This window comes from Paenibacillus pasadenensis, from assembly GCF_023715725.1.
GTDB lineage: Bacteria > Bacillota > Bacilli > Paenibacillales > Paenibacillaceae > Paenibacillus_O > Paenibacillus_O pasadenensis_A.
The window spans coordinates 1-57671 of record NZ_JAMBOT010000002.1 but is presented as its reverse complement, the minus strand read 5'-3'; the positions used below and the strand labels follow the sequence as shown (position 1 = coordinate 57671).

Here is a 57671-nt window from a genome sequence, read left to right as displayed (position 1 = left end):
CAGCAGATGCTGCGCGCGTTCGATTCGCGTACGAATCATATAGGTCTGAACGGGGATTCCTATAATCTCTTTAAACTTGATGCTGAAATAACGCGGCGACAGGCCCGCCCGGCCCGCCAAATCCTCGACACGGTGCGAAATGCCGGGGTTTTGCCGGATAAAGTTGGCGATTTCCTGAATTGCCTCTGTAAGCTGGTTGCTCGCCTTGCGTTCAACCGGAGCCTCCAGATCGTCCCGCAGCAGATGAATCATGAGCTGCTTCAAAATGAGGCTCGCTTCTTCCTCCGCTGCGAACAGCTTTACGAGGAACAGCCGGACATACCGCGAGAGCAGATATTCAAACTCCACCGTATCCTCCAAAACGCGATGCCTTTCCGGCACCTCGCCCGATTCGCCTTCTACGTCAAAATGAATATACGTAAGGACGAGCGGTTTTTGCGGGTTGTGGACGGCGCTTGTATAGTCGCCGGGACGGAACAGGAAACAGCTGCCTTTTTCGAGCGGATACGTGTCGTTGTTAAGCGTCAGCTCCCCTTCTCCGCTCCAGACATAGAAGAGGTCGTAATTGGCCATCGGCTTGTCCCTGCGCGGCCATTTCCAGCCTGGTTCGCAGACAATTTTGGCAAAGGACGGCAGCAAAACAAAGGATGAGGGCGGTACGTGCAGCATGTAAGCCTCCCGTTAGGTGCATATCATTTATTTTCGTCATCATAACCCAGCAGCGGCGCCTGCGGCAAGACGGAGAAAGTTTGCTTTTTATCCTCCCGCCGGAGCTCAAAAAATGGTATAATGACTGCCGAATACTAAAGCCCGCCGGGACCTGCACTATGAAGGCCCGGACACATCGCTCCCGGAAGGACGGAAGAGGAATCATGAACTCACTTGCGCAGCAGTTGAACACCGCGCTGGAAAAAGGCAACGCCCATGTCTATGCCATGCTGTCGGGGCTCGGACGGCAGCTGTATTTTCCGAAGGAAGGCATACTGAGCCAGTCTGCAGAAGCTAAGACGAAGGCCAAGAAGTTCAACGCTACCATTGGTATCGCTACGGAAAACGGGGTGCCGATGCATCTCAAGGCGATTCAGGATACGCTGTCCGCGTACGACCCGAAAGACCTGTACGAATATGCTCCTCCCGCTGGCAAGCCGGAGCTGCGCACTGCATGGCGCGAGAAAATGATTCACGAGAATCCGTCGCTTAACGGCAAATCCTTCGGCAATCCGGTTACGACCAATGCGCTTACCCATGGCCTCAGCATCGTGGCGGATCTGTTTGCGGACAACGGCGACGCCGTTATCATTCCAGACAAAAACTGGGAGAACTACGAGATGACGTTTGGCATTCGCCGCGGAGCTCAAATTGTGGAGTACCCGCTCTACAATAGCGACAACCGTTTTAATGCAGCCGGACTGCGCGAAGCGCTGCTCGCTCAACGCGACAAAGGCAAAGCCATCGTCATTCTTAATTTTCCGAACAATCCTACCGGTTACACGCCAGGACGCGAGGAATGTGAAGAAATCATTGCAGCGCTTGAAGCCGCCGCCAACGAGGGCATTCTCGTCGTAGCCGTGACGGATGACGCCTACTTCGGTCTCTTCTTCGAGGATTCCGTTCATGAATCGCTGTTCGGACGTCTCGCCGGACTTCACGAGCGCATTCTTCCGGTCAAAGTTGACGGCGCAACGAAGGAAGAATACGTGTGGGGCTTCCGCGTCGGCTTTATTACCTACGCCTCCGAATCGCCGGAAGTGCTCGCCGCCCTGGAGCAAAAAACGCTTGGCATTATCCGTTCCACCATTTCCAGCGGCCCGCATCCTTCCCAGACCTTCATCCTTAAAGCGCTGAAGGATCCTGAGTTCGAGACGCAAAAAGCCGAGAAGTATGCCATTATGAAAAGCCGTGCCAACCGCGTCAAATCGCTGCTGGAAAGCGGCCGATATCAAGGCGCCTGGACCTATTATCCGTTTAACTCCGGTTACTTCATGTGTCTCCGCCTTGAAGGCGCAGGCGCGGAAGCCGTCCGCCAGCGTCTGCTGGAAGCATACGGCGTAGGCACGATTGCCCTTGGCGAAACCGATCTGCGCGTCGCCTTCTCTTGTACGGAGGAAGCGAATTTGGAAGAGCTGTTCGACTGCGTTTATCAGGCAGTCAACGATATAAAAAACGCTTAATTTTTAAGATTATACCGGCAGACTGACGGGCGCCTTTTGTTCCATGCCCGTCGCGTGTCGCCGCAGCAGAAGCCTTGTCCTTTGCCTCAGCGCAAAGAACAGGGCTTTTTTTCATGCGAAAAGTTGTCCAAGTAGTCTCCAAAACTATCGCCACGCCCCAGGCTTATCCTATCGGGGCGGGAGTATTACGCATGGAATTCATTCGCACTCTCTCGCAGAGCATTCCGAAAAATGGAAATGCTTTGGCTATGCCGTAACTAGCCGCAGAACAATGGCAAATAAGCTCGGCTGAATACAAAAAAACCGGCGGCTGGAACAATCCAGCCGCCGGTTTATATGGCCGATTATACTTAACAAACGATTGTCTAATCGTCCTCTTCCTCCATCAGCTGTTTGCGCAGCATGCGGCGGGGCCGCATCAGCACATAAACCAGCATGCCTGCTCCAGCTAAGACAGCAGGAAGCAAGGCGCCGTCAAGCAACAGCGGCAAACAGCCGGACAGCCAGAGCAGGACAGCGATAACAGCAAGCACAAAGCGGTCGACAACCGCCGCCGAACGCAAACGCTCCAGTTCAGGCAGCGGATAAACATGTCTCCATACCGTATGCCGGTGCCACGATACAAGCGCGCTCGACTGCAAGCCGGCGATAACGAGAAACAGCAGCGTGCAGACGGCAGCGCCCCAGCCGCCCAGCCAGACAGAGTCTCCAAGCCAATAGCTGCACAGCATGCCGATCAGCGTTAAACGAAGCAGCATGCCTCCGAGCTCCGTACGAGCCGCGCTGAGGCTGTACAAATACGTATAGGTACTGCGGCGGCGAAGCGGAATCACGGCGGCAATCCAGGAGAAATAAGGCCGGGAACGCACGCTTGACGGCTGAGAGGGAACATCGGTGAACCAGCCGAAAAAGCCCATATAACGCCCTTCGGTGCGCTCCTCCTCCTGAATCAGCCGTTCCCACGGAAGTCCGTGCCGGGCTGGCAGCCGTGAAGCCGCCCACCAGAGAAAAAGCGAGGGCAGCGTCATGAGCAGCGCCGTTAACGGATGAGCCGTCAGCCATACATAGATGAGCCACGCTGTGAGCGCCAGCCTAACTGCTTTAAGCAGCATACGGCTCGCCGGCCATGCGATTTGACGCTCCCGCCATGCCGCCGCTCCCGCTAAAAGCTTAAGGGCCAGCAGTGCAGCCAGCACCGGGAAGAGCGCCGGCGACCAGCCCGTCAGCGCGTCTTGAGGCACATGAGCGCGAATCGGCCAGTAAAGCAGCAGGACGGCTGCCGAGAGCAGCAGCCCGCCGGGCAGCGTATGCCGCAGGGAGCGGCGTGTATAAGGTCCCATGGCGCCCTCGCGCGGCATTAGAAACACAATATCCGCAGGCTTCAGCCATGTGCGCATTGGGCTCCAGTAGAGGACGGGAGTCAACAGCAGCGCTCCAACCGCAGCGGCCGGAAAGTCAGCGGGAATATTGGCAATAAAGTCCGTATAATAAGCGGCGCCAATAATAATCAGTGCAAAAATGACAAGCGGCAGCCCGCTGCGGATCATATCGCCGATATAAGGCATGCAGCTCCGGTAAAAGGCGCCGGCTCTCCGGCGCCATTCCTGCTCAAGCTCCTTTTCCATCGGCGTCACTCTCCTCCACGACGCGGTAGAAAATCTCTTCCAGAGAATCCCCGTCCTGCCCCCGTGCCGTTCTGACCTGCTCCATCGTCCCCATCTCCCGGATTTTGCCTCCGTGCAGCAAAATGAACCGGTCGCAGTATGCTTCAACCGTAGACAGAATATGGGTGCTCATAAGAATCGCCGCCCCCCGGCTCCTTTCCTGCATCAGACGCTCCAAAAGCGAGCGGATGCCGAGCGGATCAAGGCCAAGGAACGGCTCGTCGATAATATAAAGAGCCGGGCGCGCCAGCAGGGCGTTCATGAGCATGACTTTTTGCTTCATCCCTTTTGACAGATGAGCGGCGCTTGCCGTTTTTTTCGGGGTCATCCGGAATTCAGCCAGCAGCTGTTCGGAACGCTCCGCATAATCCTGCTCCCCGATTCCGTATGCCATAGCGGTCAGCCTCAAATGCTCCTCTACGGTGAGCTCCTCAAACAGCACGGGAACCTCCGGAACGTACGCATACGATCCCCGGTATTTTTCCGCATTCTGCTGGAGGGTCGTGCCGGAAATGATGATCTCGCCGCGATGAGGCGTCATTAAGCCGAGCAAATGTTTCACCGTTGTGCTTTTACCGGCTCCGTTCAAGCCGATCAATCCCATCATTTCTCCTGCCCGCACGGTAAAATCCAGCTCATGCAGCACGGGACGGCGCGGACTATACCCTCCGGTCAGTCCTTTCACCTGCAGCACAACATCCCCGATTGGCTCCTGATTCAACTTGTTCTCCCTCCAGTCGCTTAGCTTTGTGGCGGCTTCTGTTCCCGCTTCGCCTTCAGCCATTTTGGGGCTCCCTTATTTTTGTCCGCTTTGGCCGGACGGGATTTGGAAGACTTGCCCGTGGCTTGAGAAGACTTTGCCGCGGATTTGGCGGATGTGCCAGCCGGAGCTACTGCGGATGATTTGTTACCTGCTCCGGCAGCGGCCGGCGCTGCGCCTTGAACCGAAACGGAAGCCTTTTTTTCTCCGTTTGGACCGGACACTCGCCGGTTATCGCTTTGACGCGTCTCGGAAGGTTTGCTGCTCAAGCCAGGTTCCGCTGCATAACGGACCGGCTTTGCCGGGCTGGCGCTGCCGTTGGAGCCTGGTTTGACCTCGCTGCTGCGGCCAGCCGCAGCGGTGCGCGCAACCTGGCGTCCGCCGCCGTTTTTTTGGCGCGGCAGATCGGCCGGGTCCCACAGCTTTCCTTTGTACATGGCACGCTCCACCAGCTCGATGCCCAGCTTCCGTTCGTATTTCTCGATCAGGTACTTCTCGTTCGGAGCGGAAATGGTCAGCACGGTGCCTTCCCGGCCCATGCGGCCTGTCCGGCCGGAACGGTGCACATATTGATCCGCGTCTGCAGCCGGCTCCAGATTAACTACGAGCGGCAGCCCTGGAATATCCAGCCCGCGTGCTGCAACATCGGTAGCAAGCAGCAGCTGGCAGCGGCCGTCACGGAAGCGGGCCAGCGTCGCAGCGCGTTTCTGCTTGTCTGCGTCGCCGTACAATGTCTCAACCGCAAATCCCTCATAGGCCAGCTTGGCCTCATATTGAGCGATCATATCGGTGTTGTTAATGAACAGCAGAGCGGATTTTGGCTCCAGCAGCCTTAACAGCCTGCGTGCAGTGTCCAGCTTGTCCCGCCAATCGCAGACAACAAAAAAATGGGATATCGTATCGGATACGCGCTGCTCAGGCTGGATATCGATGCGCATGGGATCTTTCATCCAGCGCTTTTCAAGCGTCTTCATTACATCGGGATAAGTGGCGCTGAAAAATGCGATCTGCCTGTTTTTCGGCGTTGCCCAAAGAATCGTCTCGACCTCGCTCGTCGAGCCGAGCGCGAATACCTGATCCGCCTCGTCCACTACGACGGTGGCTGCTTGGGTAAGCTTCAGCTTGCGGCCTTTGACGAGTTCGTGAATGCGGCCTGGCGTACCGATGACCAGCTGCGGATTCAGCTTCAGCTTCTCCAGCTGGCGCTTCATTGCCGCTCCTCCGATCAGCTGCTGCGACCGGATGCCCAGCGGCTCCCCATATTCCTGCGCCACCCGTACGATCTGCATGGCAAGCTCCTGAGTCGGGGCCAAAATAATCGCTTGGATCGCCTTGCTGTCCGAATCGAGGCGCTGCAGCAGCGGAAGCAAATAAGCCAGCGTTTTGCCGGTTCCCGTCTGTGAGCCCGCAGATACGTCCTTCCCGTCAAGCAGCGGCGGAATTGCCTGCTCCTGTATTGGCGTCGGTTCTCCGATGCCGTTTTCCGGGAACCGTGTGCATGCGGCCTCGTTCAGTCCGAGACGTTTCCAGCTTTCAAGTGACATAACAATAATTTCTCCTTCAACCATGCTATTTTTTGTTGAGCATCGGTCCGGCGATCCGGTCGGCGATTCTCGGGAATAGTTGATAAAGCTTCGTACCAGCGGCAAGCGCCCAAGGAAGATCCAGCTCAGGACGCGGCTTATCCACCAGACCGGCGATACGCTGCGCGACCTTGTCCGGCTTCATCATCAGCCATCCTATATTGCGCGTGTAGCTGCCCTCGGGATCGGCCTGTTCAAAAAAAGGCGTGTCAATCGGGCCGGGATTGACGGCGGACACGTAAATGCCGCTGCCGGACAGCTCCTGCCGCAGCGCATTGGTCAGTCCCAGCGCGGCGTGTTTGCTGGCTGCATAACCGCTGGACTTAGGTGTAGCCAGCTTGCCCGCAATTGAAGCAACATTAATGATATGGCCGCTGCCGCGTTCCCTCATTTCCGGCAGAACCGCTTTAATGCAGCGGACCATCCCCATATAGTTCGTATCCATCATGGCTTGGAATTCCTCCAGAGGAGCATCCTCAAACCGTTTAAACAAGCCAAATCCCGCATTGTTAATCAACACGTCGATCCGGCCGAACTCCTCTTGAATGCTGCGGAATGCCGCGTCGACGGAACGGTCGTCCGTAATATCGACCCGTCTCGTCCCGCAGCGGGTACCGATTCGCTCTGCGGCAGCGCGAAGCCTATCCTCATTGCGTCCGCAAAGAACAGGCACTGCGCCTCTCTGCGCCAAGTAATAGGCCGTTAACGCTCCGATCCCGCTGGACGCGCCTGTAATGGCTACAATTTTATTCGTTATCATCCAAATCACCTGCACCAAGTGTACTTTATCCGCCGTCTCTTAGCAAAAATTCCTCCGCTCATCGCCGGCAGCTGCATGTTATTGCCGGACCTGCTCCGAATCTGCCGCCGCATCCCGTGCTGACGACAAAAAAAAGCTCCCTCAGGGAGCTTAAATACATGTTAGGATGCCAATAACACCTGTATATCCAATTGTCCGATTCCATCCATAAACAGCGGAACAGTAAGCGCCTTGCGGGCTTCAAAAAGCTGCAGCTGAGCTCCTTGCAAAAGGGCCGGCGGCGTAATATCGACATGCACCCCTTGGCTGGAAAGCTTCGTGCTGGCATTGCCGCTGATCATGTTGCTAAGCTCGGAAATTGCGCTTCTTCCCATATCGTCGAGAGAGGAGATCTGAAAGCCGCCCATCATGGCCGATACGATGTTCAGCGCCGAGACCTCGCTCATCCCGAATACGATATCTCCATTCACTTGTCCGATCAACTGAATTTGAATCCAGATAAAGCCCGATTGTCCTCGCAGCTCCTTAAGACCTATAGGTCCCGTCTGCGGCTTCCTCTGTACGACCTGCTCCAGTACCATTACCGCAGATTCCAGGAACGGATTGATAAATTCGGCTTTCATCAGCGCCACTACGCTCCTTATGAATCAAGTTTCACGTGCGTATGTATATAGGAGCTATTATACTAAATAACCTGAAGCAAGTATACCAATAGTTGCATTTAATAGACTTTAGACCTATGTTGTCAACCCTATTGGCGATCTATATTGAGGGATGGTAAAGGCTGGGTAATTAAGGTATTGAGACTTGAACCCTCAATTTGCAACAAGACCAAGGACCTGCCTCAAGCGGCGCTGAGAAAGCGTTTACGCTTGCTTTCGAATCGATTTACATCGCTTCCATCGTCCCTCCGGCATTTTCCTTTCTGTTGTACATGCGGACCAGCCTCAGCCGGTCGTAAATCAGCTCAATCTTAAGTCCCGGTGCAGGCTCCGAGCCATACACTTTTTGCAGAATCGGCTTTAAGTATTTATCCCCCTCCTCTTTCAACGCTTCACGGATACGGAGCAGCTCCTCAGACGGAACACCTTCCAGCTCTCTGGCAATGAGCGGCTCTAGGTCGTATCCCTCCTGATCCAGCTGCTCAATCCGTTCCATTAGCTCCCTTCTCGGAAGGCCTGTATCGGCTTGCAGCTGCTCCAGCATTTTTCCGCTTTGCACCCCTTCCAAAATAAGACGGCAGGACTGCTGGCGGTCCAGCCGGTTTTTATACTTGGTTTCCTTCTGCTTGTACAGCCATTGAACATATGTCTTTGTGTCCAGCGATTGCTGCACCCAATCCAGCGGAAACGGCTGCGGCTGCGGGAAACCTGCCGATATGTCCAGTACTTCCGCGCTGTAGCTGGCGCTTTTACCCGGACCCCATCCCGGAATCTGAACGAGCTCCTCCGGCGTTTTTGGCACAAAAGCGCTTATCATCAGCAGCGTCCGGTTTGTTGCTACGAGATATGCGGATTTTTTATCCTGAGATGCCTTAACGCGCCTCCAGTCCTTCAATGCCTCGTACAGAGCGCTGTCCGCATGAAGCTCGCCATAACATTGCAGACGGCTGATATAACCGCCCTTTCCGGTCTGGCGCTCGTCCAGCATGCCGTCGATAAGCGGCGCAAACCCTTGCCCCATGCGAATAGCGATACCGTGCCGGAATGCGTCGAGCATCTCTTCCCAGGACGATCCCTCGTACCATGCCTCTTCCGGCTCCGAGCTGACGCTCCACATAACCGACCAGATGCCCTGCTGCTCGCAGATGGACAGCTGAGCGCTTTCCAGCCTGCCGTCATCCAGCGGTTTTTCAAAGGAATTCAAAAATACGATCTGCATCTTCGTTAAGCACCTCCGCAAATGTGTCCAGCCTGGGCAAAACGAAAAAAAGCACCTCTCCCGCCTGCAAGTTGCAGGCAAGAGAGGTGCTTCCTCCCGGTTCAAACCTTATCTGGTAGCTTTATCCTAGCACAGCATGCTCCCTTCCCGCAATTCCAAATTGACTAATCCGTGATATACTTACAGCACCGAACGGACATTGATCCGGCATATTGGGCACGCGTACTTGGAGGGATTGGAACATGCAGCTTAAAGATTATGATTTCATGTCGGACTCGACGGAGCAGACGTCGACGCGATTTGTAACCTTGATTACGCCAGGATTGAAACGTTTTGATCTCGCAATATTGACAACAAACCGATTTTACGGCAAAAAGCTCGTTACGGATTTGCAGGGAGGACGAACCGCCATCATCGGCCAAGACGATCTGGAGGAGGAAGGTTATCTTGAGCATGTATTCAAGCTGACGGAAGAAGAAGCCTCCGAGCTGGCCGGATTTCTTTCCCTCGTTGTCGGAGAAGTGAATTTTACCGATTGAGCGGGAGAAGCTACTACAGCATCTCAAATCTGGAACGGCTGACCGTTCCGAATGAAGGAGGTTGCTGTACGTTGCCGAATGAGCAGGAGCAAGGCGGCTTCATCGGACGTCCTGACACCGACGCTGCCACAGAGCAATCCCGCCGGGAGAAGTACACCGACTTATCTACGGTTGAATCCAGCCGCAACGACCTGACGTTTGAGGAATTTCCGGAAGGACCTTACGGGGCGGATTTGCATGCGGAGGAAGCCGTCAAAAGCACGCCATGGCGCGCGGAGCAGCGTCAACCGAACCGTTTCGGTTATGAAAACCGCCGTTTGCACGGAGATCAGGAACGCGATTATCCCGGCGATGACCGCAGCGGATCCGGAAGCGAAGCGACGCCGGAACAGACGGAATAAGGTTGCCGTAGACGCCAAAAAGCAGCTCAGCCCGTTTCGGGATTGAGCTGCTTTTTGGCGTTGCATTTCCTTAATAAAACTGGTGAAAGTAGCCGCTGCGCCAAAGCTCGGCCCTCCGATCGCTGTTGACCTCCGATTTCTTTGAATTACTCCGCATCTGTGGTAGAAATCGGACGTCAAAGGCGAACGCTGCCGCTTCTACGAGCTCGACCTTTGGCTCCGCTTTTTTTCACTAGTTTTCAAACGGCTACCCCAACTAGGCTTCGCCTAGTATCCGGCAGCTTAAATCCAGCTGATCAGCGTCAAAATGATCCCGATTAAAAAGCCGCACACCGCGCCATTGACGCGAATCCACTGCAAATCGCTGCCCACCTTGGATTCCAGCATATCCACAAGCTGTTTGTCGTCCAGCTTGTTCAGGTTGTCGCGCACAAGCAGACCGATACGGAAGTGGTTGCTTTCAATCGCATGGACGACCAGATCGGACAGCCGCTCCTCCCAACGGGCAACCATCTCCTCCTCGCGCTCCAGCCTTTCGCTGACCGCTCTTACCGCCGTCACAACAAGGCGGCCTCCCTCTTGTTTGTCGCGCTCCAGCCAATCCAGCAGCTTGCGCTGCAGCTCCAACGCTTTGCCGCTGGCGAATTCGCTTACTTGCGGCGTCTCCAGCTTGGCGGCGACCCACTCCTTGGCGCGGTCAAGGCTCTGCTCGTCTTCCGCAAGCCCCATCAAGCGGGAGCGCAGCTCAAGCAGCATTGCTTCGCGCTGGCGGCTTCCCGGTGTGGTCAAATCCTTTACGCCGGAGAGCAGCATATGCTGCAGCATCGCTCCCATTTTTTCCTCGTTCATGAAACCGGCAAAGGCCTGTACGGCAAACCCCATAAATCCGCCAACCTGCAGCTCCTGCAGCTTGTTCTGCGCAATTTCGCCCAGCATTTTGCCTGTTGACGGCTTGGCAATCCAATCTATCGCCTGATCCAGCGCGTAATCCAGCGCCTTTTCATCGAGCCGTTCACGAATGACGGTTTCCGCGGCTTTCTCAGCTCCCGGCTTCAGATCGAGCTGGCGCGTATACCCAACTGCTCCCTGCAGCAGCGAAGCGGCCAGCTTGTCCAGCGGCAGCCTTTCTACAATCGCCTGCGCCGCAGACAGCACCGCCACGCGGCTGCTCCGTTTTGCCAGCTGTTTGACGATAAATTGGCCTGTGCTTTGAATCAGCTTGAGCTTGCGCAGCCTTCCGCTGATGCTTTCCTTGTTCAACAACTCGTTCTCCAGTGCGGAGACAAGCGCATTGATCATTTTCGGCTTGTTTTTGACGATCAAATTTGTATGCGGAATCCGCAGGCCAAGCGGATGGCGGAAAAGCGCACTGACTGCAAACCAGTCTGCAATACCGCCGACCAATCCCGCTTCGAATCCGCCCTGCAGCAGCTCAAGAGCCAAGCGGCCCTCGCCCGCAAATACCGTTGTAACGGCAAAACCGCCTGCCATCACTGCCAGCGATACGCCGGCCGCATATTTGGTTCTCATGGATGTTCCCCCGATTCGGCATTTAGCTACTTCTAGTTGCATTATAACCAAAACGGCAGCCATTCGAAAATGCATGCAGCTTCAGCAGCATAAAGGCCGCAGCGGACTGCGGCCTTTTGCATTTAATCCGCCTCAAGCTAAAGCGGCATCGGGCATTCATGCGGTGTTTGACCAATGCTGCGCATTAGCCTCAATGCTTAGCTACCCTAGTGCGATCCAATTGACGGTTCCGCTCGGTGTCGGCCCAAAACGGGTGCGTACGACGGCCAGCACGGCGCCTTCAGCCGTTTTGCTGCGAATGATAACGCTGCATGACGGATGATCGCAGGATGCCGTTAGCGCATAGTCGGCATGTTTAAACCTTTCCGGGAAACGAATAGGAAGCTCGATCTCCTCCATCGTTTCTCCGAATGTGAAGCTGGCCAATCCGAATCGCGGCGGGTTTTCATTTACAGGCTGCTGAACCGGTTCCGGGTTCGCTTGGCTTCGCATGGAGCTGCGCAGCTCCGACTGGCTGATTAATAACCGTGATTCAGCCGCAGTCAGCTCCGACTTCAGCTCTTCATATTTCGCTTCTAGCCCGCCCTGAGCCTGCAAATATCTGGACTCGCTGGCCGCAATTTCGCCCATCAGCTTTTTGCAGCGGGCATCCAATCCGCCCAAAGCCTGCATTTGCCGGGAGCTGTTCGCCGTTATTTCGGCCTTCAGTTCATCGTAACGCGACTTTGATCCCGATTGAGATTGCTGGAGGCGGGATTCGCTTGCCGTATACTCAGACTGCAGCTCGCTGCAGCGGGACTCCAATCCGGCCAATGATTGCTTGAGGCCGGACACGCATGCTGACAGCTCCGCTTCCAGCTCGCTGCAGCGGGATTCCAGACTCGCCTGCGCTAGCAAATGGCGGGATTCGCTCGCCTTTAGCTCTGCTTCCAGCTCGCCGCAGCGGGACTCCAGACTCGCCTCCGCTAGCAAATGCCTGGACTCGTTCGCCGACAGCTCCGACTCTAGCTCGCCGCAGCGGGACTCCAGACTCGCCTCCGCTAGCAAATGCCTGGACTCGTTCGCCGACAGCTCCGCTTCCAGCTCGCTGCAGCGGGACTCCAGACTCGCCTCCGCTAGCTGGTGGCGGGATTCGCTCGCTGACAGCTCCGACTCCAGCTCGCCGCAGCGGGCTTCCAGACTCGCCTCCGCTAGCAAGTGGCGGGATTCGCTCGCCGCCAGCTCAGCCTCCAGATCACTGCAGCGGGCTTCCAGACTCGCCTGCACATGCAGGTGGCGGGATTCGCTCGCCGTCAGCTCCGACTCCAGCTCGCCGCAGCGAAGCTCTAACGCCTCGAGCTCCAGCTTCAGCTCGTGTTTGATCTCTGCTGCGATGCGTCTGAGCTCAGCTGCAACATCCGGGCTAAGTGCAGCGAAACCTACCGCCCCGTCTTGAAGCTGCTGCCTTCCTACGCTTCCCGGCTGCAAATGCCGGGCTGAGACCGCTTCCTGCCGAATATGCTCCGCTCCAACCGATTGCTCCTGCAGATGAAAGCCCTGCAGCGCTCCCGGCCGGATATGCTTGCCGCCGATTGATTCCAGCGCCAGTTTATCGCTGCCAACCGAACCTGCGGACAGCTTTGCATCGGTAACGGCGCCATCCGCAAGCTGCCCGTTCCCTACGGCATTCGGTGCGAGCTGGTCTCTGCCGATTGAACCTTCCGCCAGATGTGCAGCCGATATTACGCCTTCCGCAATATGATAGGTCTGTACCGACCCGGCAGCCAGCTGCTCGGAGCCGACCGACTGCTGCTGCAGCTGTTCAGTCCCGATCGAATCCGGTTGCAGCTGCTCTGCTGATAAGCTGCGTGGAGCGATATGACGCGCCGTCACCGATCCATCCGTCAAATGATGAGCGCGGATCGCCTCCGTTGCGATATGCACCCCTAACACATTTCCTTCCTTCAGATGAGTGCTGCGCACTGCATCCGTCTCCAGCGCGGCCGAACCGACGATGCCGGTTGCAAGATGGCGCGCCTGGACCGATGATTCGCCTAATTTGGCGGAGCCAATGCTCCCATCCTCCACCTGTTCGGCTCCGACTGAACCCGGCGCCAGGCTGCTGCGTTCGACCGCATGCTGCTGAAGCTGTGCAGCTCCGATGGAGCTCGGCTGCAGCTCCGCCTGGCCGACGGATTGGGGGGCCAGCTTGGCGGAGTTCACGCTGCCGTCAGCAAGTTTGTCTGACGTTACAGAGCCGTCCGCTAATTTATCCGTGGATACGGATTCGGGGAACAGCTTAGAGGAGCTTACGGAGAAATCGGCAAGATGTTCACTCGTTATTGCCTGCGTCGCCAGCGATCTGCCCTCTACAGCAGCGTCCGCCAAATGAAACGGCGACACCGCCCCCTCCGCCAGCGCGCCTCCCTCAACCGCTCCTGCGGCAAAATGTCTTGGCTGTAAGACGCCATCGGCAAGATGGCGATTGCCGACGCTGCCCTCTTCAAGCTCGGAGGAGCCGACCGCATGGCGAGCCAGCTTGCCGCGTGTAACCGCCCCCTCCGCCAGGCCGAACGAATTGACCGATTCAGGCGCAAGATGAGCCGGTAAAATCGAGTATGCCTGGAGCTTGGCGGAACTGACGCTGCCCGGCTGCAGCTGAGGTTCACCGACGGCGTTTTCCTGCAGCTGCTTTTCGCCAACGGAACGCTCGGAAAGATGGTACTGCCTTACGCTTTGACCGATAAGCTTTGAGCCGTCCACACTGCCAGGAGACAAATGACGGCCTGACACGGCTTCTTCCGCAAGCTTAGCCGAGCCAACGCTGCCATCTGCCAGTTTAGCGGCCGACACAGCCTGATCCGCAAGCTGTTGAGCCGTAACGGCATTATCCTGAAGCTTTACGGAGGTTACGCTGCCGTCGGCAAGCTGGCTGCCGCCCACAGCTCCGTCGGCTAAATGCTCCGTCCCGATGCACGAAACTTCCAGATGACGGCTCTGCACCGCACGCTCTCCGATATGCTCTGAGACGATTGCATCTTCCGCCAAATGCCGGGTTTGTACAGCTTCATCCTGCAATTTATCCGACGTTACCGAGCCGTCTCGCAGCTTGGCGGACGTTACCGCTTGATCGCCCAGTTTTACTTGATCGACTGAGCCTGGAGCCAGCGCTTCCGCACCTACCGATTCCGGCGCATATAAACGTGCGTTAATGCTGCCGTCGGCAAGCGATTCCGCTGTGAGCGAGCCCTCCTTGATATGACGGGCCTCAATGGATCCGTCCTGCAGCAGACGGCCCGGAAAGCTCCGGTCAGCAAGCTTCTCGGGCGTAATGCTGCCATCGCGGAGTTTGGAAGCAACGACGCTCCCGTCAAGCAGCTTGCTGCCGCTGACCGAGCCGTCCGCCAGATGCTCCTCATATACGCTCTGCGATGCCAGCTTGACGGAGGTCACAGCGCCATCCTGCAGCTTGATGGAGCTGACGGAGCCGTCCCCCAGCGCGCCTTCGCCTACCGATCCCTCCACCAGTTTTTCCGCACTAACACTGCGCGGGGCCAGCTTGGCGGACGTTATGGAGCCATTTGCCAAATCAGAGCCGAATACGATAGGATTGACCGGCTCTTCCACCAGCTTGCGTTCATCCAGCTCCTGCTGTAGAACTGCCGTGCGTTCCGCTTCGACCGCTGCCTCCTCGTCAGCCTCTTCCTCGGATGAAGCCTGCTCCTGCTGCTGCTCCTCCAAGTTCGATTCTGAACTCAGCTCCAAATCCGGCTCTAAATCTTCAAGATTCAATTCCTTGGGCGCAGGCGGAGCCTCCACGCTGCTAATCTGGAACTGCTTTTGGCTCGTTTTCAGATCGTCAATCCATTCAATTTCGGAATACGATGGATTTTCCACCTGCAAAATCTTCTTCCGAAGCTTCGGCTGCTTGCCTCTCCGGTTGTTTGCCATAGCCCTCTCCTTTAATTCCGACATCATCAGGGCTACTATATGCGCGAAGGCGGGCTTTTTTACCATCAAGGACAACCAATTCGACAAAAAAAGCCCGTTCCCGGCCAATTGGCTCAAGAACGGGTACTTCTAGCAAACGTATCGCAACAGCTCTTTTTAATCCTCTTGCAGCCGGCTCATGAACTCTTCGACGGCGCTGTAGCCCTGCTGCTGCAGGTACCAGTTGTTCGCGGCCGCCTCTACCAAACTTGCTACGTCACGTCCGGGCTGCAGCTGAATTTGCATATGAGGTATTTTTACGCCCATATAATCCGTATATCTCTCTTCTATCTCGAGATCGTTGTTCAAATCGTTGTCGCGCCATTTGGTCAGCTCAATATCGAGCGCAATGCGGGTTTCGTCCTGAAACGCCTTGCGGCCGTATAACCGAACGACATTGATTAGCCCAATGCTGCGCAGAGCGAGAAACTCCTTCGTTTTACCGTTATGCGTTCCGAGCAGCGTGCGCGGACTCAGCTTTTTCAGCACGATTGCATCGTCAGCGACAAGCCGGTGGCCTCTGCGGATCAGCGAGTGCGCCGTTTCGCTTTTGCCTGCCCCCGAAGCACCGCGCAGCAGAATTCCGATGCCCGATACGTTCACGCATACGCCGTGGATCGTAATTTGCTCGGCAAGCTCTTTGACGAGATAGGCGTCCATCAGCGCGATGAATTCGGACGTAGACTGGCCTGTGCGCAGCAGCGGAATTCCTTCCTCCTCGCAATACCGCATGAGGTATTTCAAACCATCTTGGCCGGAGGTCACGATAAAACAAGGCGGATGATACTTCACGATGTTACCGATATGAAGATTCCGCTCCAGCTCGGTCAATTTATGTAAATAAGTGATTTCCTTGATTCCAAGCACCTGAACCCGTTCCATCGGAAAATAGTCAAAATACCCGACAAACTCCAGTCCCGGCCGGTGTCCGCCCGGCTTGCTCACCTTCCGGTCAAGGCTTTCTTCTCCGGCAAGAATCTCCAGCTTGAAGTGATCCGCCAATCGGCGAACCGTCATCATTCCTTTGCTCATATCCCGCGCGCCTCCCTCCCGTAATCTCGGCTCCTAACGCAGCCTCAGCTCATAGGTCAAAAACTCCGTATCCTGTTCATACCCTTCCGACTCGTATAAACGGCGCGCCGCCATATTGTCCGGGGCCGTAGACAGCTGAATATATGCCGCGCCTGTCGATCTGGCATGACGCTCCGCCTCATGAAGCAGCTGACGTGCCGTTCCCCGTCCGCGCCAGCGGCGGTCTACGTACAAATCGTTTAAAATCCAGGACCGCTTCATGGAAAGCGAAGAAAAGACAGGATACAGCTGCACGAATCCGGCCAATTCATCCTCAACAACAGCTGCAAGCAGAACCGAATCGCGGCGCTCCAGCCTCTCCCGGATAAAGTCTAACGCCGCTTCCCGCTGCGGCTGCTCATCCGCATACCCGTAAAACAGGCGATACTGATGAAACAGCTCCGACAGATTCCTTAACATGCCGGGATCCGCCTCGCAAATCCGTATTTCACCGCCGTTATCGTTCAATTGATTTACCTCCCGGCTGTACTCAATCAAGCCTCAGGCTTGAAGCCCTCTTCCATTAAATAATCCTCTGCCTCTTCGTACGTTTCAAAGGCCATTTCCAAATTCAGCCCGGCGTAAAGGTACCACAAATCTTCCTCATGCCGCAGCTCCAGCGTATTGCCGTCGCCATCGCGCCAGCTGTTCTTCGCCATGCGCCTCCGCTTGGCGGCGCGGCTCTGTCCCGGCTCGCGGGCTGGCGCGCCTGGCGGCTTGGATAGCGAAGCAATCGAAGCGGCGGTCAGCTCCCGCAGCTCGTCCGCATCCAGCTCGCGGATGTTTGTATACCCTTTTTCATCCGTATCCCAGCCGTTCAGCAGTCCGGCGTAAATAAAACCGCTGCCGTTTGGATGCAGCCGGAATACGACTGTTTTTTTCTCATGCTGGCTGCCTTCAAAGTGGAAATTAACCCGGCCCATCGAAACATCGTTGCGCGTCAGCTCCGGGAACGAAGTAAACAGGTCTAGCTTTTCATCAAAAGATAACATGGAACCCTCCGAATCCGTTATGTACAGCTAAGACCACTATATCATAATTCTAGCAGAGCTTCCGTATCCCAATTCCCGGCCGCAGCTCCAACGCCGCAAAACAAAAAAACCGTCTCCGGAAAGGAAACGGCTCTGGCGTTTAGCGAAGCGCGCGCTTGACGATCCGCTTCCAGGCAGCCAGCATGCGCAGCCGGCTTCTGTCTTTGCGGAGCATATCTTTAAATTTGTCCAGCGTCTCGGTCTGATCCCATTCCAGCCGCTCATGAAAATATTTGCTGGCCATTCCATAGAACAGATGCGGGAACAGCAGATCGGCGTAGATAACCCGGCACTGATCCGCCGTGAGCGGATGGCTTTTATGGTAAGCCCGCAGCATCGCGGCCGCTTTGAGCCCGCTCCAGCCCGTCTTTTTCATCACCTTGTTGAAAATTTTACGGATATCTCTCGCCGGAAGATCGATCGTCACGGAGTCCATATCGATCACATAATAACCGCGCGGAGACTTAATCAGGTTGCCGGCTGCAAAATCCTGATGGCATAAGTTGCCCTGCTCCGCCACTTTATTGACCCAGCGTCTGTACGAGCCGCCTTCAATGATGGCCATGGCACGTTTGCCCTGGAGGATGTACCGGTCAACATGCCGCATAAACAATTTGGAAAAAACGCTTCGGTCCAGCTTGGCAAGCGCCTTGAACAGCTCCAGATGGTCCAGCTGCTTCTGGTACGCATTGCTCCATCGTCCCAAATGCCGCCGCTCACGCAGCTCAGCCTGCGGCTGGAAGCCGCGGGACGCGCGATGGAATATGCCAAGCTGCCGCATAATCGACGCCAGCTCCACCGCTGTATAACGTTTAGGCGAGGTGCCCGGCACAAAGTCGGATAAAACATAACCTCTTCCTTCGTCATCTTCCGCAAAATCGGCGCCGGATGACGTTTGCACCATTTTTGGGATACGAACGCCTTTTTTCTGAAGGTATTTCGTCGCCTGCAGGAGAAACAGCAATCGGTCCTTTTCTGCCGGAGACTTTTTGAGCACCTTCGGCCCGGAAGAAGTGCTGACGAGCCATGAAGCTTTTTTATCTTTGTCATTCAGAATGACGGCCTCTTTGATCTCAAGCGGGAACTGGGACAGGACCGCCTTCACTTTGGACTGGTTATCCATCGCTCATTACCTGCCTCTTACTCGTTTTCGCCTCTTGCGGCTGGGTTTGCCTGTTCCGGCTGTCGCTTTTCTTTTCCGCATGAATGCAGCCTTTCTGTCGATCAGCATTTTGGTCGGCACACTGCGGTAGGCTTCGATGTACACGTTGTTGAGCCGCTCCGCCACATGCTCGAAAGTGAACGAAGACTCCGCTTTCTGGCGCCCGTTGCGCGCCATCTGTAACGCTTTCTGCGGATTGGACAGCATGAAGGAAATCGCTCCGGCAAACGATTCAACCTTTTTATACTCCCGCACGATATAACCGTTGACCCCGTGTGTCACAATCTCGCCGTTTCCGCCCCTGTTCGTCGTAATAATCGGGATGCCTGCAGCCATCGCCTCATAGTGAACCCGCGCGAGCGGCTCCTGCCACTGGGAGCTGCACACGAATACGTCGCTCATCAAATAATAGTTTTGAATTTCATCGGAAGGGACGTATTTCGTGAAAATAACCTTGCTGCCGTACGGCTTTGCCAGCCGCTGCAAGATTCGCCCATATTTATCAACCGTATCGTCGCTGAACCATTTGCCGCCGACAATGACAAGCACGGCGTTTGGATGCTCCCGCAGCACATGCTCCATCGACTGGATCAGCAAATGCGGCCCTTTTTTGACGCTGAGCCGCCCCACGTACAAGATGACCTTTTTATTCTCAAGGCCATGCTCCGCGCGCATGGATCGTCGGATCTGCTGTCCTTGCGCGGTCCAGACCGGATGAAACGTGCTTGGGTCAAAGCCCGAATACACCGTCTTGACTTTGTTGTCCGAACCCGCGACTCGTTCGGTAACAGTTCTTTTAATAAAATTGCTGACAGTGGTGATTTGGGATGCATATCGAACGCTCAGCTGAGCGTCGGCGTCCGACAGCTTGAACATGTGAAACATCTCGTTGTGAAGACTGACCACGAATCTGCTGGACGGCGAAGCCGACTTCAGCCGAATCAGATTTTTGGGGCGGTTGAACACATGAACGACATCGTATTTGTGCTGCTTTAACGATTCCGCCACCTTAGCGATATAAACTTCCCGAGGATAACGGTAATAAGTGACGCCGCTGCGAACCTCATAAATCGGCAGCTGCTCATCGGTGATGGAATACACCGTCATCTGGTGCTGCTTCGACAGCACCGGCAGCACGCCGTCAATCATAATTTGAATTGCCCCGCCCCGGATGGCCGGACTGGGCAGCTTTTCGGTGCATACGAACGCCAGCCTCATCGGCTTGCCTCCTCCGCCTTGCTTATTGTCAGCTGTACAGCTTCTTCAAATCGTCAAGCTCCAAGGACAGCCCCTGCTGGAGTGTTACCTGCGGCTTGTAGCCAAGCAGCGAATGCGCTTTGGAAATATCCGCCCAAGTATGCTTCGGCTCCCCGCGCGCGCTGCCTGTATACACAACGTTGGCCTTCGTGCCCGTCAGCTTCTCCAGCATTCCGATAATCTCGTTCACCGACGCCCGCTGCGCGCCTCCGATATTGATCGTTTCCCCGATTAAACCCGGCTGCAGCGCCGCTGCGGCAGTGCCCCGGACACAGTCCAGAACGTACGTAAAATCCCGGGTCTGCGTACCGTCTCCGTAAATGCGGAGCGGCTCTCCCGCCAGCATGTGACGGATAAACAAATGAAAAGCCATATCGGATCTCTGGCGCGGGCCGTAAACCGTGAAAAAGCGCAGCACAACAGCAGGAATGCCGTCGCTCAGCCGGTATACCCGGCACAGCTGCTCCCCGGTCTGCTTCGTGACGCCGTAAGGCGAGAGCGGTTTAAGCACGGCTTCCTCGGAGACCGGGCCGGATTTTTCGCCGTAAACCGACGAGGTGGAAGCAAATACAACCTTCTGAACCGCTGTGCCCGCACAAGCCTCCAGCAGCCGCTGCGTGGCCATAATGTTCCCGTCGATATAATCGATGAACGAGCTGCCGAAGCTGGATCTGACGCCGGGAATGCCGGCAAGATGACAGACAATATCCGCATCTGCGAGAACCGGAGCCCAATCGATCTGAAGCAGATTGGCCTTCATGAAGGAAAAGCGGGGATGGTCCAGAAAGAGCTCCATATTACGGGTGTCGATCTGCCGAAATTCCTCACGCACCATTCCGTCGATGCCAACAACCTCATGTCCGGTATGCTGGAGGAAAAATTCGCATAGATGAGAACCGATAAAACCGGCCGCGCCGGTTACGACGATTTTCATAAACGTCCCACCCCGACATATCGCAAGCCAGCAGCTTCAACCGCAGCGGAATTAAGACGGTTACGGCCGTCCAGCACAATATCGCCCCTCATTCCCGCAGACACCTGCTGCCAATCGGCGCTAAGAAATTCCTCCCAGCCTGTCGCCAGCACAAGCGCGTCGGCTTCCTGAACTGCGTCATAAAGAGACTCTGCCCAGGACACGCCGGCAATTTCAGGGGAAACGAGCGGATCATAAGCCTTTACTTTCCAGCCCTCTCGCACAAGCTTTTTGATGAACACTATAGCCTGAGAATTCCGGATATCGTCGGTGTTTTCTTTGAAGGCAGCTCCCCATACCGCAATGAGCGGCTGACCGGTCGCTTCGCCCATAGCCTGCTTCAGCTTATGCACATATAAATTAGGTTGTGCCCGGTTCACCGCGCGGGCGGCGCGCAAGATCTGTAGCTTGACACCCTTTTGGCCGGCGGCATGCCGGAGCGCATCCAGGTCCTTTGGCAGACAAGATCCCCCATAGCCAAGTCCCGCCTGCAAAAACCTGTGGCCGATCCGCTGATCCAGACCTATTCCTTTCGCCACCTTAGTCACATCGGCTCCGAATGCCTCGCATACTTGCGCAATTTCATTAATGAACGAGATTTTGGCAGCGAGAAAGGCATTGGAGGCGTATTTGATCAATTCTGCGCCGACCCGGTCGGTGATGACATATTCGGTCTCGATGTTTCTGTACAATGCCCTCACAGCATCGGAAGCTTCTTTCCGGTTCGAGCCAATTACGATTCGATCGGGCTGCAGCGTATCGATCAGAGCCGTTCCCTCCCGCAAAAACTCCGGGTTGGAAACAACATCAAAGCTTTCTGCCGGAACGCCGTATTCCAGCAGCCTGCTTTCAATCCAATCCCCTGTTCCCGGCGGCACGGTGCTTTTCACCATAATCAGCTTGTAGGAATGAATTGAAGCCGCAATATCCGCAACAGCCGCTTCGAGGAAGCTCATATCTGCGCTTCCGTCCCTGCGCGAAGGAGTGCCGACCGCCAGAATAACCGCCGGACTTTCGGCGATACTGGAGCGAATATCCGTGCCAAAGCTCAGCAGCCTCTTTTTGATCGCCCTTGATGTCCAGTCCTTAAGCCCAGGCTCGTAGATCGGCATGCCGCCTTCGTTCAAATTGGCAATTTTGCTGGCGACCCGGTCTATGCAGCGGACGTTATGCCCTAGCTCCGCCAATACGGCGGCTGTCGTTAACCCGACATACCCGGCGCCGACGACACAAATATTCATCTGGCAGTTCCCCTTATTCCGTAACAGTGAGTAGCAACGTTATAGACTATGTCAGCAGCCTATCCGCCGTCCCTGGGTAACGCCAAAACTGTACATATGCCTAGAGCCGAGGACAAGTGATATAGAAACAAAACAGCCTTTGTCCCATGGAGGCTCAGGACAAAGGCTGTTGATAGAAATTGTTAGAGTTGGCGTGCACCTTACCGCTTAATCTGCTGTACCGTCTTCTGCAGATCCCGGGTCATTGCATCCAGCGTATCGGCTTCCGTGCGCAGCTGCCGGAACTGCTCCGACGATTTTTTCGCCGATTTCACAATCAAGGCGGAAAACTCAGCGTTGCTGCTGGCGATTTCGCTCGTTTCCAGCATGCCGGCGGATATTTGTTCCGAGCTTGCCAGCAGCTGTTCCGAGGCCGCGCTAACTTCTTCGATTTGCCCGGACACCTGCTGAAAGCCGCGGACGATCGTCAAAAACATCTCATTCGCCTCGCTGGCCGAAGCTGATCCGATCTTAATCTTTTGGCCAACTTGTTCCATCGCATGAACAGACGATGCTGCCGCAGCCTCGATGCTGCGAATGAGCTCGCCGATAATTTGGACGGATTGCGACGTCTGTCCGGAAAGCTTGCGAATCTCTTCCGCAACAACCGAAAACCCTCTTCCATGCTCGCCAGCTCTTGCAGCTTCAATGGAAGCGTTCAGTGCAAGCAGATGGGTCTGGCTTGAAATACCGCTAATTGTTTGAACAATTTCGTCAATCTGCAGCATCGAATCATTCAACGAATGGACAGCGGAAGCCGATTGCTCAGCCGAAGCCTCAATTGCTCGCATCTGCTCCGTCATGCCGCCCATAACCGAGATGCCTGTCTCCGCCGATTCCGACGAGTGCTGGGCCACCCCGAGAATATCCGTCGAGGATTCCGAAATCCGCTGAATGCCCTCTACCATTTCTTGAATCGATAGAGCCGTCTCTTGCGTGCTGCGCATTTGCCGCTCGGCCCCGCTCGACACTTCAGACAGATGCCCGATTGTTGTTTCGCTCGCCTGCAGGGAATGATCAAAGGTCGTTTTAAATTCACCCGTTGTTTGCCCCAGCTTTGCTGTCACGTTCCCCACATTCACATTGATCTGTTCCAGCAAGCCGTGCAGATTGGAGCGCATTTCCTCAAAGGAACGGCCCAGTTGGCCAACCTCATCCGAACGGTTTTGCACCTTTTCCGGAACGCCTGTTTTTAAGCCCGTTTTCTCCGATTCCTGTATCGAACGGGTCAGCGTTACAATCGGCCGAATGACTCCAAAATGAATCTGAATTGTGTAGAACAGAAGCATAAGAACAATAATGGCAACCATGATAATGACAAATTGAAGCAATCCGTTTTTAATGGCGCCATTGTTCGTCACATCCTGATCCAGCAGCAGCACCGCAGCGGTTTTTCCCTCCGCATCCTTGAGCTCCGAATACAGCCTGGACCGATTTTCGGCGTCGCTTCTCTCAAATACTTGAATCGGCTCGCCGCCGCTTCCCAGCTTTCCGGCAACAGGAGCAAAGTTGGTCGGCCCTATTCCTTCTACAGAAGAAATAACGTTACCATTCAAATCCTGTATGGCTGCTTTAACTTTAAAAATCTGGTCGATCTGCTGAATCACATTGCCCTTTAGATAGGTGCCAAAAACAACATACCCAATTGATTCATCCAGCTTATCGACATCCCTCAGAACATTGACGGCAGCAAACATCGTCATCCCCTTAGAGGTGTGCATCAGGCCGCCGAGCGCAGGTTTTTCTTTTAGTTGAGCAGGAATAAAAGAAGACTGGAATTCCGTAAGTTCTTCCGAGGAGGATGAGATCAGCTTGCCAGAAGCGTCATACACCTGTGTAAAATGAATATTTTCGATTAAATCCGGAACGGTATTCACATTCTCTTCGACAAACGCCTTGTCCCTCCGCTGAACAGCCTCATAGAGCGCTCCCCAGACCGCGTAAGACTTCGTAGAGGCAATCAGCTGATTGGATTGCTCGGCCAAATACCTGTCTACCGATGCCTTCATATCCAGTAAATTTTGCCGCTCCATCTCGTTGATTCGGGAGGAGGTCCCCGTGAATGAAATATACTGGGCGATCATCAGCGGTATTCCGAGATACAGTACGGTCAGCAAAGCAATTCTCTTCAGGAGCGACCAGCGCATCCTTTTCCCTATTAGTTGTTTCATTTTCGCGTCACCTCATCCAACTGGTGCAATACATGGCCTTGCTTTTTATTTATCGGAATTTCCCCCTCTTTAAATTAAAAAAGATTGCCGGTTGGCAATCTTGATTTCGAATCTTAGTGGGAAGGCTGTCGTCCGTTGAATCACTCTCAGCTAAAAATCATCGATTTAGAGCCTATCCCAAAATAAAATCAGAGAGCATGAACAGGGATTATTTTTCTCCAGAAAATGAGAGCGCAGGCGAAGTGAAGCAGCCCTAAATAGTTTCGAGCCTTCTTTTCAAAACGAACCAGTATTTTACGGAATTGATTGAGCCATGAAAATAACACTTCCACGACCCAGCGACGAGGGTGTTTGCCTTCTTATATCTCTTACTTTCATCACCTCGTGAGCGAATGTGAGGGATAAAGCCGTGGTCGATGACCTGCTGATGGGCTGTTTCCCCTTGATAGCCTGCATCCGCACACAAATGAGGTTGTGGCGTCGTTGTCCGGGGCCGTTCCAACGAGAATGCCATATGGATTGCTGCGCGAGTTCTACCCCAAAGGATTTGATTTCGCAACTATTTGTGATGAGGGATTGGATGGGGCAATTTACCTGATCAAGAATCACCCTCGAAAAGTTTTGAACTGGAAATCAGCACATGATTCTTTCATGAACGAAGTGTTGCACTTGGCTTGACAATCCGCCATATATTTAAGTTAACAATATATGTCTAAACCCATGCTTCATGCTTTGGTGAAGTCCAACGCATCTCAGCTTATGAAAAACAAGTTATAGACTGAACATTACAAATGAGACAGCGGCAGACCAAGACTGAAAAATAAAGTCTTAGACTGCCGCTGTCTCATTAAAACTAACGTCTCCCGTTAGCGCAATAGATATTGCTTTATTATGGGTAAGTCTGGGGGATTAATTTCAGGCGGAATTTCCTTAGGATCATAAAAGCATAATTCTAAGACTTCATCTCCGTCTTTTTCTAAAGTGCCACTATAATCATTACATACATAAGCTGTCACAACGTTATACACTTCGTCACCATGAGGATATTTATAATAAAACTCATTGCCTGAAAACACATTAAACAACGTCAACGAGTTGGCGATTAAACCTGTTTCTTCAATTAGTTCTCTTTTAGCTACATCTGTGAGATTCTCTCCTGGCTCTAATGAACCGCCTGGTAGCCCCCACAAACCATTGTCGGTTCTACGTTGTAATAGTAATCGATTCTTAGCGTCGGTGAGTAAAACACATGCACCTGCCATGATTATCGGGCTAGTGCCTATAAGCCCTCTAAGTTCCATCATATATCCCAAATTGATCAACCCTCCAAATGTCATATACGACTGTTACGTTGCTATGAACATTTTTGTCAAACGTCCCGTATTTCCTCGAAAAACAAGCCTTTGCCGAAGCCCTAGGCGCGGGAGCAAATAAGCGAGCGACGGTTGGCACGCTGCTATCCGTGGGTTGGGTACCACACATTATGCCTGCGTCAGGAAGAGCTTAGGCGAGCTAAAACCGCACGTCCAGTCTTCCAAACCAGTTTTTCTTTAATAAACCTACACTGAATACCTTATTTTCATTATCTCCATAAATGAGAAGCACACGATTTTAAGTTATCTGCAAGTCATAAATTACATCTAATGTAATATTGGCACTTTTAGCAGCCTCTTCAATTGATGGTGAGTAATTATTTATAAATTCAGATTTTAAATACACGATTACAGATACTAGGACAGCAAAAATCAGGATAAATGCAATAAACGGTTTACGCAATATTTCACCTCTTTCAAGGGTTTCAGCTAACGTCTCCCAGTTAGCGTAATTATTTTTTGATTTTACAAATGAAGAAAGGGTACTCAGGAAAAGCTTCGTACAAATTCTTTTGTTCTAACTGATAATTCGTTTGTTTCAGGTATTCTTCTAACAACTCTAACGAAGAGTATTTTAAGTTAGCCATAAACATAAGGTATCCACTGGTATTTAATAAACTAAAACACGAATCTAAACACCTCTCTAAGTCACCAGTCTCGTTGATCGCAGAGCCTATTAAGGTAACAATATCAAATTTTTCTTTAGGTAAGTCAGAATCGAAAATACTTTTACACAACACTTTAGAAGGATTAGGATGACCTTCCCGTTGTTGTCTATAAGCGAATATTTCGCAAATTTCGTTGTTAATATCAATACTTGTTATGTTTCCTTTGCCTTTTAGCCAATATCCGAGGTAATCATCCCAATCTCCTGTTCCAATCCCAACATTACAAACCTGAATTCCATCAGTAACTGTAAATGTTCTTCTTACGTAATCCCTTGTTATCAATTCTGTATGTATGCATTGTGGGGATGAGTTCCATTCGCCAGCTTCAGGACTTTTAAGTTCAAGGTAATAGTTAAATAATTTTTCGTCCATATTCATTGAAGAATGCTCTCCATTTGTGTCCTATTTACAAATTAGAATTCGGGACATTCCCTAAATATCCTTCCAGATTATTCAAAGTAACCTGCCCGCTAGCTTAACGCCGCCGCTGCCAGTCTAGAACTTTATTTTCCTAGTCTAACACTTTATTTTCATCAGATACCCTGAGTCGCTTTTCCTTTTTATGCTGCTCGGTGCCGGCAGATTAACGATGATTTAATTCAATTCTCTTAAGAATTCGCCTTTATTTTTTTGATGTGCTGCATCTCAAATTTTGAGAAAGGGGATACATAATTTGATAGGCAAATATTCGTTTTTCAATCTTGACGGAGTACTTCTCAAAATTTGAGACGACTATGAACATCGGATTTTGAAGGTAACTGCAAGATTAATGTCAAGGCCTCTACAACCAAAAAACGGCCTCTATCCAATGAACCTTGGATGGGCCGTTTACGTTATTTATCTTGTTTTCGTGACGAAAAGTGGTGGAATTGGGGAATAGTCACACTTGTTCAACTTTAATCAGCTAATCAAACTCATCAGGCTGCGGAACTCCAGCTCCTCGAATTTGCGCTCCACGGCATGGCGGTCCACTGCCCAGCAGCATTCATGCATCGCCAGCAGCACCGGCGTTTCGCAGTTGATCGTCGCCAATCTTCGCGAGAGATGCAGCATGTCGAGATCAGCTTCAATCTTGGCGCGGACCGACTTGGACAGGGCGTCCAGATTCGCCAAAATGCCTTCGACGGAGCCGTATTCCTGAACGAGCTTCATAGCGGTTTTTTCCCCGATCCCTTTTACGCCGGGATAGTTGTCGCTCGCGTCGCCCATCAGGCCCTTGACGTCAATGATCTGCGGCGGCGTCAACCCGCGCTCCTCCATCAGGCTTTCCGGCGTATAAACCATATAGTTGCCGTGGCCTTTTTTCATAATGACGACCGAAATCCGCTCATCTACCAGCTGAAGCAGATCATGATCCCCGGTCAGCACATACACCTCATGCTCCTGGCCGTGCAGCCGCGCCAGCGTGCCGATGCAGTCATCGGCCTCATAACCCGGAGCTCCAATATTGGGCACGCCAAAGCTGGCCACAACCTCCTTGACCAGATCAAACTGCGGAATCAAATCGTCCGGCGCGTCGGGACGGTTAGCCTTGTAAAGCGAAAACTCCTCCGTGCGGAATGTGCCGCTTCCCAGATCCCAGCAGCAAGCGACATGCGTCGGCTGAAACTTGCGGACGGCATCCATGAAATAACGGACAAAGCCATGCACGGCGTTAACCGGCAAGCCGGAGCTGGTGCGCCGAACGCTGCCGCCATATGCAGTCGCAAAATAGGCGCGGAAAAGAATAGCCATGCCATCCACGAGCAGCAGACGAGAACGCTCCGGCAGCTCCGCCTCTCCAGCCGGCTGCGGGCGTTTCTCCTCCTCGTTCCAGGTAAACAGATCCATCCCTATCCCTCTCCTCTCCAAAATGCAGGCAGCCAGCGGGCAATCCGCTCTGCCGCTTCAACAAGCCTGTCCTGCTCCTCAACGATTGCAATTCGCACATAGCCTTCGCCTTCGCTGCCAAATGCATCGCCCGGCACAACCGCCACGCCCGTAGCGGCCAGCAGCCGCTCCGCGAAGGAACGGCTGCTGCAGCGTTCTCCCTGCTGCGGCTGCGGCACCGGCGCCCAGAGGAACATGGCAGCCGCCGGTGCGGACACCGGCCAGCCCGCTTCGCCGAGCGCCTGCACAAAAGCATTCCTTCTGCTTTCGTATATGCTCCCGAAGCCGGAATAACCGGGCTCCATCGCTTCCGTCAGCGCCGCGACAGCCGCCTCCTGAACGGCTCCGAACACGCCGTAATCAATGTTGGCTTTCAGGCTGCGCAGTGCCCCAACTGCTTCCGCATTGCCGGCGATGTAGCCGATTCGGCATCCGGCCATATGAAAGCTTTTGGACATCGAATGGAACTCTACCGCGATGCCCTTCGCTCCGGGAAGAGCAAGCACACTTTCGGGACGGTACCCGTCATAGCCCATTTCCGAGTAGGCCAGATCATGGACAAGCAGCGTGTTATGCTTGCGGCATTTATCGAGCAAGCGGACTAGAAGCTCGCGGCTGGAAGCGGCGCCGACGGGATTGCCCGGCAGTCCCAATAGCACAAAACGGGCCTCGTCCCAGACTTCGTCCGGCAGGCTGTCCGGGTCCGGCAAAAAGCCGTTTTCCGGGCGCAGCTTCATGTAGACCGGCTCAACTCCGGCAACGGCAAGCGCCGCTGCATAAACGGGATAACCCGGGTCCGGCACAATCGCATTGTCGCCGGGATTGCACAGTGCAAGCGCGAGATGGGCAAGGCCGTCCTGAGAGCCCATGAGCGTAGCCAGCTCATGATGGGGATCGATGTCGGCCCCGAAGCGAAAGCTCATCCACTCCGCTGCCTTGCGGCGAAACATATCGCTGCCATGTGAAGACGGATAGCGATAAGAACCCGGGCGCAAAGCCGCCTCGCTAAGAGCCCGCATAACCCGTTCGCTTGGCGGCAAATCCGGACTGCCGATGCTCAAATCAATGACATCCAAACCGGCAGCGGACGCTTTGTCCCGCCACTCCGCCACCTCGGCGAAAATAGAAGAACCGAGCCTGGCCAGCTTGTCCGCTCCTAAACGGTCAGCCATGCCATACCTTCCCGTATTCCTCCGGCTTGTAACCAATGGTCGCTGCGCTGCCGTCCGAGACGATCGGCCGCTTGAGCAGCCTGCCGTTGGAGGCAAGCAGCTCCAGCTGCTCCTGCTCGCTCATGTCAGTAAGTTTGTCCTTCAGGTTCATTTCCTTGTACACCTCGCCCGAGGTGTTAAAGAACTTTTTGAGCGGAAGACCGCTTTGCTCCAGCAGCTCGCGCAGATGCTCCACAGACGGCGGCTCTTCAAACACCGGGATGCGGTTAAGCTCGCGTCCCATCCCTTCCAAATCTTTAATCGCTTTGCGGCAGGTCCCGCATTTGCTGTATTCATATATGGTTAGCGGCTTGCTCAACTGCGTCCACTTCCTTTGTGTCGTAAATGCTATTAAGCCATTGAAAATTAATTCGCTGCGCCAAAGCCCGGCCCTACGATCGCTGTTGAACTCAGATTTCCCTCAATTTATTCTCTCAGAAAGGTAGAAATCCGACTTCAAAGGCGAACGCTGGCGCTTCTACGGGCTCAGCCTTTGGCTTCGCTCCATTTTCAACTGTTAAATCCTACTCCCCGCGCAAAAGCGTCTCCAGCGCCGCCAGGTCGGGCGGAAGAGGAGCCGAAAAGCTCATTTCCTCGCCCGTCATCGGATGCTGGAAGCTGAGCCGCTCGGCATGCAGCGCCTGCCGTCCGGCTGCGCGCTCCCAGTCCTCGCGGCCGGAGCCGTTTGCTGCTGGGCCGTACATCCGGTCCCCGATCAACGAACAGCCGATCCAGCCCATATGGACACGAATCTGATGCGTCCGGCCGGTTTCCAGCCTCAGCCTGAGCTTGCAGGCGCCTCCACCGCCGTAAACATCCGCCGTCTCGTACAGCGTTGCGGAAGGGTAACCAACTGGCGTCACGATCCGGTAATGCGGCGCATCCGGGTCGCGGTCAATTGGAGCGTCCACCCGTCCGGACGGGATGACTGGGGCGCCGTATGCAAACGCCAAATACCCTTTGCGAATGCGGCCGTCGCTATGCTGCTCCGACAGCTGCTGATGGACGTACGGATTTTTGGCGATCAGCACAAGGCCCGACGTGTCCTCGTCCAGCCGATGGACGGGCCGGAAACGCACGTTTTCGCCCTGCTGCTGCCAATGATGCACAATCGCGTTGGCAAGCGTGCCCGTATAATGCCCATGGGTCGGATGCACGACCATGCCAGACGGTTTATGGGCAAGCAGCAGCCACTTGTCCTCAAATACAATCTCAAGCGGCAGCGGCTGCGCCAAAATATCGTCGGAGCGCTCCTGCTCCATGCGAATTTCGCAAATATCGCCAGCCGAAACAGGGTCTCCGGAATACGCCCGCACCCCGTTAATCATTAGCCCTTTATCCGTAAGCTTGAGCCGCGAGAGCAGCTTGCGCGAAACGCCGAGACGGCGCTCCAGCAGCTTGGACAGCCGCCAGCCATGCTCCAGCTCGCCGGCAGTCACCGCAATCGGTTCATAGTAGCCAAGGGGCGGCACGGTTCCTTGCACATACCTTGGATCGGTTTTAGCGGTCGCCACGAAAAACATCCGCTCCCCGCACGTATTCCGTATCCGGTTGTCCCGCTCTGGCATTCGCAGCCCGCGAAGCGGCAAAATAAAAATCGGACAACCGGTTCAAATACCGCAGCACAGCCGGATTAATCTCCTTTAGCGCGCCAAGAGTCACCGTCCGGCGCTCCGCACGGCGGCAAATCGTCCGGCAAAGATGCAGTGAAGAAGCAAGCGCAGTTCCTCCCGGCAAAATAAACCGTTTGATCGGCGGCGCTTCTCCGTCCATCTCGTCGATCCAGCCCTCCAGCCGCTGCACCATAACCTCGCTCACCTTGAGCTGTTCCGGCCGGGGATCGGCATAACTGAGGTCGGAGCCGCAGTCGAACAGCTCATGCTGAATCTCTTCCAGCATCGGAGCAAGCTCCGCAGCGGACGGATCGGCAAGAGCTGCAGCCCGGGCAGCTCCCGTAAAAGCGTTTAGTTCATCTATTGTACCGTAAGCCTCGACCTGCGCATCGTCCTTGCCGACACGACCGCCGATGAGAGAGGTCTGACCGGCATCGCCAGTTCGCGTATACAGCTTCATCATCCGTCACATCCCGTCTATCTTAACTAGAGACTCAATTATACCATATTCGCTTTCTGATATTATCTCTGCCAGAACATAGAAAACGGCTCCGCCCGGACGGCTGCCAAAGGCAGCTGCGGGAGAAGCCGTTCTCTTCATCATCCTATCCGCTTGCTCTAGCGGCAGCGAGAAACTGCTAGGTTAAGCGGTGATGCAAAAACTCGTTAATTTTAATATCCAGCTTCTGGCTCATCGAAAGAAGAAGCTCCGACTGAAAACCCGATCCTTGCTCAAAGGTCTGCTCCATCTCTTTGCGAAGGGCGTCGATCTCCTCCGCCAGACCTTGCAGGAAAGGGGTCCAGCTGACTGCCGATACTGACTTGGGCTCCGCTTCATCAACAACATTGGTCTTCATCCCTGTCGTCATACGGCATCCCTCCCGGTCCATCTCGGCTGCAGAAACATTGTTAAGTGCACTGTAGCGGAAAATAAATAATTAATTACTGGAAAGTCACATTCATTATACCAAATGAAACCTATATTGCCTACCGTGTTACAGGGATCTTTATACAATTTCTTCATTTTTTTAGCTTATGAACAAATGCTCCTATACGTTCCATAGCTTCGGTTAACTGGGAAACGGACGTCGCGTAGGAGCATCTCAGATGCCCTTCGCCGCCAAGACCGAACACATTGCCCGGCACTGCCGCAACGCCGTGTTCCTGAACGAGCCGCTCGGCGAACTCCTCCGAGCTCAGTCCCGTGCCTGCAATAGACGGGAACGCATAAAATGCTCCCTGCGGCTCGTGGCATTCCAGCCCGACTTCCCGCAATCCGCTTACGACGAGCCTGCGCCGCTGGTTGTAAGAATCCATCATGCGATGCATCTCATCGATGCCGTTCGTGAGCGCTTCGTATGCAGCAACTTGAGCCATATTGGACGCGCACATAACGGTGTATTGATGAATTTTGAGCATGGCCGATATGAGCTCATGATGGCCGCAAGCGTATCCGATCCGCCATCCGGTCATCGCAAACGCCTTGGAAAAACCACTGACGAGAATGGTGCGGTCCTTCATGCCCGGCATCGAGGCAAAGCTGACATGTTTGGTACCATACGTAAGCTCGGCGTAAATCTCGTCGGAAATGACGATCAGATCGTTTTCCTCGACGATTTTGGCGATCGGCAGCCAGTCCTCGCGCGTCATAATGCCGCCGGTCGGATTGCTTGGGTAGCTCAGCACGAGCACTTTGGAACGCGGCGTAATCGCTGCTTTCAGCGATTCCGGCTTCAGCTTGAAAGCATCGCGCGCAAACGTCTCGATGCCGACGGGTACTCCTCCCGACAGCGCTGTAATGGGAGAATAGGAAATATAACTCGGTTCGGGAATCAGAATCTCGTCTCCTGGCGTAATGAGTACGCGGAGCGCCAGGTCGATCGCTTCGCTGCCCCCTACCGTTACGAGAATCTCTTTGCCGGGATCATAATCAATATCAAAGCTGTCGCTCAAATACTGCCCGATTGCGCCGCGCAGCTCCGGCGTTCCTGCGTTCGACGTATATTGGGTTTTGCCCGCCTCCAGCGCCGCCACGCAGGCGTCTCTTACATGCCAAGGGGTGACAAAGTCCGGCTCGCCCACGCCGAGCGTAATGACATCCTTGCGGCTGCTGGCCAGATCGAAAAACCGGCGGATGCCGGAAGGTTTAATCGCCCGCACCTGCGGGGACAAATAATCGGACATGCTGCGCACAGTAAATTCCTTAGATAGACTCATGTCGGCTCACCCACATTATGGCGTAACCAGCAGCCGCTGATCGCCTTCTTTTTCTTCCAGGATAATGCCGTCCTGCTTATATTTCTTCAAAATGAAGAAGGTTTTTGTCGACAGCACGGAGTCGATCGGAGAAAGCTTGCTGGATACAAAATTGGCGACCTCGTTGAGCGTGCGTCCTTCCACTTCAACGAGCAAATCGTAGGCTCCGGACATCAAATAAACGCTCTTTACTTCCGGATACAGGTAAATTCGCTCAGCAATGCCCTCAAAGCCGCGTCCCCGTTCCGGTGTAATTTGAACCTCAATTAACGCGGTTACCTTCTGGTCGTCTACTTTGCTCCAGTTAATTACGGGCGCGTATTTGACGATGACGTGCTCCTGTTCCAGCTCCGCGATCGCTTGCTCCACCTCATTCTGCGGTTGTCCGAGCATTGTTGCGATCAGTTGCGGGCTCCTGCGCGCGTCTTCCTTCAGCAGTTCGAGCACCTTGAGTTTCTTATCATCCATCGTCGTTATAACTCCCTTCCTGAAGCGGTATAAAGAACATTTTACAACGTAAACAAGTTGTTTGGAAAGCGAAATCGGGAAAGGCCGCGCTTCTCCGCGTCCTGCGGGCCGGGCAGCGGGATTCCATCGCCGCTCTCCCTTAAATCCCGCAAAAAAGAGTCTGCTCCCCTATCAAAATTAAACAATGATCTATGTAAGCACAAAAAGCCGGATGCAGGCATCCGGCCCTGTTCTGTCGTTTAGTTGTACATCGGCGATTGCGGTTGCTGCTGGTTTTGCCCCATAAACGGCTGCGCCTGTCCGCTATTCATACCGCTCATCCGCTGCTGAATGAATTGCTGCGTCTGCTGCTGCGTCTGCGTATACGTGCCGATTTGCTTCTGGATCTCCTGACGGAGCACCGGAGAAGAGGTATCGTACATATTGGCCGACTGCATTGCGTTGTAAAGATCGCCCTGCATCTTCAAGCTGCTGTTCATCAAATCCGTGAACATGCTGCGCACATCCGGGCAGGTAGATTCCGTAGCTGCTGTCGCGTATTCACGCACAACACGTTTCAGATCAGAAAGCACCGTGTATGCCCAGTCTGCGTCGGGAAGTTTAGGCAGCTGCATTCCGTTTTGCTGATTCATCGGTTAAGCCTCCTATTCGGTATGGTTAGTTTTGTGGAGCCGTCGGAGCAAGCTGCTGATGCTGGTTGAGCGAATTCATCAGCGTTGTGTAGTTCTGCTGATGGGTTTTAACCATATTGGATAGCAGCTGGCTTAAGCCGGCATCGCTGATGCTCGTGGCCGCACAAGCGCATTGCTTCATTAACAGATCTTCATTGGACATAGAGTCCGCAATGTACTCCAATTCTTTACCGGAAATCGGCTGCAGCATGGATGGTGCCTCCCTGGAAATGAGATTAAGTTGCCAAAGGGTAGGATGCCCAAGGCAGACTCTAATATGTAAGCGGAGAAGCGCTTTCAGCTCCCCAGCATCAAATAAACAGCGCATGAATAGCGGAAACGGGAAGCAGAATCTCCTGTCCGTCCGCCTCCGTCATCGTCATCATTCCATCCTTGGACGGTCCTACAACGCCGGAGCAATCCGGCAATCCGCCGCGGCAAATTACGGCCATTTCGCCTTCAAGCCTTTCCAGCTGCTGCTCAAAATTACGGGCGAGCCCAAGCGTGAGCGGACGAAGAGGAAACTGCTCCTGTCCAAGCCGGTAAGGCGCCGTCCCCGGAAAATAGGGAGATAAGGCCTGCAAATGATGCATCGGAATCAACACAGCGCCATGAAGCGGGGTACAAAATATCGAAAAGTCATTCATGACACCAGCTAAATACCCGTGCAGTACATGCAGCCGTGATAATCGGACCTCGGAATAGCTGCCTTTTACCCCTTGCAGCATTGCACGGTATCCGTTCGGAACTATTTCCGCCTTGTGTGCCTCAGCCAAACCGCTGCCGCTCGCCATCGCTGCCCCATCAGCGGACGGGTATGCTTTTACACCTCTTACCTGGTGCCATGGAATGTAAACGATTCTGCCTTTCGCCCGCTCCCTTACGACAAGCATATCCTTCAAGCGCGCCTCCACTGTCGCTTCCATTTCCCATCCGTCCAATTGAATCATGACCGACCTGCCAAACCAGCTGTTTCCCGCTTCCAACGTTAATCTCCCTCCGAACACCGGCGCATCTCCTGCATCGAGATTTAATGCCGTTTGCCTCCTGATCTGCATGTTCTGCATTGTATGCGGCCTGTCTTCGGCCCGTATGGGGAGATGCCGCCGACGTTTGCACCGCTGCAATTCCGAACCAACCGGGCCCTTGCGGAATATCGTATCGCATAGGCAATCGCCTGGCGAAGAGGGATAGGGGGCGGATACGATGAGAGCCGGACTTCCGGTCAGATCAATTCTCATAAGCGCCGGAAGCCAAGCTGAGCTGGCCAAAGACGCATGGAGCCGTAAATTCGTGCCGATTCAGTTGACGGCCGGAGGAATGACAACCGGGGCGCGCATCCGCTACCGCGGCGGCCATACGAGAGAATATCCGAAAAAATCGTACGAAATTCGGCTCGATAGCGGCCTGGTGCTGCATTTGAATGCAGAATCCGACGATCCCTCAATGATCCGCAACGCTTTGTCATTCCGGTTCATGGAACAGATCGGCGTTCCCGCCCCCCGCACGAGGCACGTTTGGGTCGATATCAACGGCACTCCAATGGGCCTCTATCTTGAAATCGAGGCTGTAAACTCGCGTTTTTTCGCGCTGCGCGACATTCCTTATCAATCGCTTCTCTATGCGGCTAATGACAGCGCCAATTTTGAAGCTACCCATTCCGATACCGGCAGGCGCAAGCGGGATTTTTCAGACGGGTATGAATTTATGGAAGGCGACGGCGATACGCTGCCCCGGCTTTGCGCGTTTATTCGCGGCATTCATCGTCAGAGGGACGATAAGCTTCGCGAGCTGCTTGAGGAGCACATCGATATCCCCGCTTATTTCCGCTGGCTGGCCGGCGTTGTTCTGACAGGGAATTTTGACGGCTTTGAGCAAAATTACGCCCTGTATGAAAATGCCAATGATCGCACTTACGGCATTCTGCCCTGGGACTACGAAGGCACATGGGGCCGCAACTGTTACGGCAAGCCGTGCAAAGCCGATACGGTGCGCATCCAAGGTTACAATGGGTTAACCCGCAGGCTGCTGCAATTTCCGGATTTAAAACGGGATTATGCCCTTTTGCTGGAGCAGCTTCTCGACGAGATTTTTACGGAGGAGCGGCTCGGTCCGGTTATTGATGAGCTTTTTAGCTCACTATCTGCAGCGGTCCGGCTGGATACAAGCCGTTCCGCAACCAAAAGTCTTTTTAGCGGCGAGGCGGATTTCATCCGCGAATTCATGGAGCTCAGGAAGCTGAACGCTTGGCATGAGCTGCAAAAATGGCCCGGCGCTCTTCCCTCAGCCGAAACGCTCCGATCCAGAGCAACGGACTTTTGAAAGTAAATGCTTCCATTCCTTCCAGGTTCAGTTTTTTGTTTTGGTGTTAAGCTTGTTTCGGATCCACCACCAGCCCGCAATCGGAGCTGAGCCTAGCGCAAGCAGCAGCCATGCAAAGCTTCGCTCTCCGGCGGCTGTCCCCGCAGCGATAAACAAAAACGCCCCCGTCCCGGCAAGACGGCCCAGCGTAAGCGCAGCCTCGCGCAGCACTGTCAGCTCGACCCTGTTTTTCACCGCCTCATCGTTGCGTCCCATCAGATCAAACACCGACGAAGTCATCGGAATCATATAAAGCGGCGCAAATAACGAGGTGCCGATGCCAAGCAGCATGAGATTAAAATAGCTCATTCCCCCGAGCAGCGGAGCTACGGCTCCCGCCAGCAACAATGTCCCGGCAAGCATTGCTGTTTTGCGGCGGGAAGGCTTCAGCCAGCGGCCGCATATCCAAAATGCAGCCATCGCGGCAAGTGAAGAAACGAGGTAAAAGGTGCCCACCTTTTGCTCCTCACCGGTTGCGGCATACACCGCCAAACCAAGCACAAATAAAAACACCCCGTCCCGCACGCCTTGCAGCACGATCGCCGGTGAAAATACCCGCCAAGGGCTGCCGCAATCGCGCAGTTCTTGCACAGGAAAGCTCCATTTGTAGCTGCCTTGCGGAGCTCGCTTGCGAATGCCAGCGCTGGTCCAGGCTGCTGCCGTAAACAGGGCTAACGACAGGCTGAAAATAATCGTGTACCCGGAATTGCCCCGGCTCATGCCAATAATAAGACCTGACAAAAAAGGAGCGGCCATGCCGACGGCCGATGCCATCATTCCAGCCATCCCGTTGTAAGCGTCCCGATTGTCTTTTTCCGTGATTTCAAAATAAAGCACATTGTACGCCAGCCAAAAAAAGCCGCTCGCAATTCCGCTCAACAGACCCAGCGGCGCCGCCCAAGCGGCCGCTTTTATACCAAGCAGCAGTACGCATAAATAAAAAATACCCGACAGCGCAAGACCGGCGCGGAGTGAATGAACAAGTCCCTTCTTTTTCACCCATGCTCCAGCGATCCATACGGTAAGTCCGCCAGCAGCGTACTGAAGCAGCGAGTACCAGCCGATTAAAACGTAGGATTGTTGGGCTTTGAACAGATAAACTGGAATGAATACTCCTGATAGCGCATTGGCGCTGTTAAACATCGTAAGCACGGCAAGCAGCAGCAGCGGCTGCCCGCGCAGCGCGCCCATCCGCGAAGGATGGCGGAGCGCTTGTTCGCTTCTCACAGGCGACACCTCCATCGGCACAGGTTGCCCAGAAACGGGAAAAGGAATGCCGCAGGAAACAATTGGGATGGAGGAACGATTGTGAAACCGTGAAAGCTTTGTAGCAAAGCTGCAGCAATACGATGGAAAAGTCATTCGCATCAACGGAGCTAATACAACCGATTGGACGATGCTTTTGAATAAGCTAAAAGTCCATTTAATCAACTAAAAAACCTGCACGGCGTCAAACGACGCTGCGCAGGCTTAGGAAATTTACCATTAATCTTCTTGATCCAGCACCTCGGCCATATGGGAGCGGGATGCAAAATCAAGTTTGGTCGAAACCTCGTGGCAGCTCGGACATACGTACAGCTGCAGCTTAACGGTTGCCGGAAGCAGCGCCTTTTTCAACGAAGGCGGAACGGCCGGTTCAAACGCACCGGCTCCAAGCAGGCTTGTCCCTCCATGAAGCATGAATTCGCGGCACGAAGGGCATTCCGGCATTTCCTCTTGATCGTCAAGAATGCGCTGCACCTTCTCGTCGGCTCTGAGCCAAGATTGGGAACGTCCCGCACCAGCCCAGCCGGTATCGTCTCCCGCTTCTTCCTCCCAGTCCGCGTCGGCTTCATGATGCGATGCAGGTTGTTTCTCGCGAATGCCGATAGCCTCTTCCTCTTGGCCCTTATCGCCATCCTGCTCGCCTAAACTCAGCGTCCGATAACCGCCAAGCTCATTGCTGCAATGGGGGCAATGCTCCTCCGGCCCGATTTCTTCATCCCATACGATTTCGGAATCGCACCAGGGACAAAGGTCCACGGTACGCTCCTGCTGCTCTCTTTCCATTGTGCAGCTCCTTCCCAAGTCCGGCCCGGCTTTATCGCCAGGCACGCTACATTAAATATAAAACGCCGAGCACAAAAAACAAAACCGCCAATATAGCCAGCGAGCCCCATAAATATTTCATTGCCTGTTTCCTCCGTTTATTAAATCGTAGCGCCGATGATATAGGATACCGATACAGAAATAATCATAGAGATTAATCCTACAGCCCGGTTATCCTTACGAATTTCCTCGTCTATGCGAAACACCGGCGTTAAAAATTCAAATAGGAAATAAGCCATTAACAAAATGACGAAGCCAAACGCTCCCCACAGCAAGCTTTCGTAAATGGAATCCCCGGCACCTGCGGAAAAGCGGAAAATGTTGCAGATGCCGAATATTTTGCCTCCCGTCGCCATGGCGACCGAAACATTCCCCTTGCGAATTTCATCCCAGCATTTATAACGCGTGACCCATTCAAAAATGGTCAAAAACAATACCAGCGCCATAACTGTCACGGCAACATAAATCAACGATGAAGAATAGGCATTGTCCAGCAGTTGGTCTACAATTCCAGACATCGCTTCGCCTTCTTTCGGGAATTACTTGAGCTCCGCGACCGTCACTCCCGCACCGCCTTCGCCGTAATTGCCCAGGCGATAACTTTTGACATGTTTGTGGCGGCGGAGAAAATCCTGAATGCCGGCGCGCAGAACGCCGGTGCCCTTGCCATGGATGATATACACCTGTCCCATCCCGGAAAGGAATGATTCATCCAGGAATCGATCCACCTCAATGATGGATTCATCCAGATTGGAGCCGCGAAGATCCAATTCCATCTTTACGTTGTCGTCGCGCGTACGTTTCAGAGTCGCTGCAGCCGCTTTAGGAGCTGGCGTTTTTGGCGCTGGCGCTTGCTTGATGAGCTCCAAATCGGTCAGCTTCACTTTCATCTTCATAATGCCAAGCTGAACAGTCGCCTCGGAGCCTGACAGCTCAACAACATGGCCGCGCTGATTCAGACTGTGCACCTTAACCTCGTCTCCCGACTCGATAGCACGCTCGGATGCAGCGGCACGGGAAGGCTTGCTGCCGCGTACCAGCTGCGGAGCGGCTTCTTCCAGCCTTTTACGGGCTTCGGTCAGCTTATGGTCCTTGACCGCCGCACCTTCCTCGCGCTGCAGCTGTCTAAGCTCCTGAATGATCTCGTCGGCTTCGCGACGCGCCTTCTGAACGGCTTGGCGCGCTTCTTCCTGGGCTTTGGCAAGCAGCCGCTCACGCTGTTCCTCGAAGCGGCGCAATTCCTCTTCGTAGAGACTGCGCTCCTCCTCAAGCTCTCGGCGCAGCTGCTCTGCTCCTTCGCGCTCCTGCTCCGCGCTTTGCCGGTCGCGTTCCAGCGACTGAATCATATTTTCGACCCGCAGATCGTCCTCGCTCACTTCACCGCGCGCCTGCTGGATAATGGCCTTGTCCAGTCCGAGCCGCTCCGCTATTGCAAAAGCATTGCTTCGTCCTGGAACGCCGACCAGCAGCCGGTACGTCGGGCTCAGTGTTGCGACGTCAAATTCCATGCTGGCATTAATCAGACCGCTGCGGTTGTAAGCATAAGCCTTCAGTTCGCTGTAGTGAGTCGTTGCCAGCAGGCGGCAGCCCATGCGATGGATATGATCCAGAATCGATATCGCGAGCGCCGAGCCTTCGGCAGGATCCGTACCGGCGCCAAGCTCATCAAGCAGAATAAGGCTGCGCGGCGTCATTTTGGACAAGATGCGAATAATGTTCGTCATATGGCTCGAAAACGTGCTGAGACTTTGCTCAATGCTCTGCTCGTCCCCGATATCCGCGTAAATTGCATCAAATACGCATAGCTCCGTGCCATCGTCAGCCGGTACGAACAAACCGGACATCGCCATCAGGCTCAGCAGGCCGACCGTTTTGAGAGCGACTGTTTTGCCTCCTGTGTTGGGACCTGTCACGATAATGCCGGTATGTGTTTGACCGAGCTCCAAATGAAGGGGCACTGCTTTTCCCCGTTCCAGCAGCGGATGAAAACCGCGCTTCAGCACAATGCGGCCGTCATCATTCATGCGCGGCTGCTCCGCTTTCATCTCATGTGCAAGCTGAGCTTTCGCAAATGCAAAATCGAGCTGCGCCAAGTAATCATGATTGATCGCCAAATCTTCCGCAGCTTTTGCCGCTTGCGCCGTCAGCTTCTGCAAAATGCGCTCGATCTCGCGTGCTTCGGCCGCTTTTGTTTCGCGAAGTTTATTGTTCATCGCTACGACGGCTTCTGGCTCAATGAACAGCGTAGCGCCGGAATTGGACTGGTCATGCACAATGCCGCCAAAATGGCTGCGATATTCCTGCTTAACCGGAATGACATAACGGTCGCCGCGCAGCGTAATGAGACTGTCCTGCAGCATCTTTTGCACCGAAGAGGAGCGAAGCATCGTTTCCAGCTTCTCGCGAACTTTGCCTTCACCTTGCCTTAGCTCGCGGCGGATGCGGGCAAGCTCGGGGCTGGCGCTGTCGAGCACCTCTGCCGTTTCGTCAATGCAGGCGAGAATTTCCTCCTCCAGCTCGCGTCTTGGATACATGCTTTCCGCGAGATGGGCAAGCAGCGGCATCGGTTCATCCTCGTGCAGATGAAGCACATGATTGCGCACTCGCCGCGCGCCTCTAGCGGTCAGCGCGATTTCCAAAAGCTCGCCTGGGTTCAGCGTACCGCCGATCAGCGCGCGTTTGAGATGAGCGCGAATATCGGCGACGCCGCGAAACGGAGCGTTTCCTTTGAGCCGGAACGCGTTCGCGGCTTCTGCGGTAGTTTGCAGCGAGCGCACGACATCTTCAAGCTGCGAATCCGGCTCCAGATTTTCCGCCAGCTGCAGTCCCATCGGAGTGGCCGCATGCTGGCTCAATTTATAAATAATTTTAGCGTATTCAAGTGTGTGTAAAATTTTGCTGTCCACGAACGTTCCACAGCTCCTCTCTAGGCCATTATAACGGATGCGCCAAGCGTGCGCACGGGGCGAGTTCAGCCATACATGATTTCGACCGGAAACAACCACACTATACCCGTGGCAGCAGGCCGTGCATGCTTCGCTGTGCGGCACTACATCTTTTAGAGGAGGGAAATCGCATGAGCTTTCTTGGACATGTCGTTCGCTTCGTTGTATCGGCGATCGTTTTGATGCTTGTTGGCTTTATCGTTCCCCAGTTCTCGGTTGGCGGCTTTTGGAGCGCTCTGATTCTTGCCCTTGTCATCGCTTTGCTCGGCTGGGTCGTGGAGGCGATTTTTGGCAAAAGGGTCACGCCATTCGGCCGTGGCATCGTCGGATTTATTGCCAGCGTAATCGTCATTTATGTCGCTCAATTCATTGTCAGCGGAGTAGCAGTCACTTGGCTCGGCGCTATATTGGCCGCTTTGGTTATTGGAATTATCGACCTGTTTATTCCAACGCCTTTTGATGCAGGCCGCAGTAAAGAAGCCCATTAAAAAGGCTGGCCCGGAGCTTAGCCGCAGCAGCGGCGGCTTCCGAGGCTTACATAGAGAAAGGCCGATGGGCCTTTCCTAAAGGCGTTTCGCTCCCTTATTTTCGCCGGGACGGGCCGAGTGGCGAAAGGTGGCGACGGTTAAAGGGCTGCAGTCGATTGTCATCATTTGTTCATCGCTTTAGTTGGCTTGTCCATTTCAGCAAGCTGGCAAATTCGGTATGATGAAGCAAAGAAGAGCAATATCGGCCGATTCAACAGCGGCTTTTACCCCAATTTGAAAGGAGTTACTATTATGAATCGCAACTATTTCCGGAGACTGCCTCTGATAGCTTTTGGCTCGCTTGCCCTATTGTTGACCGCAGCCTGCGGGAGCGCCGCAACACCGGCATCCGAAGGACCTTCCGCTGCAGTGGAAACTACAGCTGCGCCAACCCAGGAGGTTGTCATCAAGGCGACCAACTTTAAGTTCGACAAGAAGGAATACACGGTCAAAAAAGGCGACGCTCTGCGCATTAAGCTCGAAAGCGACGGTATTCACGGGATTCGTGTAAGCAACACTTCCGTTCAAATGAAGCCGGGCGACGAGAAGGTTTACTCCTTCAGTATGGCCGGAGAATACCAAATCGAATGCAGCATTCCTTGCGGCAATGGCCATGAACGCATGAAAGCTGTTTTGAAAGTTGTCTAAGACGGCCAAACCATAAAAAGCCTTCCGATTATCCGCTTGTACAAACGGAAATCGGAAGGCTTTTTGCATCAGGTTGAAAGAATCGGTCAGCTCTGCTCGATCAGCTCGATCCATTCGTTGTACTCGGTCTGGAGCTTGGAATATTCCGTACGCAGCTTGTCAAATTCCGACTTCAGCGTCTCGTAAGAGCCATGAAGCCGCTCGTGATCCTGCTGCAGCAGAGTCAGATCATCTCTGTTGCCGGAACGTTCTTCCTCCAGCGTGCGAAGCGCATCCTCCAGCCGTTCTACAGCCGATTCAGAGGCTGCCGACTCCTGAAGCGCGAGCTGCAGCTGGCGAGTCAGCTCCGACTCGGCCTCCGCCCGTTCGCTCTCCTCACGCGACAGCTGATCCAACTGCTCGCCGCGTTCCCCGGCAAGCTGCTCCAGGCGGTCACGCTCAAGCCTCAAGGCGTCAAGGCGCTGCTGCCATTCGCGCTCAGCCTGCTCGCGGATGGCCTCTGCCTGGCCCATCGTCTCCGCCGAGCGGCGCTCCAGCTGCTCTTGCCTTGATTTAGCTTCGGACAGCTGCTGCTGCAGCTCCCCGATCGTTTGCAGCCGGGAGGACTCGGTGCCCTGGAACCGTTCCGCAGCTTCACGCAGCTGCTCCTCAAGCTCAGCCGAGCGGCGCCGCGACAGCTCAAGCTCTTCCTGAGAGCCGCGCAGCATGCGCTGAGATTCCTCCAGGAGCCGTCCGCGAGCCTCTTCCTGCTCCATAACAAACAGCAGATGCTCCTCTGCTTCTCCAATTCGCTTCGACCATTCCTCACGGGCATCCGACTGGGATTTGCGAACCGCTTCCAGTTCACGTTTCAGACTGGAGCGTTCCTCCTCCCAACTTGCCGTCAAACGATCCTTCTCTGCCAATGCGTCTGACTTCGCGTCAGCGGCTTGTCCGGTCCATTCCCGCTCACGGTCGCGCAGCTGCTGTTCCGCTTGCTCAGCGCGTTCCGCTGCGGCTGCCGCAGCCGATTCGAGCTGCTCAAGCCTTGCAATTGCGTCAGACTGCTCGCGTCCAGACTGCGCCTGCAGACGCTCCAGCTCCTGCGCATGCTCGGCGGTTAGCCGTTCTTGAACCTCCAGCGCCTCCAGCTGAGCAAGCTCCAGCTCTTCGGCAGCTGCGCGGCGCATACGCTCGGCCTGTTCCTCCGCCTCGGCTTGCAGCTTGGCCGACTGTCTGCTCGCCGCTTCTTCCGCTTCACGCAGCAGCGCTTCCGCAGCCTGCTCCCGCTCAGCGGCCGCAGCTTCAGCACTTTCGCGCGCATGCGTTATTTCCAGCGAAGCGCGCTCCAACGCCTCGCGCAGCTCTGACGCAGCCGCTTCGCGCTCGGCTGTTGAGCTTGCGCGCAAACGCTCCAGCTCCGCCTCCAGCGCGGCTGCCCGCTCGGCAAGCTCCGCCTGCTGCTGCGCAGCCAGCTCCAGCTGCCGGTTCGCTTCCGCTCCTTCGCGCTCCGCAGCCTCGGCTCTGGCAGCGGCTTCGGCACTACGCTCCTCTGCCTGCTCGCGCTTCGTCAGCTCAGCAGCAAGCCTAAGCTCCGTCTTTTCGCGGAGCTCCAGCTCTTCCTGAAGCAGCTGGTTCGCTGCATCAAGCTCATCGGCGCGTTCCTGAAGCAGGCGCTCCGCAGCCTCGCGCGCAGTCTGAGCCTCGCTGCGGACCTGCTCCGCTTGCTCCCGCGCATCCTTAAGCTGCGCCGTTCGGCGCTGCTCCGCCTGCTCGGCGAGTTCCGCCGCCATTGCAGCTTCAGCCGCCGCCGATTCCAGCTGCGCTTCATAACGGCGGCGCTGCTCTTCCAGCTCTGCCGCATGGCGGTCGGCTGCTTCCGCAAGCTCAAGCTCGCTAAGCTCGCGTGTTTCCTCCAGGCGTGCTGCATGGCGCAGCTCCGTCTGCTCGGCAAGTTCCGCTGCCTTTGCAGCCTCGGCGGCAGCCGATTCCAGCTGAGTTTCGTAACGGCGGCGCAGTTCATCCAGCTCCGCTGTATGGCGGCTTTTAGCCTCTGCAAGCTCCAGTTCGCCAAGCTCGCGCGATTCCTTAAGCTGCTCGGCATGACGCTGAGCAGCCTCGGCCAATTCCGCTTCATGGCTTTGACGCAGCTCATTCAGCTCCGCCTCATGGCGCCCGTTTGCCTCTGACTGTTCCAGCTTGCCCATCTCGCGCGCTTCAGCCAGCTGAGCCGCATGGCGCTCAGCCGCCTCGGCAAGCTTCGCTTCATGGCTGCGCCGCAGCTCGCTGAGCTCAGCTTCATGACGGCCGGCTGCCTCAGCCAGCTCCAGCTCGCCAAGCTCGCGCGTATCGTTGAGCTCCGCCGCGTGGCGCTCAGCCGCCTCGGCAAGCTTCGCTTCATACTGCTGCTGCGTCTCGCTCAGCAGGGCAGCAGCCGCTTCGCGCTCCCTTGCCGAGCCAGCGCGCAGCTCCGCCTCAAGCGCTGCCTGCTCCTGCAGCCGCTGTTCCAGCTGCCCCCGCTCGCGCTCCGCTTCCGCAAGGCGTTCGCGCAGCTCCGCAAGCTCCGCTTCCAGCGCTCCAGCCGCCGCCTCCGCAGCCGCATTGGCTTCGGCCAGCTCCGCCGCATGCGCCTCGCGCAGCCGTTCAAGCTCCGCCTGGCGCTCCGCTTCGCGTCCTGCCAGCGCGCCTTCCAGCTCCGCACGCTGCTGCAGCCTCAGCGCCGCCTGCCCTTCCTCGCGGCTGCGGCGCTCGGCGAGCAGCTTCGCCTCCAGCTCGCCAAGCTGCTCGCGGTAAAGAGCCTCGCGCGCATCCAAATCCGCGCTCTGCTGCTCCACCAAACGCGTCCGCTCCTCCTCGCGCTCCCGGCACTCCGTCTCGTACAATTCCTCAAGCTCGGCGCGCTCGCGCTCGCGAGCCTCAGCCTCGCCGTCGTAAAGCAGCTGCAGCTCGCTTATGCGCGCCATTAGCCGCTCTTCCAGCTCCTGCATTTCGCGGACGTACGTTTCCTCGCGCGCGGAAAGCTCCGCCGCATGCGCAGCCTGAAGCTCCTCGCGCTGCTGATCGAACAGCCGCCCGGACTCCGCACGCTCTTCTTCCAGACGCTGCTGCAGCTCGCGCTGACTCTCCTCCAGCTGCACGCTAAGGCGGCGGCGCTCGGTTTCCAGCTGCTCGCGCACCGCATCCCGCTCGGCCTCAAATTTGCTTTTCGCTTCTTCAAAAGCAGAGGCATGGCTGGCTTCCCGCTCGCGGGCTTCCGCCTCGTAAAGCCGCTCCCACTCCTGGCGCTCCGTCTCAAGCAGCAAAGCTGCATCGCTGCGCTCCGCCTCATGACGGAGCTCAAGCTGCTCATTCTGCGCTCTGTGCTCGGTCATGAGCCTTTCGCGCTCTTCCTGCCAGCGGCTCTCCAAAGCTGCAACAGCCTCTGCGCTTTCGCGCTCAAGCCGCTGCGCCTCTTCCTTGACCGCGTCCTGCACCGCAGCCAGCCTTTCCTCGGCTTCTGCGCGCAGCCTGCCCTCGGCCGCAGTTCTTTCCTCCGAAAGCCGCTGCAGCTCCTCCAGAGCCGCTTCCTCCCGTTCAAAAAGCTCCTTGCGCGCCGTTTCGGCAGCCTCCTGGGCTTTTTCCAGCTCGCTCATCAGCGTTTTGCGGATGCTCTGCTCTTCTTTAAGCAGCTCGCTGTCCTGCTTCAGGCGGAACACATCCTCCGCCATATGCACGGCCGCAAGCACCGCCAGCCTCGGCATGTCCAGCCGAGGAAAACCCTTAGCCAGCTTGTGCATATTCTCATCGACAAGAGCCGCCACCCGGCGGATATAATCCGTGCTGGAGTGCCCTGTCAGTCTATATTGATGTCCATAAATATCCACCGTAACTCTCAAGCGATCGGCTTCCTTCAAGGCGGTATCCTCCCGTTGTTGTTTGAGCTGCTCTCTTGCTGTCTAGTCTTCGTTGGAGAAGCGTCCGGCTGCGTGATAACGCCGCGCTTCTTCGAGCGGTTGTTGCCTGAAGCCGGCTGCCGCCGCTCCTGTATGCAATAGCCCAGTCAGGGCATTCGTTAAGTAAAATAGCTCCGAAAAGCCTAACCGCATGCCGTGTGTAACAGCTCTGTCATCATGAATGAGCCTAACGGCAACCGCGATTTAGGACAATCCTTACTAATCCCCATTTTGTCCCTGGTTTGAAACACGTTTAGGCAGGAAAAGAGGGTTATTCCGAAGCGTAAACTCTCGTCTGGACGAGGTAAGACCAAAAAACGGGCTCCTTGCTGCTCAAAACGGACTCATTCCCTGAAATAACACCTCATACGGGTCATAATCCGTTAAATGATATTAAAATCGCTTCCAGCAATCACTAGAACGATTATAAGCCGCTCCAGGCTTCAATCGCCTGCCGGTAACGAATTCATAAACCGCTCATCCGCAGCACGCATTCCTTAAAAGAAACGCTTGCATGCTGAAAATGAGAGCAGAAAAGCCGCATCCGCAGCCCCTTGGGGACTACTTCGATGCGGCTTCCTGCGTTTCCTGCCTATTTCCTTAATTCAGCGGAGAAAGATTGTTCCAAAGCGGCAACTGCGGCAGCATGGGCCGAAGTCACCTCTTCATCGGTCAAAGTACGCTCAGGATGGCGGTACACAAGCGCCAGCGCAACGCTTTTGCGGCCGGCTCCAAGCTTCTCGCCCGTGTACACGTCAAACACCTGAACCGACTCCAGAAGTTCGCCTGCGGCAGCCTGTACGGCAGCAGCCAGAGCGGCAGCCGGAACGGCCTCATCAACCGTCACCGCAATGTCGCGGTCCGAAGCCGGGTAACGCGGCAGCTGGCGGTACACGATATCGCGGTCAACCGCGTCGTACAGCGCAGCCAGGTCCAGCTCGGCTACATATACGTCGTCGAGGCCGCTTTCCTGCTGCAGCTCCGGATGAAGCTGGCCGACATAACCGACGATTTGCTCGCCACGCTCGCCTGCGAGTTTCACTGCGGCGGTGCGTCCCGGATGAAGATCGCCAGGCGCAGCCGCCTCATACGAAACGGACCCAGTCAGGCCGAGTACGTCAAACACGGTTTCCAGCACGCCCTTGGCGTCATAAAAATCCACCTTCTCCGCTTTGCGGTTCCACGCGGCTGAACGGCGCAGTCCGGTGAGCAGCACGGCAAAGCGATGCTTTTCCTGCGGCAGCCGGGTCAGCTCCGCCTCATCGGTATGGAACACGGTTCCGATCTCGAACAAAGCCAGATCATTATTTTTGCGGTTGCGGTTATAAGCGGCTGTCTCCAGCAGCTGCGGCAGCAGCGAGGTGCGGAGCACGCTGCGCTCTTCGCTCATCGGCATTGCCAGACGAATCGGCACTGCGCCCTGCGACAGCTCCGGGAACAGCTTCGTACGGGCCGGGGCGGTGAACGAATAGCTGATTACCTCGTTCAGCCCGGCGTCCGACAATCGGCGGCGCAGCTCGCGGCGGACCGCTTGCGGTACCGTCAGCGCTCCCGGCGTCGTTTCGCCGACGATCGGCGTTGTCGGAATGTTGTCGTAACCGTACAGACGGGCAACCTCTTCAATCAGGTCCACATCGCGCGTAATATCGCTGCGGCGAGTCGGCACCTGAACTTTAATCAGGCCTCCGTCTCTGATTTCGGAGTCGAAGCCTAGACGGCCAAAAATCGTCTGAACTTCCAGCTTGGAAAGCTCAATGCCAAGGTAACGTCCAATCCGCTCCAGACTGACCTCGATCACAGCTGGCTGAGCCGCATGGATAAGCTCCTGGGCGATGCCTTCCGTAACGAGCCCTTGGCCAAGCTCTGCGATCAGCGCAGCAGCGCGGTCAAGCGCCGGAATAACGCGGGCCGGGTCCACTTCCTTTTCAAAACGCAGGCTCGCCTCGGAGCGGAGCCCCAGCTGGCGGGAGGTGCGGCGCACGACAGAGCCGTCAAACTTTGCCGATTCCAAAATGATATTGACCGTATCCGCAGTCACCTCGGAGTTCGCTCCGCCCATGACACCTGCCAGACCAATCGCCTTTTCGCTGTCCGCAATGACGAGCATATGCGGCTGCAGCTTGCGCTGCTGGCCATCAAGCGTCTCCAGCTCTTCGCCTTCACGTGCCATACGGACGATAATTCCTCCGTCCGCAACACGGTCGGCGTCAAACGCATGCAGCGGTTGCCCGTACTCCAGCATGACATAGTTCGTCACGTCAACGATGTTGTTGATCGGACGGATGCCAGCCGCCATCAGGCGGTTTTGCAGCCAAAGCGGCGACGGAGCGACCTGAACATGCTTGATAAAACGGGCGCTGTAATGCGGGCATTCCTCGCGGGCTTCAATGCGTACCGACAGATGATCGGATGTTTTTTCCGCTGCGTGAAACACTTTGCCGTCCGGCAGTTTTACCGAATGGCCCGTCAAAGCGGCCAGCTCATAGGCAACGCCAATATAGCTGAGCGCGTCGGAGCGGTTCGGCGTCAGGTCAAGCTCAAGCACGGAGGTGTTCAGATCCAGCACCTCGCCAATCGGCTTGCCAAGCGGCAGCTTCGGCAGCACGAGAATGCCCTCCTGCAGCTCCTTCGGCAGCAGCTTGTCGTTCAGGCCCAGCTCGAGTGCGGAGCAGATCATGCCCTGGGATTCCACGCCGCGCAGCTTCGCGCGTTTGATGGCGAAGTCGCCCGGCAGCTTCGCGCCGATTGTTGCCACCGGCACATACTGGCCTGCATCCACGTTTGCCGCGCCGCAGACGATCTGCAGCTCTTCCCCGGTGCCGACATCGATTTTGCACACGTTCAGCTTGTCCGCGTCGGGATGTTTCGTTTTCTCCTTCACGTATCCGACGACAACGCCGGTTACACCTTTATCGACAGCCTCCACGGAGTCGATCTCGATGCCGCCGGAGGTCATTTTTTCGGCGATCTCTTCCGGCGTCAGCCCTTCCAGACTGATATAGTCCGCCAGCCAGCTCGTTGAAATTTTCATCGTCCAGTACCCTCTCTTTCCTTACATTCTTGCGAACTGGCTCAGGAAGCGCAGATCGTTCGTATAGAAATGGCGAATGTCGTCGATGCCGTATTTGAGCAGAGCAATCCGCTCGATGCCCATGCCAAAAGCAAAACCGGTTACTTCCTCTGGATCGTAGCCGCCTGCTTCCAGAACCTTCGGGTGAACCATGCCGCAGCCGAGAATTTCCAGCCAGCCGGTTCCTTTGCACATCCGGCAGCCGCTGCCTCCGCATTGCGCGCAGGTTACGTCAACCTCGGCGCTCGGCTCCGTGAACGGGAAAAAGCTCGGACGAAGGCGGATGCGCGCCTGTTTGCCGAACATCTCCTGCACGAACTGCAGCAGCGTTCCTTTCAGATCGCTCATGCGGATGCCCTTGCCGATGACAAGCCCTTCCACCTGATTGAACTGGAAGGAGTGCGTCGCGTCGTCATCGTCGCGGCGGTACACCTTGCCGGGGCAAATGATTTTGAGCGGCGATTGGCCGTTCATCGCTTTCATCGCGCGAATCTGTACGGGCGACGTCTGCGTGCGCATGAGGATCTCATCCGTAATATAGAAGGAATCCTGCATATCGCGCGCGGGATGGTTTTTGGGCAGATTCAGCGCCTCAAAGTTGTAATAGTCGGTCTCAACCTCCGGGCCTTCCGCAATCGTATAACCCATGCCGATAAAAATATCCTCGATCTCCTGCGCCACCTTGTTGAGCGGGTGAACCGCTCCGGTCGGCAGGCCGCTGCCCGGCAGCGTAACGTCGATCGTCTCGGAGCGCAGGCGCTCCTCCGTTTCGGCGCGGCGGTATTCGGCGGTTTTCTCCTCGATGACAGCTTCAATCGCGCCGCGAACGCTGTTCGCAACTTCACCGATAACCGGACGCTCCTCTGCGCTCAGTGCGCCCATGCCGCGCAAAATCTCGGTGAGCGCACCCTTTTTGCCCAAATACTTGACGCGAAGCTCGCCCAGCTCCTGTGGACCGGCGACTCCTTGCAGCTCCTGCAGCGCTTCCGCGCGCAGCGCCTCCAAACGTTCCTTCATCGCAAATGCCTCCTTGTGCTTGGTGAAAAACAAAAAAAGGCCCTCTCTCCGCTAGGGACGAAAGGACCGTGGTACCACCCTGATTCCAGCCTCGGGAAACGATGATTGCTGTCCGGACTGCCGCAAACGGCGCGTTCAAACTGTCATCCCCCGGCGCAAACGCGCCTGGCTGCTCTATAGCCGGATAACGGACGGCTGCCCGCAAGTCTCTACAAGCACCAAACACGGTGCGTTCAAAACTCAAGCTCCAGAGTGAATTCGGCCGGCTGACTGCCCCGGGCGCGCTCTCAATCGGCGGCGCTCCCTCCCTGTCGGATCAGGCTCGGCGTACTAGTCTCTATCATAGCAGTGCGAATAATCTTCATCATTATATCCATGATGCGGCGATGTTGCAACTTGAACGAAGGCTTTACTTTTTTTGTACGATTTATCCTATAAAATCGGTGTATCGCCGTCTCTTTTCATCACTTTATGTGATAAAACATACAAAATTCAGCTTTCGTTGCCTATGCCCAGCCAATTTGAATGATTTATCGTACAAAATCCAAAAATCAGCACTGCTCCAATGTACTTTGAGTGAAAAATCATACAATTGGGCACTGGAATAATTCCCAGCCCTACTATTTTTTCCACTCCATCAGTCCGTGCTCGTACGCGTAACGCGTGAGCTGCACCCGGTTGTCCAAATGCAGCTTCTGCAAAATGTTTTTGAGGTGGTTTTTGACCGTATGCTCCGATATGCCAAGCGTTTGGGCGACCTCGCGGTTGGACTCCCCGTGCGCGACCCGCTCCAGAATCTCCTTCTCCCGCTCGGTAAGCGGAGTGGTGAGTGATGCGGACCGGCCTTGCGGCTGCGCTTTTGTCCGGGCAGGCGGAGCCCCTGCCGTTCCCGCACCGCTTGGCAGGAACTCATGCAGAATCCGCGTGGCCAGCTCGCGGCTCATCGGCGCCTGATCGAGAGATACCGCGCGCAAATAATCCAGCCAGGCGGACGGCGAAAGATTTTTGAGCAAATAACCCTGCGCGCCCCGTTTGATTGCCTCGAATAAATCCGCGATATCATCCGATACCGTTACCATGACGATTTTAATGGAAGGGAACAGCGATTTGATCCGGGAGGTCGCTTCAAGCCCGTCTACGCCGGGCATACGAATATCCATCAGAACCAGATCCGGCTTCAGCCGTTCCGCCAGCTGCACCGCCTCCTCGCCGCCAGCCGCCTCGCCCGCCACCTCAAAAAATGCGTCCTCTCCCAAAATCATGCGCATGCCCTCGCGGCCATGGGGATGATCGTCCACAAGCAGAACCCGCACCGGTCCGGCTTCTGCATTCTCGCTTATCTGCTGCTGACCGCTCTCTCGCGGGGATGCTGCGGAGCTTTCGGAGCCTGAACGGTCCATGCCGCTCAAACCTCCGCCACCGTCAATCTCTCCGTTCATCGTCTGACGAAGCCTGTTCAAACCTGCCGGTCTGTCATCCATCGCTGCTCCTCCTCTTTCTCTATCTATCTTATTGGATGCCGATGTGTCCTGACGTTATGCTTCGTTGTCTCGTCTGTTCTGGGAGGAAGGCCGGTTCACCTCAACCGCCGTCCCCTCCTCTCCTTCCGCAGGGCTGCGGAACAAAAAGGTCCAGCCTGCGCCGCGAGCACGGTCGCTCATCATTTTCACGCCGTAGCGGTCTTTGGCCAGCTCTGCGCCAGGCGGCGCTCCCCCGCCGTTATCCTGAACGATACAGCGGAAGCCGTCGCCGCCCTCCTGCTCACAGGATACTTGCACAAAAGTGGCGGAAGCATGTTTGCGCACGTTCATCAGCGCCTCCCGGATAATCGCAAGCAGCTCGATTTTTTCCCGGCTTGTCAGCAGCACATCCGGCAGCTTCCAATCGATACGCACCTCAGTGCCCGCGTCTTGAAGCTCGGCCGCAGCGCTTTTCAGCGATTGCAGCCAGGGCAAATCGGAATCCTCCGGCGCCGAGCGCAAATTGGCAATCGACTCCCTGACATCATCATACACATGGCGCACCGTGCCCCGTATCTGCTCGGTCGTCTGCCTGACCTCCTCCGGCGAGCCCGCCCGGTCAAGCCTGTCCAGCTTAACCGACAGCAGGAAAAGCGACTGGGAGATACCGTCATGCAGCTCTCTCGCGAGCTGGTCCCGCTCCTGAATCGCGACTTTGACGGCCTGCTGCTTGCGCAGCTCCTCCTGCATATTGTCATGCATGCGGAACAGCTTGGAGAGCAGCGTGGCCGTTACAAAAAATACAAGCAGCGGGCTAATGACATTGCCGGTATCCATCGACACGTAGGGAAGAAGGAACGTATGTCTGGCATACTCCCATGCGGCGGTGACAAAGGTCGGCGTCCACAAAATCAGTCTTTTAATTGAGATCGCCTTCATGTCTTCTCCTCCGCTTCGTCAGTAATTGCGGAAGCTTACCCGCTCCACGCGTTCCTTGCCCTTTTCGTCAACCGTCCGCACTTCCGCCGTCCAGCGTCCCGCAAACGGCAAATACGTGCCGGTTGTGCGATAGGACGTTTTGAGATAACCGTCAAATGTGCTGATTTCGTCATCAGTAAACAGCTTCACCGGAACGTCAATCGCTCCAAGCTCCGGTTTATCCTCCGAGATGAGCCGCAGCTTCACCGACTTGGGATCGCCAAGCGACTTGAACATCCAGATCCGGACCGTAAATTCGTTGCTGCCCGGCACATTAGGCGAGATCCGGATGGACACATGCATTTCGGCGCCCATTTTATGCCATGCGACCGGCTGGTTGGCGGGCAGCGGACTGACGTAGGTAAACACTCCGACTATGACCAAAATTAACGCCATCAACGCTGCGTCCAGCTTGAGCAGCGCTCCTCCCGGAAATCCCGACCGCTTCATGCGGCGGCGCAGCAGAAAAGCCGTTATGGCGACCAAAATAACCAGTCCCGCCTTGACGAGAAGCAGTATGCCCCATGCCGTTAAAAGCAAGTAGTCCAGTCTTGTCACATAAAGAAGCGTAAGAGCTATGCCGCTTAGCGTCAGGACAACGATGCTGATCCATGCAGCGCGCGAGAAGCTGGCCGCAAATCTCCCTGCTTCTTTTCGTTCTCCATACCAGAAAATGAGCAGCAGCATCAGTCCGCCGGCCCATAACGCCGCTCCTGCCAGATGCACGTAGTCCAGCGCAACCGCGGCCCAGCGAGGCGAAGCGGCGGCGGAATGGCCCTTCCAGGCTTCCACAGCAAGCAATAGCAGCGCCCATACGGCATGGATGGAGCTTTTGCCGGGCGGGAGAGCGAGGCCAGCGAATGCCAGCAGCAGCAGCGCCAAATAACCTTGGCCCACAGATGTGCCGGTAAACAGCGACAGCCACTCCGACGGCGGCAGCCCCTGCATCAGCTGCTGGCTCTCGACAAACACATAGAGCAGCGTTACGAGCACTAATGCCTGCGGCGGTATTTTCTCGATTCGGCCGCGCAGCAGCTGGGGCACGCCGCTCCAGCTGCTGCGGTACAGAGCCTGCCACAAGGCGCAGCCTGCAGCTAACATCATGCCGGCATAATAAAGGAAACGGACAGCGTACAAAATCAGGCTCTCCGTCGTCAGCCCCTCGTCCTCATGGCCGGAATGGCCAAGCTGGGCATGCACATTGTAGGTGGAGGCATCCCGGGCTGCGGCAGGCTCGCCGACAACAAACACATGGGAACCGGACAACGGTTCTCCGTCTTTGGTTTCCACCTTGTAATTGACGGTATAAACGCCCTTACCCAGTGCTGGCAGCTGCAGCGTCAGCGATTGTTTATCGCCGCCCGCTGCCGCTGCCGCATCGGTCACCTTGGAGGAGCCCGCGTCAAGCACTTCCAGCTTGCCGTTATCCTTAATTTCTTTGTTGAACGTCAGGCGGACCTCGGCCGGAGGCGCGTCAAGGCGCGCGCCAGCCGCCGGTAAAGCGGATTCCAGCGCAGGAGCCTCGGGTTTAGCCGGAGCTTGTGAAGGAACCGGCGTCGGCTTTGGTGAAGGTGTGGGCAAAGCCTTCAGCACCTCAAACGTATGGGAACCTTTTACCGTATGGCCGTCCTCGGATAAAATCCGGTAGTTTACCGTATACACGCCTTTATCCAATGCAGGAAGCTTCAGCGCCATCGACTTTTTATCTTCGCTCAGCTTCGGCTTGTCATCCGTTACTTTGGAGGAGCTTTTGTCCAGCACCTCCAGCCTGGCGGCAGCGCTCTCAATGCGCTCGTTAAACGTCAGCTTGACCTCGGCCGGTGAAGCCTCCAATCGGGAGCCGGCTTCAGGCGAAGCTCCCCGCAAGGCGGCATGAGCCGACAGCTGGCCCGGCGCCGACAAAAGCAGCGGCAGCGCGGCAATCAGCGCGAGCAGCAGCGGCAGGGCTCTTTTGCCATTTTTAGCAGCAGCGCCGGAAGCCGTGCCGACCGCTGGCAATAGAATGAAAAATAATACATATATAGGCCTCCATAGAGCGCTCATGCTTGCTTTTGCACTTCCTTCACAGGTTAATGTCTTTCTTTTCTATTATTTTACTTGATGCGTTTCAGTTGGACCAAGCCGGAATGTGAACATTTCAAGACGCGATCTCAGCTTGTCTCCATTTCGAATAGACGATTAAAAGGCGGCGCATTCTAGCTGCAGGAGGTGATTTTATGTCAGAACTATTCGACCCTTATCGTTATGCTGATCTTTCTGGAATGCAGGAAGCTGTGGAGCAGATTCGCAAGCTGGAGAACAGGCTAACCGAGGAGGCCGGTTTTCCTGTGACGCTGATTGCTTTTGAAGCGGCGGAGAGCCGGGAAGAACAGCGTTAATAGTAGATTGCTTTGAATAGTAACCGGGATTGATCGGCTGAAGCAGCAACGCAGAATCAGCGAACAAAAAGGCCGCTTTCGCTGACGCAAGTCAGCGAGGCAGCCAAACCGTGCTGTCGATGGTCGGACGCCCTCGGTCCGACGGCCATACGTAAATCCAGCCTTCCCTGTTTGGATTAAAGAGATCCTTCGTCCACACCCGCTCGTAAAAGTTTTCTTCTTCCATTCCGAAAAATTCCTCGATCTGATCGGCTTCACGCAGCGCATCCACTGTAATCAGCAGCCACCAGCCAAGCACATAGCGGTCCGAATCAATACCGCCGATTGGCCCGCGAATTAATGCCGGGTACTCCCCGTCCGCTACGTCAACCATCCGGCCTAATGCTGCTCCCGGCTCTGCATCCAGCACGGAGTCAGCAATGAATTTATAATTGCTCATGCCCGGCTTTAACGTTCCATAGGAGAACAGCCATACCAGATCCTGCTGGCGGCTCATAGAAACTTCGGCGCTGCAACGATCACACCTGCCTCCTCCAATCCAGCACGAATTGTTGAGGCCGCGAGCTCCGCACCCGGGGCATCTCCATGAAGGCATAGTGTGCCTGCACGCACGCTTGCTGTCCCTCCATCAATCGTTTCCGCCCTGCTTTCCAGGGCGATCGATCTGGCCTGCCTTAGCGCAGCCTGCGGATCATGCAGCACCGCACCGGGCAACGAGCGGTCGGCAAGACTGCCATCGGCAGTATAGATGCGGTCAGCAAAGCCTTCGGCGACAAAAGGCAGACCCGTCGAGGCTGCAGCTGCGAGCAGCTGGCTGCCTGCCTGACCGTAAACGGCCAGCCCGCCCAGGTCGGCTGCCGCTCTGGCGACAGCGAGAGCATGCTCCGAGCTGCTGCCGCATTGATGGTAAAGCGCCCCATGCGGCTTAATATGGCGAAGCTCCCCTCCAGCAGCCTTTACAAAAGCAAGCAGCGCGCCGGTTTGATACAGCACCGCCTCATAAACCTCCTCCGGCGTTAAACCCAACGATCTTCGCCCGAAGCCTGCCGGTCAGGATAGCCGGGATGGGCTCCAATCGACACGCCTGCCGCCAGACAGCGCTCGACAGACTGCCGCATCGTGCGCGGATCGCCCGCATGCCAGCCGCAGGCAATATTGGCGCTCGTGATGCTGGCGAGCAGCGCCTCGTCCGCTCCAAAGGAATATGCTCCGTAGCCTTCGCCAAAGTCTGCATTTAAATCCATTGTAATCATATGATTGGAGCCCTCCTTTTTAAAAAAATATACGATATGTATTGTGGAAACGAACCCGCAGGTGGAAGCAAGGCGAATTGAATGAGACCCCCAGACCGCTGAGGTTGAACCGGATTCGGGATTACATTCAAGTTCGGAATAAGTTCAAGTTCGGATTGAGTTCAAGTTCGGAATAGTTCAAGTTCGGATTGAGTTCAAGTTCAAATTAAATTCCGGACCGCTAAAATGGTTTCCTTTTAATAAAATATGAGATGACAGCGGTGCGAATGTCAGAACTTTCTCTGCTTCACTCTAAGTGTTTAAACCGAAGCACGGTTTCAAGCAGCTTCAGCTCATGCTCCTGAAACAGCAGCAGGCGCTGAGCCTCTTCCAGCTCCATCTGAGCAAACTGCACATAATCGCCGGGCCGTATTTGCGCCAGCAGGGGCAAATCGGCTGAGATGACATGCAGGATGACAGGATAGCCGCCTGTCGTCTGAGCGCCTGCGCCAAGCACGACCGGCTCTCCGCCGGGCGGAAGCTGCACCGCCCCAGGCAGCACGCCGTGCGATAAAATATCCGCACGGCGAAGCAGCTCCAGCGGCGGGCCGTCCGGCTGCAAGCGGACGCCCATCCGGTTGCTGGCGGGAGAGGCGGTCAGCCGCTCCCGCCACAGCCGCAAGCGGGCAGCGTCGCTCAGCTGCCCGTATGCGGCCCCCGGCAC

Annotated in this window: 48 protein-coding genes and 4 pseudogenes (1 of these 52 running past the window's edge); 8 read left to right on the top strand and 44 right to left on the bottom strand. The window is 55.4% G+C overall.

Annotation, left to right across the window (positions count from 1 at the left end; all coding sequences use genetic code 11):
- On the bottom strand, nucleotides 1–669 hold the 5' portion of the coding sequence (locus M3223_RS05670; protein ID WP_251559933.1) for a helix-turn-helix domain-containing protein. 117 nt of this gene lie to the left of the window's left edge; the window shows 669 of its 786 coding nt (coding positions 1–669); the start codon lies at nucleotides 667–669; the stop codon falls past the left edge of the window.
- Nucleotides 670–872: 203 nt separating this feature from the next.
- Between M3223_RS05670 and M3223_RS05665 the strand changes: the two genes are divergently transcribed.
- The gene (locus M3223_RS05665) at nucleotides 873–2171 is read left to right on the top strand and encodes an aminotransferase class I/II-fold pyridoxal phosphate-dependent enzyme (protein ID WP_251559931.1); all 1299 of its coding nucleotides are present in this window, start codon (nucleotides 873–875) and stop codon (nucleotides 2169–2171) included.
- A gap of 365 nt (nucleotides 2172–2536) precedes the next feature.
- On the opposite strand, the gene M3223_RS05660 is transcribed toward M3223_RS05665, so the two are convergent.
- The 6 genes from M3223_RS05660 to M3223_RS05635 all read right to left on the bottom strand — a co-directional run bounded on the left by M3223_RS05660 (nucleotide 2537) and on the right by M3223_RS05635 (nucleotide 8819).
- Complete coding sequence (locus tag M3223_RS05660; RefSeq protein ID WP_251559929.1) at nucleotides 2537–3796, bottom strand: ABC transporter permease; 1260 nt, start codon at nucleotides 3794–3796, stop codon at nucleotides 2537–2539.
- On the bottom strand, nucleotides 3780–4619 hold the full coding sequence (locus M3223_RS05655) for an ABC transporter ATP-binding protein (protein WP_251559927.1): 840 nt from the start codon (nucleotides 4617–4619) through the stop codon (nucleotides 3780–3782). The genes M3223_RS05660 and M3223_RS05655 overlap by 17 nt, the downstream gene beginning before the upstream one ends.
- A complete protein-coding gene (locus M3223_RS05650; RefSeq protein WP_251559925.1) occupies nucleotides 4577–6139 on the bottom strand; it encodes a DEAD/DEAH box helicase in 1563 nt (520 codons plus the stop codon). Before M3223_RS05650 ends, M3223_RS05655 begins: the two co-directional genes overlap by 43 nt.
- A gap of 25 nt (nucleotides 6140–6164) precedes the next feature.
- Entirely contained in the window at nucleotides 6165–6938 is a 774-nt protein-coding gene (locus tag M3223_RS05645) for an SDR family NAD(P)-dependent oxidoreductase (protein ID WP_251559923.1), read from the bottom strand.
- Between the two features lie 161 nt (nucleotides 6939–7099).
- Nucleotides 7100–7561, bottom strand: coding sequence for a chemotaxis protein CheX (locus tag M3223_RS05640; protein WP_251559921.1), 462 nt, complete (start codon nucleotides 7559–7561; stop codon nucleotides 7100–7102).
- A 265-nt stretch (nucleotides 7562–7826) separates the two neighbouring features.
- Nucleotides 7827–8819 carry an HRDC domain-containing protein gene (locus M3223_RS05635; protein WP_251559919.1) on the bottom strand — a complete coding sequence of 331 codons (993 nt, stop codon included), beginning with the start codon at nucleotides 8817–8819 and terminating at the stop codon, nucleotides 7827–7829.
- Nucleotides 8820–9061: 242 nt separating this feature from the next.
- Here M3223_RS05635 and M3223_RS05630 point away from each other — a divergent pair, with 242 nt between their 5' ends.
- Both M3223_RS05630 and M3223_RS05625 read left to right on the top strand, forming a co-directional pair.
- Nucleotides 9062–9358 (top strand): DUF3055 domain-containing protein, encoded by a 297-nt coding sequence (locus M3223_RS05630; protein ID WP_251559917.1) that lies wholly within the window; start codon nucleotides 9062–9064, stop codon nucleotides 9356–9358.
- A 101-nt stretch (nucleotides 9359–9459) separates the two neighbouring features.
- The gene (locus M3223_RS05625) at nucleotides 9460–9759 is read left to right on the top strand and encodes a hypothetical protein (protein WP_251560988.1); all 300 of its coding nucleotides are present in this window, start codon (nucleotides 9460–9462) and stop codon (nucleotides 9757–9759) included.
- 282 nt (nucleotides 9760–10041) lie between these two features.
- Here M3223_RS05625 and M3223_RS05620 read toward each other — a convergent pair whose 3' ends face one another.
- From M3223_RS05620 to M3223_RS24440, 11 genes and pseudogenes are all read right to left on the bottom strand, one after another.
- A complete protein-coding gene (locus M3223_RS05620; RefSeq protein WP_251559915.1) occupies nucleotides 10042–11289 on the bottom strand; it encodes a DUF445 domain-containing protein in 1248 nt (415 codons plus the stop codon).
- A gap of 201 nt (nucleotides 11290–11490) precedes the next feature.
- The gene (locus M3223_RS05615; protein WP_251559913.1) at nucleotides 11491–15219 is read right to left on the bottom strand and encodes a WIAG-tail domain; all 3729 of its coding nucleotides are present in this window, start codon (nucleotides 15217–15219) and stop codon (nucleotides 11491–11493) included.
- 156 nt (nucleotides 15220–15375) lie between these two features.
- Nucleotides 15376–16290 carry an HPr(Ser) kinase/phosphatase gene (gene hprK / locus M3223_RS05610; RefSeq protein WP_251559910.1) on the bottom strand — a complete coding sequence of 305 codons (915 nt, stop codon included), beginning with the start codon at nucleotides 16288–16290 and terminating at the stop codon, nucleotides 15376–15378.
- A gap of 33 nt (nucleotides 16291–16323) precedes the next feature.
- Complete coding sequence (locus tag M3223_RS05605; RefSeq protein WP_251559908.1) at nucleotides 16324–16797, bottom strand: GNAT family N-acetyltransferase; 474 nt, start codon at nucleotides 16795–16797, stop codon at nucleotides 16324–16326.
- A 26-nt stretch (nucleotides 16798–16823) separates the two neighbouring features.
- On the bottom strand, nucleotides 16824–17321 hold the full coding sequence (locus M3223_RS05600) for a hypothetical protein (RefSeq protein ID WP_251559907.1): 498 nt from the start codon (nucleotides 17319–17321) through the stop codon (nucleotides 16824–16826).
- Between the two features lie 139 nt (nucleotides 17322–17460).
- On the bottom strand, nucleotides 17461–18483 hold the full coding sequence (locus M3223_RS05595) for a CotS family spore coat protein (protein WP_251559905.1): 1023 nt from the start codon (nucleotides 18481–18483) through the stop codon (nucleotides 17461–17463).
- Between the two features lie 6 nt (nucleotides 18484–18489).
- Nucleotides 18490–19740, bottom strand: a complete 1251-nt coding sequence (locus M3223_RS05590; protein WP_251559903.1) for a glycosyltransferase family 4 protein — start codon at nucleotides 19738–19740, stop codon at nucleotides 18490–18492.
- A 28-nt stretch (nucleotides 19741–19768) separates the two neighbouring features.
- Entirely contained in the window at nucleotides 19769–20713 is a 945-nt protein-coding gene (locus M3223_RS05585; RefSeq protein WP_251559901.1) for an NAD-dependent epimerase/dehydratase family protein, read from the bottom strand.
- On the bottom strand, nucleotides 20710–21993 hold the full coding sequence (locus M3223_RS05580) for a UDP-glucose dehydrogenase family protein (RefSeq protein WP_251559899.1): 1284 nt from the start codon (nucleotides 21991–21993) through the stop codon (nucleotides 20710–20712). The genes M3223_RS05585 and M3223_RS05580 overlap by 4 nt, the downstream gene beginning before the upstream one ends.
- A 200-nt stretch (nucleotides 21994–22193) precedes the next feature.
- Entirely contained in the window at nucleotides 22194–24203 is a 2010-nt protein-coding gene (locus M3223_RS05575; protein WP_251559897.1) for a methyl-accepting chemotaxis protein, read from the bottom strand.
- A gap of 188 nt (nucleotides 24204–24391) precedes the next feature.
- Nucleotides 24392–24538, bottom strand: a pseudogene (locus M3223_RS24440) (hypothetical protein); the annotation flags it as partial.
- A 181-nt stretch (nucleotides 24539–24719) separates the two neighbouring features.
- Here M3223_RS24440 and M3223_RS24635 point away from each other — a divergent pair.
- Nucleotides 24720–24881 (top strand): annotated as a pseudogene (locus tag M3223_RS24635) (IS30 family transposase); the annotation flags it as partial.
- Nucleotides 24882–25069: 188 nt separating this feature from the next.
- Here the strand turns inward: M3223_RS24635 and M3223_RS05570 are convergent.
- The 13 genes from M3223_RS05570 to M3223_RS05510 form a co-directional block, all read right to left on the bottom strand.
- Nucleotides 25070–25516, bottom strand: a complete 447-nt coding sequence (locus tag M3223_RS05570; RefSeq protein ID WP_251559895.1) for an NUDIX hydrolase — start codon at nucleotides 25514–25516, stop codon at nucleotides 25070–25072.
- A gap of 512 nt (nucleotides 25517–26028) precedes the next feature.
- The gene (locus M3223_RS05565) at nucleotides 26029–26622 is read right to left on the bottom strand and encodes a class I SAM-dependent methyltransferase (RefSeq protein ID WP_251559892.1); all 594 of its coding nucleotides are present in this window, start codon (nucleotides 26620–26622) and stop codon (nucleotides 26029–26031) included.
- Nucleotides 26623–27144: 522 nt separating this feature from the next.
- Complete coding sequence (locus tag M3223_RS05560) at nucleotides 27145–28074, bottom strand: 5'-3' exonuclease (RefSeq protein ID WP_285891157.1); 930 nt, start codon at nucleotides 28072–28074, stop codon at nucleotides 27145–27147.
- Between the two features lie 2 nt (nucleotides 28075–28076).
- A complete protein-coding gene (locus M3223_RS05555; RefSeq protein WP_251559889.1) occupies nucleotides 28077–29285 on the bottom strand; it encodes an aminotransferase class I/II-fold pyridoxal phosphate-dependent enzyme in 1209 nt (402 codons plus the stop codon).
- Complete coding sequence (locus M3223_RS05550; protein ID WP_251559887.1) at nucleotides 29278–29643, bottom strand: arsenate reductase family protein; 366 nt, start codon at nucleotides 29641–29643, stop codon at nucleotides 29278–29280. Before M3223_RS05550 ends, M3223_RS05555 begins: the two co-directional genes overlap by 8 nt.
- Nucleotides 29644–29848: 205 nt before the next feature.
- Nucleotides 29849–30838 carry an RluA family pseudouridine synthase gene (locus tag M3223_RS05545; protein ID WP_251559885.1) on the bottom strand — a complete coding sequence of 330 codons (990 nt, stop codon included), beginning with the start codon at nucleotides 30836–30838 and terminating at the stop codon, nucleotides 29849–29851.
- Nucleotides 30825–31397: a cob(I)yrinic acid a,c-diamide adenosyltransferase gene (locus M3223_RS05540; RefSeq protein WP_251560986.1), complete on the bottom strand. Its 573-nt coding sequence runs from the start codon at nucleotides 31395–31397 to the stop codon at nucleotides 30825–30827. The genes M3223_RS05545 and M3223_RS05540 overlap by 14 nt, the downstream gene beginning before the upstream one ends.
- Before the next feature lie 178 nt (nucleotides 31398–31575).
- On the bottom strand, nucleotides 31576–31806 hold the full coding sequence (locus tag M3223_RS05535; RefSeq protein WP_251559883.1) for an aspartyl-phosphate phosphatase Spo0E family protein: 231 nt from the start codon (nucleotides 31804–31806) through the stop codon (nucleotides 31576–31578).
- 151 nt (nucleotides 31807–31957) lie between these two features.
- Nucleotides 31958–33154, bottom strand: a complete 1197-nt coding sequence (locus M3223_RS05530; RefSeq protein ID WP_285891156.1) for an aminotransferase class I/II-fold pyridoxal phosphate-dependent enzyme — start codon at nucleotides 33152–33154, stop codon at nucleotides 31958–31960.
- A gap of 15 nt (nucleotides 33155–33169) precedes the next feature.
- A complete protein-coding gene (locus M3223_RS05525; protein WP_251560984.1) occupies nucleotides 33170–33670 on the bottom strand; it encodes an Lrp/AsnC family transcriptional regulator in 501 nt (166 codons plus the stop codon).
- A 230-nt stretch (nucleotides 33671–33900) separates the two neighbouring features.
- The gene (locus M3223_RS05520; RefSeq protein ID WP_251559880.1) at nucleotides 33901–34293 is read right to left on the bottom strand and encodes a spore coat protein; all 393 of its coding nucleotides are present in this window, start codon (nucleotides 34291–34293) and stop codon (nucleotides 33901–33903) included.
- 25 nt (nucleotides 34294–34318) lie between these two features.
- The gene (locus tag M3223_RS05515; protein ID WP_251559878.1) at nucleotides 34319–34543 is read right to left on the bottom strand and encodes a hypothetical protein; all 225 of its coding nucleotides are present in this window, start codon (nucleotides 34541–34543) and stop codon (nucleotides 34319–34321) included.
- 100 nt (nucleotides 34544–34643) lie between these two features.
- Nucleotides 34644–35318, bottom strand: a complete 675-nt coding sequence (locus M3223_RS05510) for a hypothetical protein (RefSeq protein ID WP_251559876.1) — start codon at nucleotides 35316–35318, stop codon at nucleotides 34644–34646.
- Between the two features lie 220 nt (nucleotides 35319–35538).
- Here M3223_RS05510 and M3223_RS05505 point away from each other — a divergent pair, with 220 nt between their 5' ends.
- Nucleotides 35539–36654 carry a CotH kinase family protein gene (locus M3223_RS05505; protein ID WP_251559874.1) on the top strand — a complete coding sequence of 372 codons (1116 nt, stop codon included), beginning with the start codon at nucleotides 35539–35541 and terminating at the stop codon, nucleotides 36652–36654.
- A gap of 27 nt (nucleotides 36655–36681) precedes the next feature.
- On the opposite strand, the gene M3223_RS05500 is transcribed toward M3223_RS05505, so the two are convergent.
- From M3223_RS05500 to M3223_RS05485, 4 genes are all read right to left on the bottom strand, one after another.
- Nucleotides 36682–37920 carry an MFS transporter gene (locus M3223_RS05500; RefSeq protein WP_251559872.1) on the bottom strand — a complete coding sequence of 413 codons (1239 nt, stop codon included), beginning with the start codon at nucleotides 37918–37920 and terminating at the stop codon, nucleotides 36682–36684.
- Between the two features lie 258 nt (nucleotides 37921–38178).
- Nucleotides 38179–38742 carry a hypothetical protein gene (locus tag M3223_RS05495; RefSeq protein ID WP_251559870.1) on the bottom strand — a complete coding sequence of 188 codons (564 nt, stop codon included), beginning with the start codon at nucleotides 38740–38742 and terminating at the stop codon, nucleotides 38179–38181.
- Nucleotides 38743–38882: 140 nt separating this feature from the next.
- Nucleotides 38883–39299 (bottom strand): DUF350 domain-containing protein, encoded by a 417-nt coding sequence (locus M3223_RS05490; protein WP_251559868.1) that lies wholly within the window; start codon nucleotides 39297–39299, stop codon nucleotides 38883–38885.
- A 21-nt stretch (nucleotides 39300–39320) separates the two neighbouring features.
- Nucleotides 39321–41687 (bottom strand): endonuclease MutS2, encoded by a 2367-nt coding sequence (locus tag M3223_RS05485; protein ID WP_251559866.1) that lies wholly within the window; start codon nucleotides 41685–41687, stop codon nucleotides 39321–39323.
- A 170-nt stretch (nucleotides 41688–41857) separates the two neighbouring features.
- Here M3223_RS05485 and M3223_RS05480 point away from each other — a divergent pair, with 170 nt between their 5' ends.
- Nucleotides 41858–42214, top strand: coding sequence for a phage holin family protein (locus tag M3223_RS05480; protein ID WP_251559865.1), 357 nt, complete (start codon nucleotides 41858–41860; stop codon nucleotides 42212–42214).
- 291 nt (nucleotides 42215–42505) lie between these two features.
- The gene (locus M3223_RS05475) at nucleotides 42506–42901 is read left to right on the top strand and encodes a cytochrome C oxidase subunit II (RefSeq protein WP_251559862.1); all 396 of its coding nucleotides are present in this window, start codon (nucleotides 42506–42508) and stop codon (nucleotides 42899–42901) included.
- A gap of 86 nt (nucleotides 42902–42987) precedes the next feature.
- Here M3223_RS05475 and zapA read toward each other — a convergent pair whose 3' ends face one another.
- From zapA to M3223_RS05445, 6 genes are all read right to left on the bottom strand, one after another.
- Entirely contained in the window at nucleotides 42988–46773 is a 3786-nt protein-coding gene (gene zapA, locus M3223_RS05470) for a cell division protein ZapA (RefSeq protein WP_251559860.1), read from the bottom strand.
- A 631-nt stretch (nucleotides 46774–47404) separates the two neighbouring features.
- The gene (gene pheT, locus M3223_RS05465) at nucleotides 47405–49843 is read right to left on the bottom strand and encodes a phenylalanine--tRNA ligase subunit beta (protein WP_251559858.1); all 2439 of its coding nucleotides are present in this window, start codon (nucleotides 49841–49843) and stop codon (nucleotides 47405–47407) included.
- Between the two features lie 21 nt (nucleotides 49844–49864).
- On the bottom strand, nucleotides 49865–50899 hold the full coding sequence (gene pheS / locus M3223_RS05460) for a phenylalanine--tRNA ligase subunit alpha (RefSeq protein WP_251559855.1): 1035 nt from the start codon (nucleotides 50897–50899) through the stop codon (nucleotides 49865–49867).
- Nucleotides 50900–51519: 620 nt separating this feature from the next.
- On the bottom strand, nucleotides 51520–52167 hold the full coding sequence (locus M3223_RS05455; protein ID WP_251560983.1) for a response regulator transcription factor: 648 nt from the start codon (nucleotides 52165–52167) through the stop codon (nucleotides 51520–51522).
- Between the two features lie 267 nt (nucleotides 52168–52434).
- Entirely contained in the window at nucleotides 52435–53298 is an 864-nt protein-coding gene (locus M3223_RS05450) for a sensor histidine kinase (protein ID WP_251559853.1), read from the bottom strand.
- 18 nt (nucleotides 53299–53316) lie between these two features.
- Complete coding sequence (locus M3223_RS05445) at nucleotides 53317–55380, bottom strand: copper resistance CopC/CopD family protein (protein ID WP_251559851.1); 2064 nt, start codon at nucleotides 55378–55380, stop codon at nucleotides 53317–53319.
- Nucleotides 55381–55553: 173 nt separating this feature from the next.
- On the opposite strand from M3223_RS05445, the gene M3223_RS05440 reads away from it, so the two are divergent.
- Nucleotides 55554–55715 carry a hypothetical protein gene (locus M3223_RS05440; RefSeq protein ID WP_251559849.1) on the top strand — a complete coding sequence of 54 codons (162 nt, stop codon included), beginning with the start codon at nucleotides 55554–55556 and terminating at the stop codon, nucleotides 55713–55715.
- 91 nt (nucleotides 55716–55806) lie between these two features.
- Here M3223_RS05440 and M3223_RS05435 read toward each other — a convergent pair whose 3' ends face one another.
- From M3223_RS05435 to M3223_RS05425, 3 genes and pseudogenes are all read right to left on the bottom strand, one after another.
- Nucleotides 55807–56211 carry a gamma-glutamylcyclotransferase family protein gene (locus tag M3223_RS05435; RefSeq protein ID WP_251559847.1) on the bottom strand — a complete coding sequence of 135 codons (405 nt, stop codon included), beginning with the start codon at nucleotides 56209–56211 and terminating at the stop codon, nucleotides 55807–55809.
- Nucleotides 56208–56959: pseudogene (locus M3223_RS05430) on the bottom strand (LamB/YcsF family protein). The gene M3223_RS05435 and the pseudogene M3223_RS05430 overlap by 4 nt, the downstream one beginning before the upstream one ends.
- A 295-nt stretch (nucleotides 56960–57254) precedes the next feature.
- Nucleotides 57255–57671, bottom strand: a pseudogene (locus tag M3223_RS05425) (biotin-dependent carboxyltransferase family protein); the annotation flags it as partial.

Coding starts and splice junctions, on each gene's coding strand:
- M3223_RS05665 (WP_251559931.1), top strand. CDS start 873: ATGAACTCACTTGCGCAGCAGTTGAACACCGCGCTGGAAAAAGGCAAC.
- M3223_RS05660 (WP_251559929.1), bottom strand. CDS start 3,796: ATGGAAAAGGAGCTTGAGCAGGAATGGCGCCGGAGAGCCGGCGCCTTT.
- M3223_RS05655 (WP_251559927.1), bottom strand. CDS start 4,619: ATGGCTGAAGGCGAAGCGGGAACAGAAGCCGCCACAAAGCTAAGCGAC.
- M3223_RS05650 (WP_251559925.1), bottom strand. CDS start 6,139: ATGTCACTTGAAAGCTGGAAACGTCTCGGACTGAACGAGGCCGCATGC.
- M3223_RS05645 (WP_251559923.1), bottom strand. CDS start 6,938: ATGATAACGAATAAAATTGTAGCCATTACAGGCGCGTCCAGCGGGATC.
- M3223_RS05640 (WP_251559921.1), bottom strand. CDS start 7,561: ATGAAAGCCGAATTTATCAATCCGTTCCTGGAATCTGCGGTAATGGTA.
- M3223_RS05635 (WP_251559919.1), bottom strand. CDS start 8,819: ATGCAGATCGTATTTTTGAATTCCTTTGAAAAACCGCTGGATGACGGC.
- M3223_RS05630 (WP_251559917.1), top strand. CDS start 9,062: ATGCAGCTTAAAGATTATGATTTCATGTCGGACTCGACGGAGCAGACG.
- M3223_RS05620 (WP_251559915.1), bottom strand. CDS start 11,289: ATGAGAACCAAATATGCGGCCGGCGTATCGCTGGCAGTGATGGCAGGC.
- M3223_RS05615 (WP_251559913.1), bottom strand. CDS start 15,219: ATGGCAAACAACCGGAGAGGCAAGCAGCCGAAGCTTCGGAAGAAGATT.
- hprK (WP_251559910.1), bottom strand. CDS start 16,290: ATGAGCAAAGGAATGATGACGGTTCGCCGATTGGCGGATCACTTCAAG.
- M3223_RS05600 (WP_251559907.1), bottom strand. CDS start 17,321: ATGTTATCTTTTGATGAAAAGCTAGACCTGTTTACTTCGTTCCCGGAG.
- M3223_RS05595 (WP_251559905.1), bottom strand. CDS start 18,483: ATGGATAACCAGTCCAAAGTGAAGGCGGTCCTGTCCCAGTTCCCGCTT.
- M3223_RS05590 (WP_251559903.1), bottom strand. CDS start 19,740: ATGAGGCTGGCGTTCGTATGCACCGAAAAGCTGCCCAGTCCGGCCATC.
- M3223_RS05585 (WP_251559901.1), bottom strand. CDS start 20,713: ATGAAAATCGTCGTAACCGGCGCGGCCGGTTTTATCGGTTCTCATCTA.
- M3223_RS05580 (WP_251559899.1), bottom strand. CDS start 21,993: ATGAATATTTGTGTCGTCGGCGCCGGGTATGTCGGGTTAACGACAGCC.
- M3223_RS05575 (WP_251559897.1), bottom strand. CDS start 24,203: ATGAAACAACTAATAGGGAAAAGGATGCGCTGGTCGCTCCTGAAGAGA.
- M3223_RS05565 (WP_251559892.1), bottom strand. CDS start 26,622: ATGAATATGGACGAAAAATTATTTAACTATTACCTTGAACTTAAAAGT.
- M3223_RS05560 (WP_285891157.1), bottom strand. CDS start 28,074: ATGGATCTGTTTACCTGGAACGAGGAGGAGAAACGCCCGCAGCCGGCT.
- M3223_RS05555 (WP_251559889.1), bottom strand. CDS start 29,285: ATGGCTGACCGTTTAGGAGCGGACAAGCTGGCCAGGCTCGGTTCTTCT.
- M3223_RS05540 (WP_251560986.1), bottom strand. CDS start 31,397: ATGAAGCTGTATACGCGAACTGGCGATGCCGGTCAGACCTCTCTCATC.
- M3223_RS05535 (WP_251559883.1), bottom strand. CDS start 31,806: ATGACGACAGGGATGAAGACCAATGTTGTTGATGAAGCGGAGCCCAAG.
- M3223_RS05530 (WP_285891156.1), bottom strand. CDS start 33,154: ATGAGTCTATCTAAGGAATTTACTGTGCGCAGCATGTCCGATTATTTG.
- M3223_RS05520 (WP_251559880.1), bottom strand. CDS start 34,293: ATGAATCAGCAAAACGGAATGCAGCTGCCTAAACTTCCCGACGCAGAC.
- M3223_RS05515 (WP_251559878.1), bottom strand. CDS start 34,543: ATGCTGCAGCCGATTTCCGGTAAAGAATTGGAGTACATTGCGGACTCT.
- M3223_RS05505 (WP_251559874.1), top strand. CDS start 35,539: ATGAGAGCCGGACTTCCGGTCAGATCAATTCTCATAAGCGCCGGAAGC.
- M3223_RS05495 (WP_251559870.1), bottom strand. CDS start 38,742: ATGGAAAGAGAGCAGCAGGAGCGTACCGTGGACCTTTGTCCCTGGTGC.
- M3223_RS05490 (WP_251559868.1), bottom strand. CDS start 39,299: ATGTCTGGAATTGTAGACCAACTGCTGGACAATGCCTATTCTTCATCG.
- M3223_RS05480 (WP_251559865.1), top strand. CDS start 41,858: ATGAGCTTTCTTGGACATGTCGTTCGCTTCGTTGTATCGGCGATCGTT.
- M3223_RS05475 (WP_251559862.1), top strand. CDS start 42,506: ATGAATCGCAACTATTTCCGGAGACTGCCTCTGATAGCTTTTGGCTCG.
- pheT (WP_251559858.1), bottom strand. CDS start 49,843: ATGAAAATTTCAACGAGCTGGCTGGCGGACTATATCAGTCTGGAAGGG.
- pheS (WP_251559855.1), bottom strand. CDS start 50,899: ATGAAGGAACGTTTGGAGGCGCTGCGCGCGGAAGCGCTGCAGGAGCTG.
- M3223_RS05455 (WP_251560983.1), bottom strand. CDS start 52,167: ATGCGCATGATTTTGGGAGAGGACGCATTTTTTGAGGTGGCGGGCGAG.
- M3223_RS05450 (WP_251559853.1), bottom strand. CDS start 53,298: ATGAAGGCGATCTCAATTAAAAGACTGATTTTGTGGACGCCGACCTTT.
- M3223_RS05445 (WP_251559851.1), bottom strand. CDS start 55,380: ATGAGCGCTCTATGGAGGCCTATATATGTATTATTTTTCATTCTATTG.
- M3223_RS05440 (WP_251559849.1), top strand. CDS start 55,554: ATGTCAGAACTATTCGACCCTTATCGTTATGCTGATCTTTCTGGAATG.
- M3223_RS05435 (WP_251559847.1), bottom strand. CDS start 56,211: ATGAGCCGCCAGCAGGATCTGGTATGGCTGTTCTCCTATGGAACGTTA.